Consider the following 57,671-nt stretch of genomic DNA (forward strand, 5'->3'; position numbering starts at 1 on the left):
TATTTTTGGCAGAAAAAACGTCAATTACTTTTTTGGGATCTGTTCCTAACTTATATAAAACAGTTTTGGTATTTTTATAAAAATCTATAGATTTTGGGTCAATTGTTGAAAAAGCGACATAAAAAAAGCCACTATTGTCATCTAACCATTTTACCCCATCAAAAGTAGCAGGTGCCGTATTTGCAATAAATTCAGGATAAACTTGTTTTTTTTTCACATCGATGATAATCAAATCTGAAAGCTCTACTCCCTTCTCTACCATTGAAACAGCAATTTTATTACCATCCCAACTAGGGCTAATATAATTGATTACAAATTCATGATTCGCTTCTGAATTTTTATAATTGGCAGGATCATAAAGTAATTCTTCTTTCTCTGAGCCTCTTTCTCTATAGTATAGTTTTGCTATTTTTTCATCAGCATTTCTTTTTAAATAAAAATATTTATCATTATTAGTCATTTTCAATTCAGATACAGAATAGCCTCGCCTTTTATCAAACTCTAATCTTTTTTCTATATAATAGTTTCTTTTAGGAATTAGATTAAGAACAGAATTTGTATAAGCTGTCTGTGATTTCATCCAATCGATCGTCTGAGGATTTTCTAAATCTTCTAGATTTCTATACTCATCCACTATCTTAGTATCAAAATATAGATCTGTTGTAGGCTTTGATACAGCTGTATTTATTTTTTGGGCACTTATATTGAGTATACAAAATTTACTAATAATGATAAATATTAATTTTTTCATTTCTTACTTAGAGCCTATTTAAATTTCTTAATTTATTTTTTTGTACAGAATATAAATCTCTTTTCAAAGTCTATATTTTGAATATCTATTTGTAAAAAGGTAAATTCATATACGATTTATTGACTTCCAATATAATTGAAAATTATTGAAAATCATATATAAAATATTTGAATAAAATTCAAGCAGGCTCCTATCCATTACATTTAGCGCTTGGCATCTGTTGTATAGGAGGTGTTGTCGGGTCCTGATCTTCATAAAAATCCTGCTGAAAGCCGGAACCGCCATTTATTTTTTTCATATTACTAAGTTTCATCACCTGTACTTTTTTTAATGACAATTTCTTGTCGTGATTTTGTTTTTTCATTTATTTGATCATTTTAATTAATTACAACAAAGAAAGTGATTTTTCATAAAATCACATACACTTGTATCTATAGATTTATAAATCCACACTGCATATGCAAATTTAAATCATTGATATTGATCGATTTAAATTCTTCTGATTCATTTTAATTGTTTATGAAATTTTTAATTATGAAAATCATATTTTTGTAGTTTACTTACAAGATGACGAAAGCTACTTATCTTTTTTTAACTATACTATTTAGTAATTTACTTTACTCACAAGATAAATCTATTGACAGTTTAAAGACATTTAATTATAAGGATCTAAAAGATAAATTTTATACTTATTATGATAATGACAAAAATATTGAATCCAAAAATATTGCGAAATATTATCTGCAAAAAGCCAAAAAAGAAAAAAATAATGGGGAAATAGCCGAGGGCTATATACTTATTCATCTTAATGAGAATTTTCCAAATGCTTTAAAATATTTAGATAGTTTATCTGTACTCTCAAAAAACAAACAAACAAGTATTTCTGCTGCTAAGATATATACACTAAAAGGGAATCTTTATTATAAGTATGATAATCTTAAAGCTTCTTTGAATAATTATATTTTAGGATTAAAATATGCCAGAATACAAAATAATCAGGAGCTGATTGATGCTACCAATATTAATATTGCCTACCTCAATTGTTATATGGGTAAAAATGAAGAAGCAGCAAGAACATTCAGACACTATCTATATAACGCAAAAAACTCTGAATTCGACCACAACCAAATGCGTGTAAGCCTTATTAATTGCTATATTGAAATTAATAAGCTTGATTCTGCTGATGTTTTAATCCAGGAAGGACTGAACTCTCAGTTTGTACACAAGAATAAATATAGCATTAACCAATATTTATATCTATCTGGCAGGGGCAATCTTAAACAAAAAAAGTATACAGATGCCATAGCTGAGCTATCAAAAGCATATAATTATTTTTCCAGCATCAATGATAACACTGCGAACTATACATTATTCTATATCGGTAAATCTTATGCCGGATTGAAAAGCAAGGAAAAAGCGGTGCAAAGTTTCATCACATTAGATGCTAATCTACAGAAAACAAACTTCACCTCCTTCCCTGAACTCCGGGAAGCATATACTTATCTTATAGATTATTACAAAGAGAAAAATGATAAGGAAAAGCAACTTTATTATATCGAAAGATTTCTAAAAGTAGACAAAAAACTTGATGAACAATTTCAATATTTATCCACAGAACTTCCTAAGAAGTATGATACTCCAAATCTTTTGGAGGAAAAAGAAAGCATCATCAATGATTTAAAAAACAGAAAAACCATTCTAAACGTATCTGTTGGTTTTCTATTGATCATTCTTATATTAATCTCATTCTTGTATTACAGATCTAAGAAAACAGAAAAACAGCATAGAAAAATTGCGCAGGACCTCATCAATTCCATTGAGATGAAAAATCTTGAAACACCTCCGGTAGCTCAATTAATTACAAGTCCATCTCCTGCTATTGAACAAATCGAAACAGAGAATAAGGCAACAGAAGATAAAACATCCAAAATAACTTCAGAGGATATCACGCAACTCATTTTAAAAGAACTGGAAGTTTTTGAAGCTAAAGAGCTTTTTTTAAAGAAAGGTATTACATCTTCCAGCTTAGCAAAAAGTATAAAAACCAACACTACGTATCTATCAGAGGTCATCAATACCCAGAAAGGGAAAAACTTTGCAGCTTATATCAACGATCTGCGTATAGATTATGCTCTAAACAGGCTGATAAAAGATAAAAAATTCCGTTCTTATAAATTATTGGCTATTGCAGAAGAATTAGGCTATAATAATGAGCAGTCTTTTTCTCTTGCCTTTAAGAAAAAAACAGGCATTACACTTTCCGTTTACATCAAAGAAATTGAGAAGTCTAACACCTCACAACAGCACATAGTTAATTCATTTTCAAAAGATTAAAATCCAAACATTTATAAATCTATAGCTATAAATTTATAAATCTAAGATTCATTTACTTTTTTGGTGTTTTGTCATTTTACATCTTTGCTTCAGGTAAAAACACAAAGATTTATTTTTTGTATGTGTACAGTATAAAAAATAAAGATACCCGCTGGCCAGCAAAAAAGCCCATGTCAGGAATTGTATGACAAAAACTTTAAAATTAAAAAAAATGAAATTAACTTTTTTAACAACAAATGAGCTACTAACAATTGAAGGTGGTTCAGCAAGTGGAGACCCACAGACAATTAATATTCTTGGTAATGTTATATACACAGGTACTCCTCCTTTAAATCCTTAATAACAATTAAATTTTATTTACAATGAATTTAGAAAGATTAAACTTAATAGAGCTTGAAGCTCATGAAGCTATAACAGTAAACGGAGGTGATAATGGCGGCTGGTGGTGGCTAGCTGAACAAATTATTGATAATTGGAGCGAAATCAAAGATGGACTTTCAGATGGATGGAACGGAAATTATAATCCTCCAAAAAAATAATTATTAAAATAAATAATATGAAAAAACTAGAAATGCTTACAAGCTCTGAGCTATTAGCAGTTAACGGAGGTGATGGCTTTTGGTATGATGTAGCTTATGTAGTTGGTGCTCTAGCACATGAATATGTGCATCAGGTTGCATTGGCAGGTTATTATGCTAGTGCTGGTCATTAATTCTTATTAAATTATTTAAAATAAAAAAATTTAGAATATGAAAAATTTAGAAGCCCTTACAAACGATGAACTATTATCAATTAATGGAGGCGATGGATTCTGGTATGATGTTGCCTATGCAATCGGAGCTGGTGCTCATGCCGCAGCTGATGCAATAGTTGCTGCTGCAGATACGATTGCATCACATCCAGTTGGAGGACCAAGAGGTGGTTATAACTAATATGATTAATTACTAAAAATGCTACCTTTAATAAGGTAGCATTTTATTATTTATGAAAAAGCTAATTATTTTCTTTATAATTTCATTTGTCTTTGCGATACTAAATGGATATTTTTTTAATTACATCAATGATACATATTTACATTTTGACGTAAACCAAAATAAAAACCCAAACATCTCAAAACATGAATTAAACTTTATTGCCATTTTCGTTGCTCCTTTTATAGAAACTCTAGTATTTCAATATTTTCCTTATCTAATTTTAGCCAAATGGATGAAAGTAAAGAATGAGTTAATTTGTATAATTATTATGAGTATAATTTTTTCCTCAATGCACTACTACAATTGGCTATATATGGTGATGACATTTTTTGGAGGATTAATTTTAAATAATCTTTATGTTTATTATTATAAGCATACTCATAAATACAGCTTTATTTTAACGGTCTTCTTCCATGCATTATTTAATCTTTACGGATTTCTATTTGTAATGTAAAATCATTTCTCAATGTTTAAAAAATCAATTTATACAGGAATTTTAATTCTTGTTATTATACTCCTATGCACTTTACCCATAATTAAAGTTCCCATTTCCTCTTCATCAAGAGGAGTAATACGATCTGTACAGGAGAATACTAAAATTTCTGCTATTGTTTCGGGCAGAATAATTTATAACAAATTAGAAAAAAATAATCAGGAAATCAAGCAAGGTGATACTTTACTCATCGTAACAGCAGAACAATTGGATACTCAAAAAAATTTACAAAACAGCCAGAATTCAGATTATTCAGCACAATTACAAGATTTAAATAAACTTACAAAAGGACAAACTTCAGGTTTGCAAACCGGGCAATATCAAAGAGAACTATCTGCAATGCAGGAAAAAATAGCTCAGATACAAACGCAATTGTCTTTAGCTCAAAAAGATTTTGACAGAGCTGCAATATTGTATAGCCAGGGCGTAATACCAAAAGCAGAATATGATAAATATTATTATGATTATCAAGGGTTAAAAAGACAAATCTCAGGCACCAGAGAACAACAAATTGCCCAATGGCAAACGCAGAAAAGAGAAGTAGAAAGACAAATCCGCTCTTTAGGTTCAGAAGTGCAGCGTATTAATCAGGAGCAAAAAAACTATATCATTACAGCTCCCATTTCCGGAAGGCTTGTTAATTTTTCCGGAATACAGAAAAATAATTTTCTGACTCAGGGACAAGACATAGGAGAAATTTCTCCAGAAGTTTCCCTGGTTGCAGAATGTTTGGTTTCGCCAAAAGATATAGGTTTTATTCATACGGGTCAAAACGCAAAATACCAAATCGACACTTATAATTATAACCAATGGGGATTACTGGAAGGCAAGGTTTCTGAAATCGATCAGAATATTAAAATTAATGAACAAACCGGAGAAGCTTTCTTTAGAGTCATCTGTCAAATGGATAAAAACTATTTACAATTGAAAAACGGCTACAAAGGACAAGTTGATAAAGGAATGACTTTTACAGCACGCTTCCATTTAATTGACCGCACATTATGGCAATTATTATTTGACCGTGTAGATGATTGGTTTAATCCAAAATTGAAATGATGAAAAAAAATATATTGATAAAACAGCATGATATTAAAGATTGTGGTGCTGCTTGTCTTGCTTCCGTTGCTGCATATTATGGACTAAAAATGCCTATTGCTAAAATAAGGCAGATCTGCCATACAGATACCAGAGGAACAAATGTTTTAGGCTTAGTACAAGGGCTAGAACAAATGGGATTTAATGCAAAAGGGGTAAAAGGGGGTATTGATGCTTTACCAGATCTTCCGTTACCTGCTATTGCACACATTATTGTTAATGGACAGATGCATCATTATGTGGTCATTTACAAAGTGATAAAAGACAAAATCACAGTGATGGATCCCGCAAGAGGAAAATTGGAAGATTACAAAATAGGAGAGTTTTCAAAAGTATGGACAGGAGTGCTTATTCTATTGGAACCTAATGAGTATTTTGAACAAAGAGATGAAAAAACCAGTCTCTACAAAAGATTCTGGAACTTAGTTCAGCCACACAGAAGTATTTTAATCCAAGCTTTATTGGGAGCTTTGGTATATACTATTTTGGGATTATCTACATCCATTTACATTGAGAAAATTACGGATTATGTTCTAATAGATGGAAACAAACGGCTTTTAAACCTGCTATCTGTAGGAATGATTGTAATACTGTTGTTTCAAATTTTTATTGGAGCTATGAAAAGTGTTTTGGTTTTACAAACCGGGCAGAAAATGGATAAGCACCTTATTCTCGGTTATTACAAGCATTTATTAAAATTACCTCAACGGTTTTTCGATACAATGAAAGTAGGGGAAATTATTTCAAGGGTAAATGACGCCGTTAAAATAAGAACGTTTATAAATGATGTTTCAATACAGATATTTGTAAATATTTTTATTATTATTTTTTCTTTTGCGTTAATGTTTACCTATTACTGGAAACTGGCTCTGATTACTGCATTGGTTATTCCTTTTTATTTTTTAGTGTATTGGATTACCAATAAACTCAATAAAAAGGTAGAAAGGCAATTAATGGAAGAAAGCGCCGAACTGGAATCCCATTTGGTAGAGTCTATAACTTCAGTAAAAACCATCAAACAATTTGGAGTTGAAACTTTTGCCAATAATAAAACGGATAACGCTTTTTCGAAACTATTGAAGACTATTTATTCTTCGGTAATGAATGCTTTATTTTCAGGAAATTCATCAGAATTTTTATCCAGAATATTTACGATTGTATTACTTTGGGCAGGTTCAGGATATGTGATTGACAGAGTTATCACTCCAGGAGAATTATTATCGTTTTATGCTTTGATAGGGTATTTTACAAATCCTGTCTCTCAATTAATTGGGATGAATAAAACGATTCAGAATGCTTTGATAGCTGCCGATCGTCTTTTTGAAATCATGGATCTGGAACGTGAGGAAAATACAGATAAATTAGAATTAACAAAAGAAAATATTGGAGATATTGAGTTTAAGGAGGTAAGTTTTAGCTATGGCAGTAGAACCGAAGTTTTTACAAACTTCAATTGTCTTATAAAAAAAGGAGAAACAACTGCTATTGTTGGGGAAAGCGGCAGTGGTAAAACCACTTTAGCTTCTTTAATTCAAAATTTATATTCACTCAAAACAGGAAAAATTATGATTGGAGACTATGATATCAATTATATTTCCAACTATTCTTTAAGGAATTTAGCATCAGTAGTTCCGCAACAGATCGATCTTTTTTCAGGAAATGTGATTGAAAATATCGCTTTAGGAGAGGATTTTCCAGATATACAGAGGATTTTAAATATCACAAAAAACTTGGGTATATTAGGTTTCGTCGAGAAATTACCCAATGGTTTTCAAACTTATTTAGGTGAAAACGGGGCTTTGCTTTCTGGTGGTCAGAAACAGAGAATTGCCATTGCAAGAGCTTTATATAAAAATCCGGAAATATTAATTTTAGATGAAGCTACTTCTTCTTTGGATACAGAATCAGAATTGGTTATTCAAAATACCTTACAGGAATTCAGAAATCAAGGGAAAACTATGATTGTGATTGCTCATCGTTTAAGCACTATTGTCAACGCTGATACTATTTTAGTAATGAAAGAAGGTCAGATTATAGAACAAGGTAGTCACTTAGAACTTCTCAATACAGATTCTGTTTATAAATCTATGTGGGAAAAACAAGGTGCTAGGTTAGATTATTAAAAACTAAAATATTATGATTGATTTTATGCTTACCATATTTTTAGCTATAATGAAGCTTTTAACTATAATTTTATAAATATCATATTTATTATAAACAAAAAGCTTCCAAAGAAAGAAGACTAAAAACACGAATCTAGTTAGTTAATAGATCTGATATTTAACATCAAGATAAAAAACCACCACCCTGATCAATAAAATAAGCCCTCATTTTTGAGGGCTTATTTTGTATTTGAAATTTAAATATTATTCTTTAATAAATTTCTTTTGAACTGTTACCCCATTGTCATCGATATCTATTACATAAATACCATTGATCAATTTACCAACGTTGATCTGGTTGTTAAGCAGAATACCGTCAGCGATAACCTGTCCTGCAGAATTGTAGATCTTATATTTAGCTTTTTTGCTGATATTCTTCACATACAATACTGAGCTTACCGGGTTAGGGTAAATCATGATCTCGGTCTGGTTAAGAGAGTTTGGTACTCCCGGTTTAGAGATTCTTACTGAGTAATCCTCTACCTCACCATTTGCAAAATTAGTACAGTTCACAGGAATTCCGTCTCTCATCATTGCCACTCTCATTACTACATACTTATAGTTCGTCATGCTTATATAAGCATCTACAGGTACGTTGAATGTTCCTGTAACAGGACTTGTAGTGTTCGGAGGTGATGTAAATACTCTCTCATCAAGATCAAAGTATCCGTTTCTGTTGAAATCTATCCATACTGCGATTCCTTCATCATGGTTTGTTCCGTTCCATTTTTTCTCAATCGTGATCTGATTTCCTGTAGATCCCTGAACCATTTCTATGAATGTATCAGGTACTCCTGTATAATTTGTATAGCTAGAAGGTCCTGAAGCATTTTCCATTTTAGGTCTTCCATTTGGAACTACCGTAACTTTGGAAATGTGTTCATTAACAGCATTTTGAGAACTCATCTGGCAGTACGTCACTGTAGGTGTTGTGAAATAGTATGGAGGTGTGTATGTACCCGGCGTACCGCTACAAATGTTTACAACCTGCATTTCATATTTCGTTTCTTCCAGTAATCCTGTTATAGTATAAGTATTCGTTGTTAAAGGAACATTTGTCCAGCTCGGAATACCTACTTTTCTATATCTCAGAACATAAGTTGCCCCAGGGAAACCTTCCCATGTAACTTCAGCCGATGTAGGAGTAAGCTGAGTTATAGTTAATCCTGGAGGAGGAAGCTCACATGTTCTTTCTGTAGTAAATACTTTCGGATTTGAGTACGGGTTAAGAGTATTTTCTCCAACACATTTATTTGCAACTCTTACTTCATATTTTGTATAAGGATCTAAACCTCCTAATAAATAAGTATTGGTAGGAGGAGCAATGTTAGGAACCTGATTCCAGGTAGGAGCTCCTACTTTTCTCCATTCCAATGTATACGTAGAGCTCGCTGCAAGCGGTGCCCAAGTAATCAGTGCGGAGTTAGTTGTAATATTGCTTACTGTAACATTCGGAGGCGTAGGATCACATCTTGTTACGAATGTTTTGATCGGTGTAAATGTACCTGCAACATCTCCACAAACAGCAGCTACCTGCACTTCATAGATTGTAGCCGGAGTTAAACCGTTCAATACAAGTGGAATATTATTTAGCAATGTTGAAGCATATACTTCTGTCCACGCTCCTGGAGGAGGTCCCTGAGTTCTATATCTTACAAGATAAGTAACGGTATTCGGTACTCCTGAGAAAGTAAGTGTAGCAGAATTATGAGTCGCTGTAATTCCAGGCTGGTTAGGTATACCATTACTACATGGTCTGATTCTTACCGCATAATCTTCAACCTCTCCATTGACTGCATTCTGACACAATACTGGAGCACTGGTACGTTTAAGCACGACTCTCATTGTGGTTGTAAGCGGACCTGTATAAGCTGCTCCCGGAACAGCAAAGGTTGCAGTAACAGGAGTTGCAGTATTCGCTGCTGTATTTAAGATCTGTTCTGAAGTTTCAAAAACTCCGTTTCTGTTGTAGTCTATCCAAACAGATACTGCATCATTACTCGTTGAACCTGTCCATCCCTTTGCTATAGAGATTTTATTATTTGCAGATCCTGCATCAAGAGTGATTAATGTTGCAGGTGTTGTATAGCTTGTATAGTTATTCTGTACAGTAGTATTGCTCATCACCGGAACTCCAGGGTTGGAAGATGTAACGGTTACATTTGAAATGTGGTCGTTAGTTCCTGTACCTGTCATCGGACAGTATGAAAGCGGCGGTGTTGTAAACTGTACTGTTGTAGAATATGGTCCTGTAGAACCTCCACATGTAGTAGAAACCTGTACATCGTATTTAGTCTGCTCAGCAAGCCCAGGAATAGTATAATTATTTACTCCCGGTGCCAAAGTCACAGGTGGGATTGTAAATGTTCCAGCAGTAGCTAACTTCCATCTAATAGTGTAAGTAGCATTCGCAGCACCCATCCAATAAACCGTAGCTGTAGAAGCTGTAAGGTTTGTAACGGTGATATTTGTAGGCGGCGCAGTAGTACACGCAGGCTGATCAATAAGTTTCACTGCATAATCTTCTACTTCCCCCCAGGTGAAAGTTCCACAAGGAGCCGCTGTAGCGCTTTCTCTTAATGCTACACGCATACGTGTATTCAGATTTCCCGTATACACTCCCCCAGCAACGTTCGGTACGCTGAAAGTTGCAGTAACAGGAGTTGTAGTATTACTTGGTGAATTCAATACCTGTTCAAAAGTTTCAAAAACCCCGTTTCTGTTAAAGTCAATCCATACTCCTGTTCCGAATGACCATTGTGTTCCTGGCCAGGTTTTTTCAATAGTAACAGTATTAGCTCCTAAACCTCTTACTAAAGTAATAAGTCTTGCAGGATCTGTAGTATAATCTGTATAATTACTGAAATCTGAAGTACTGGTCATTGGTATTGCAGCATTCGGAGTTACAACAACTTTACTGATATAACCATCAATAGTGGTACTTGTAGAATTGGAACTACAATAAGAAATAGCAGGAGTCGTAAAGGTAGTGCTTGTAGAGAACGGTCCTTGTGTTCCGCCACAGATTGTAGCAATCTGAACTTCATACTGCGTTTGCTCCGTAAGGTTGTTTATTGGATAACTGCTCGCAAGAGGAGTAGTAATATTTACTGTATTCCATGTTGGTGCAGTTACAGCTTTATATCTCAGTACATAAGTAGCACCTATTGAAGGCATCCAGCTCACAAGAGCTGTAGTCGGTGTAATATTGGACACTGCAATATTACTTGGAGGCGAAGTAGTACATGGTTGTAAAGCGATAACATTTAATGTAAAGTCAACAAAATTACCCCACGCCGCAGGTCCACATGAAGTATTGGCTCCAATAAAGGATGTCGATGTTCTTACTCTGTAATTACCAGGTGCCTGTGTTCCAGGGATGACAATTGTTGCTGTTCCGTTTGTAACATAACCAGGAGTTGCCAGAATGGTTTCACCCGGATCATTAAAACTCATGTTATTATTCCAGTCAACCCAAACATAATAATTATAAGTGCTGGTTCCACTGTTCAAATTCATGGTTATCGTATTGGTTGGTAACCCTGAAAAAACTGTGGCTGAATTATTAACATATGCCGTATAGGAATTAGCTGAATAATTTAAATTGGTAATTCCTCCTGTTGTAGTTATCGTTTTCAGATAATACGAAGTTGAGCTGGAACCTCCCGTAGGTGTACAATATCCTGTAAACACATTCACAGGTCCTATCCATGTACTCTGATTCGTTCCACTGCATTTTGATCTTACCCAAACATAATAAGCAGTATTGGCCGTCAATGGAGAAAGTGTTACACTTGTTCCTGTAGTAACTGTCTGTGAAGGCACGGTTGCAGATGTTGGTGCTGTAGCAGATGTACTGTAATATACATCATAACCTCCTGCAGGCACAGATGAAGGAGCAGTCCAGCTGATTGCCGCACCCGTTGGTGTTACCGTTCCTAACGTTAATCCGGAAGGAGGCAAACACGAAGGAGCAGCTCCAAAAGTCAACTGAACATTGGGTCTGTTGGAGGTAATTGTTCCAGTAGCTGTTGCTGAAGCTGAATTATCTTCTTCGATATACATATGTCTCGATGCAGCATTAGAGTAAGTAAAAGCACTTCCACTTGTACTTCCTGTCCCGGTACCACCATAGCTTACCTCGACTAACACCACTAGATTTTCTGTCCCGTTATAATAAAAAGGGCTTTGCAGGGTGATTGTATTCCATCCTGTAGTTATATTATTGATCGTTCCGGTATACACTAAGCTGGCTCCGGCAGTTGCTGTAGGCCAGTCTTGTGATGTAAGAGTAGTTGTTGCAGCTGGAACAGATTTCAAATAAACCTTTACCGGAGTAGCTGCACTTGTAGCTGTTGTTGCATTCCATGCCACTGACATTACACTTCCGCCGGCAGGCAGATTGATTTCTGCTGCAGTATAAAGTGATGCATCTCTTTGATATCCATAGTAAACTCCCAAAGGATATCTCTGAGTAGCTGTTCCTGCACCAATAGTAATTGTTTGTGCCTGTGAAAACAGTCCGAAGACCATACAAAGCAATGTTATGAGCACCCTAAAGGGCCTGCTCATTTTACAGAGTAAAAATCCACTCATATTTTTTAAATTTAGTTATAATAACAATAGTAATAAGTATAGTATTTCGTATTTGTTGGTGTTCAAATGGATTCTTGAACATCCATTCTACAGATAATCTGTATTGAAAAAAATAGTTTTTTAATTCATACGCTCATATTTTAATAATTACACAAATCTAATAATTTTTTCACTATTAATGTATTCATTCAAATATTTTTTTGTAAAAATTTCACAATAATAACACATTCTATACATTAAAACACAAAATCCTCAGGAGAGCCTGAGGATTTTATATTATTATTAATTACTGTTATTTCTTGATAAATTTGGATCTGAACTGATCTTTTCCTTTTTCATCAATCGTGATGATGTATCCGCCTTTCACAAGAGATGAAACATTGATCTTTCCGTCATTAATATTTCCATTTCCTACCAGCTGACCGGCAGTATTGTAAATTTTATAGGCCGCTTTATCTGAAACTTTAGTTACATTCAGAATGTCGCTTGCAGGGTTAGGATATAATTGAATTCCGTCCTGAGGATTAGCAATGTCTTTTGTTCCTAAAGCAGCTGTAACTACAACATTATAATCTTCAAACTCTCCATAGGTGCCATATGCGCCACAAGCATTTCCAATATATTGATTAGCAGTGGTGGTATACAACATTCCCACACGCATTCTAAGGCCTAAACCTGTAACTGCGGTTGCAGGCACCGTGAACATAGCCGTAACAGGACTTGCAGTAGTGGTTGTAGAAGTCAGAATTCTTTCTGAATCTTCAAAATTTCCATTTCTATTAAAGTCGATCCAGGCTGAAGTTGCCCCAGAATATGGTCCAGTTCCGCTTAACCATCCTTTTCCAACTGACAGAGTATATTGAGTACCTGCTACTAAGTTTACCTGTAATGCAGGATTGGTAGAATAATCTGTGTATAAACTAGCAGAAGAAGTATTATTTAAGTTTGCCAGGGTAACGTTTGCAATATGATCGTCAGTGTCATCATCAGAAGATACTGTACAATAAGTAAGCCCAGGTGTTGTAAAGTTTGAAGAAGCAGAATAAGCTCCAGGAGTTCCTGAACAAACAGCAGCTACCTGAACTTCATAAGCCGTACCATCAGTAAGATTCGGTAATGTTATATTGCTGCTTGGCGTAGTAATTTGTTGCCAAGTAGCTTCTGATACTTTTTTATAACGGACAATATAGGTTGCGCCAGTAATAGGAGCCCAGCTTACACTTGCACTACTTGTCGTCACATTACTAACAGCGACTCCAGTTGGAGCAGAGCCGTCACATGCAGCAAAAGTAGTAACCAAAACAGATTTAATGGCATAGAATACATTCCCGATAGAAGAGATTCTTAATTTAATTGTCTGTCCGTTCAATGAAGAAGGGAAAGTTATACTTTCAGAGCCATCATTAGCAGTAGTAGCTAATAATGTTGTCCACGTTGCACCATTAGGATCTGTAGTGTAATCAATTTTCACATTTGCTACATTGTATGGCGCAGCTGTAGTATTTGCTACATCCCATTCAACTGTAGTAGCTGCATTAGATGCGGCATATTGAGTATTGATTTTAAACGGTCCGTCATTACCTACAACAATAGTTTGTTCAGCAAACTGAGTTTGCTGTTGAGCCGGATCAGGATTATTATCTCTTACCGTTACAGCATATTTACTATTTCTAGGAACCATAGAAACCGACTCCCATCCATTATTTGAGTTATTTAAAACTCCTGCTAATACGGAAGATAATTTAGGGAAATATCTTGTTGGGTTTGTTGTTGGTGCTAAAGACCTGAATGAAGCCCCAGCAGTGGTAGTTCCCAAATTAGTTTTATTAATTGTAGTAGTTGCATTATCAACCTCTTCCCATGTATAAGTCATAGGATTGTTTTCCGCATCTGTAGCTGAAGCTGTTAATACGAATGCAGTTCCTTTAGGAATGTTGTATGTAGGTAAGGCAGCAATTACCGGTGCATTGTTTGCAATAGACGTTTCTATATCACAAGTTTTACTGATCAGATTTGCCTGAACCTGCTTGATACTTGCAATATGGAAATAGGCATCAGAGTGTAGCTGAACATCAGTATTTGCCCCTGTAATACCTGCATATCCCATAATGGTGGATCCTGACCCTGGTTCAACATTTACGCCAGACCCTTCAAGAGTATGAGAGAATGTATGGTTAGCTCCTAACTGGTGACCTATCTCGTGAGCTACATAATCAATATCGAAATTATCACCTTGAGGAATACCATCTGCAGGTGACGTATATCCTGAACCTTTAGCTTTAGTAGTATTTGTTGCAGGGTTTACACAAACGCAACCAATACAACCTGCATTACCACCACCACCAGAAGCTCCGAATAAGTGTCCGATATCATAGGCAGCATTTCCTACGTTTGCTGTTAATGTTTGCTGTAATTCCAAATTCCAGGCCCCACCGGCTCCAGTTGATGCTGCCGAATAAGGGTCCGTAGCCGCATCAGTATAAATTACATTCGGAAATTCCTGTAAAATCAGATGTAGTGCAAAATCTTTTTCAAACACACCATTCACTCTCGTTAATGTTGCATTAATAGCTGTAAGTGCACCAGCAACAGTTCCTCCGTGAAAAGCAGTATACTCACCGGTCACTGACATTACCAGCCTCATAGTTCTGTACTTCTTATCAGACATTTTTGAGAAATCAGTTGGCTGATTGGTAAATGTTTTACCATTTTCATACATCTGGTTGATTTGATTTACAGCAGCTGGGCCCTCTTCAGTACTACAAACAAAGCTCTTTCCTGCTGTTGGTTTTGTCTTAGGATGAACCCCATATACAGTTTTATCTGCATTTTGCGGCTCTATAAACTCATAATTTCCGTCTTTTATAATCATCGACTGGAAGTCATTGTTTGATAAAGAGAATCTCAAGTATTTAGAAGGATCATTAATTCCAACTCCCACATAAGATCCCAGTTGATATTTATCAGCTAGTGATTGTACAACAACCGGGGAGCTGTATACTGCAAATTTTTCAATTTTGCCATTCAGTGTTGGTAAAGAAATTTCGACAGGTTTTGCGTTTGGACCTGTCTCCTGAGCGCTTTTAAGTTGTTCCTTAATCTTATTAAGATCTAACTTATAATAATTACGTACCAGAGAGAACTTTTCTTTTCCTCTCTCATAGCTAGTGGGCGTCCACTGTGCCAAAGCAGACCCTCCTATCAAGCTACAAAATAAAGCAGTAATGATTTTTTTCATAAAAAAGATTATTTTTAAATTTCTCAAAAATAACCATACATTAACAAATAAACCAAAAAATAATTGATTTATTTTATTTTTTTTAACAATCAGTTTAAAAATATGATCTGTAAAATATAAAAATGAACAAAAAAAAATATTAGAGATATCTCTAATATTTTTTACAATTTCATAGGGATTACAGCCAATTCCCTGTATTTTTATGAGATTTAAAAATCTTCTTAAAATCCCATTTGATCAGTTCTCTACAAGGTATTGATAAAGCTTCTTATATTTTAAAATTTATAGGCAATATTCCAGGCAAAGCCCATGTTGAACTTAGCTGAACTTTTACCAAATCCGGGAACAATCATCGGCGTAATATCATCCTGTTTGGAAGTATATACTAAATATCTTGGCTGAAGATTAACATCTATATAAAAATTGGATTCAAACAGCTGTACCCTTCCTCCTAAAGTTCCTTCTACCCAGGCAGAGGTTTGTGACGAAGATGGAAATGCCACAGACGAAGTGCTGCCTCCAAATCCGCGGACCGGAACAGCCATATACTCCTGATTGTAGAACGCACCTCCTATTTTACCTCCTGCATAAAAACCATTGAATTCATTTTCAAGGTCTTTTGCCAGCATATAAAAAGCACCAAGCTTTACAAAGGGGCCGCTTGCCTTGGCATCGTAACCGTTTTTTTGATATACATTTTTCTCAAAACCGACTTCTGCAATGGCATGAACATTTCCTTTCACTTTTGATGAAATAAAGCCCTGGTAAAGCATTCTATCCGAGAAAAAGGAAATACCTGTATTAAGAACATCAAAACCTACCATAAAATTAGGTTTGTATTTCTCCTGAACTTTTTTGGCTTCCTGGGTTTCTTTTTTTTCCTGGGCGAACCCGGTTATTCCTATTATGCTAAAAAAGAAGGAAAAGATTAGTCTTGTCTTCATTCTCAATTTGGTTTTGTCCTGCTTCGAGCTGTTGTACAGGATTTGATTGTATTAATTCTGAGCTTAAATTATCGTACGTTTTCTTGATCCCGCATCCTGGCGAAACGTATGTACTCTTCGTTGTATAATTAATGCGAACGTGAGATTCTGCTCCTTTATCTGCAAGTCTGAAATAAACATCTGTATAAGGTGAATCATCTACTCTTAAGGGGATAAGTCTTGAATCTATTTTCTCAGCTTTCCCCAGCTGTACTTTCCCAGCCCCGTAATCTACGGCTACATATAATGAATCCAAAGTAGTTGCTTTTCCGGATGCCAGAGATTTGAATGCTACTTTTATTCTGGGTGTCCCTTCGCCACTTTCGCAGATATCGTCATCTCCTCCACAGGAAAAAAGCATTCCAACGAAACAGATCATGACGAGAAATTTAAAATATTTCATCTGCATATTTTGATTTTTTATTTTGATCAGATGGAACTTACGTTTCATATTAAGATTTGAAATTCAAATTTAAATAAATTTATTTTTTAATCAGCAATGCTATATTTTCCACGTGGTGGGTTTGCGGGAACATATCTACCGGCAGAATTTTCACCAACGTATAATGTTCTTTCATCAGGGCAAGGTCTCTTGCCTGTGTTGCTGAGTTACAGCTTACATAGACTACTTTTTCCGGAGCAAGTTTCAATATCTGTTCTACCACTTTCTGGTGCATTCCATCTCTTGGCGGATCGGTAATCAGTACATCTGCTTTCGGATGATTTTCTAAGAATTCATCGTTAAAGACATTTTTCATATCTCCACAATAGAATGTTGTGTTGGTAAGACCATTTAATTCAGCATGTTCAATGGCTGCATCAATGGCTTCCTGAACAGATTCTATCCCTATAACCTGTTTTGCATTTCTGGCAACATACTGGGCAATAGTTCCTGTTCCTGTATAAAGGTCATATACTACTTCATCACCTTTTAAATCAGCAAATTCCAATGTTTTTCTGTAAAGCTCCAAAGCCTGTTTGTAATTGGTCTGAAAGAATGATTTTGGGCCAATTTTAAACTTCAGTCCATCCATTTCTTCCATCAGGAAGCCTTCTCCGAAATAAATATTGATATCCAGATCGTAAATAGAATCATTCTGCTTCGGATTGATAGCATAAACCAATGTTTTGATCTGTGGGAATTTCTCTAGTAAGAACTGGAAAAGCTTTTCTCTGTTTTCTTTTTCTTCTCTGTAAAGCTGGAATAGTACCATCCATTCGCCTTTAGAGTTCTGTCTCATCATTAAAGTTCTCAAAAACCCTTCCTGATTTCTGACATCAAAGAAATCCAACCCATTGTCTACACCATAGTTTTTTACAGCTAAACGTATAGCATTGGAGGGATCTTCCTGCAGGAAACATTCTTTCAGGTCTAGGATCTTGCTCCACATTCCGGGAATATGGAAACCCAAGGCGTCTTTACTCCCAAAATTCTCTTCAGAGCTTATTTCGTATTGGGTAAGCCATCTCGCATTGGAAAAGGAAAACTCCATTTTATTTCTGTAGAAATACTGTTCTTCGGCGCCTAAGATAGGAACGGTTTCAAAATCATCAATCCCACCAATTCTTTTAATATTATTATAGACCTCTTCCTGTTTGAAATTGAGCTGTTTTTCGTAGCTCATGTTCTGCCATTTGCATCCACCACATGTTCCAAAATGAATACATTTGGGATCTACTCTGAATGGCGATTTTTCCACTATTTCTATGGTTTCTGCCTCATAGTATTTGGATTTGGATTTTTTTACTCTGGCATTAACCACATCTCCGGGAACTGCTCCGGAAATCAGTACGGTTTTTCCTTCTTCGGTTTTCCCTATGGCCACGCCTTTTGCACCTGCACCAAACAGTTTAATATTTTCAAGAATTATATCTTTCTTCTTTCTCATCCCTAAAACTCAATTTCTTTTATGGTCGGACGAACCCTCCGACTCATCCTAAATTTTATTTCTATTTTCTAATACACCGAAAACAATCTTCCGGTTTGATTCCGCAAAAATACAATAAAAAAAACCTTATCCGAAGATAAGGTTTCCATCTATATAAAAGTTTATTATTTTGTTGGGGCAGGCTGAGGATTTACAGGCTGTGCTGAAGGATCCATCGCTCCCGGCTGCATCTGAATATTAGGCTGTACTTTTGGCGCAGAAAGACCTGTAAGTTTATCCAGGATTGTTACTACTTCCTGTTCGCCAAGGTTTACAAAAGATCTGCTTGCAATTTTACCGTCTTTATCCACGATCACAAAGCAAGGCAGTTTGAATCCGTAAACGCCATATTTTTTAGCAATATCTGATTCTAAACCTTTTTCTCCGTACACATTTGCTCCCGGAATTCCTTTTAACAATGAACTGCTGGTTTTTACAAACTGATCTTTGGTATCATCTACGTTTACAAAAACAAAGTTCATTTTAGATTTATAGAAATTTACAACTTCTTTTAATACAGGAACTGTAGCTTCGCTGATGTAAGGATTCCAAGATGCATAGAAGAACAGCATGTATGGTTTCCCTTTATTTTCAGAAAGCTGGTAAGATTTTCCGTCTGCTTTTACCAGTGATGCTTCCGGAGCAGCCTCTCCTACTTTAAGTCCATTGATTGCCAACTGCATTTTAACTAAATCTGCCTTGATACCTGCGTCTGTAATATCTGTATCAATGATTTTTTTAACCTTTTCAGTATTTTTTGCAGGAGCACCCGGATGAATATCCTGAGCTACCACGAACGCCAATAGATAATCTTTAGCAGTTTGTGAAACTTCTTTTCTGTCTTTCAGAAACTGTGCAAATACTTCAGAAGTAATCATATCTGTTTTTCCTTTGGTTTTTGCTTCGGCATATTTCTGAAAGTCAGGGCTCATTTTTACGAGAAGGTACTGTCTGTATAATGGAATAGTCTTCACCATTACATCTTTATTACCTTCCAGTTTTGTTTCGTAATCCTGGAATGCTTTTGATACTTTAAATGATGGATTTCCTGACATCTGGCGCTGTGACATTTCATAGTTGGCAAGAAGGTTAAGGATAGTTACTTTCACATCATTCTTTTTCCATTCCAAAATTCCTTTGCTTGGATTATTTTTCTGAGCAAGCTCTTCCACATTTTTATTGATGTCGGCTTCAATTTTCTGAGCTCCTTTTAAGAACGTTTTTTCGTCTCCGGACATTAACTGCTGGATATTGATTTTGCTTCCATACTCACCCAAGAACTTTTGGCTGGCCTGAAGGAAATCATTATTTTTCTTAGCATCTCCTGTAACGACGAACTCATTTGGAAAGGTCATTGCATTTCCGGAAATATTCAGGTTCTGTCCGCCCTCAAGATAGATCAGGTTTTGTCTTCCTGCATAGTTGATTACGTACATCCCATCTTTAGGAGCTTCGAAGCTTCCTGTAAAGTTTCCATTTTTATCTAAACCAATATTGACAAGTGGAAGTGTTGCCACACCAGAAGCTTCAACAAATTCAATTCTTTCGAGTGGTGAACTTCCGGTTATTTTTCCTTTAACTTCAACTTTTTTTGAACAAGACATCACAAAAGCTGTGATGATAAACAATAAAAGATATTTTTTCATTTCGATTTTAATATTACGCAAAAATACGTTTTTTACGGCTTGTTAATTAACACTATTTATTTTTTTTGAAAATTTTATGAGAACCTGTAAAATAGGGACTTTAAGGCCTATCCGTTCTATAAACTTCTTCACGAGAAAAGAGTCTCAAAAAATGCAATTCTTTTCTTACACATCCAAGTGCTCACCAAATATAGACTTATTAAATTAAAGAATATCTTATCTGATCAACACCTTAACAAATTTTAACAGCTAAATTACAGGTATAAAAAAATCGTCTCCATAATGAAGACGATTTTTTATGTATTTGAATAGGTTTATCCCTGATCTACCATAGCAGCCATATATTCTCTGTTCATTCTGGCGATGTTTTCAAGAGAAATTCCTTTCGGACATTCAACTTCACAAGCTCCAGTGTTCGAACAGTTTCCGAATCCTTCTTCATCCATAGCTTTCACCATGTTCAGAACTCTTCTTTTGGCTTCTACTCTACCTTGAGGAAGTAAAGCGAATTGAGAAACCTTAGCTCCAACGAATAGCATTGCAGATCCGTTTTTACAAGTAGCTACACACGCACCGCATCCGATACATGCTGCTGCATCCATTGCTTTGTCTGCATCTTCTTTAGGAACCGGAATAGCATTGGCATCTAATGTATTACCTGAAGTGTTCACAGAAATGAATCCTCCGGCAGCCATTACTCTGTCGAATGCGCTTCTGTCCACCATTAAATCTTTGATAACCGGGAAAGCTGCACTTCTCCAAGGCTCAATAACGATGGTTTCACCGTCTTTGAACATTCTCATGTGAAGCTGGCAAGTCGTGATCCCTGTATCCGGACCATGCGCTCTACCGTTGATATAAAGGGAACACATTCCGCAGATCCCTTCACGACAGTCGTGATCGAAAGCAATTGGTTCTTTTCCTTCGTTAATAAGATTTTCGTTCAAAATGTCCAGCATTTCTAAGAATGAGGAATCTGTAGAAACATCTGATATCTTGTAGGTCTCAAACTGACCTTTAGTTTTGCTATTTTTTTGTCTCCAAATTTTTAGGGTAAGATGAAGGCCTTTTTTTGCACTCATAATTATGTATTTATAGGTTGGAGATTATTTGTAACTTCTTGCTTTAACTTCAATGTTTTCATAGATCAGATCTTCTTTATGCAGCACTTCCGTTGTGATATCATCTGTTTGATATTCCCAAGCTGCTACATATTTGAAGTTAACATCATCTCTTTCAGCTTCACCTTCAGGAGTAGCATGGTCTTCTCTGAAATGTCCTCCACAAGATTCGTTTCTGTGTAATGCATCGATGGCCATTAGTTGTCCTAATTCGATGAAATCTGCCACTCTGAAAGCTTTTTCAAGCTCAGTGTTCATTCCATCTGCATCACCAGGAACTTTCACATCGCTCCAGAATTCTTTTTTCACCTGAGCAATTTCAGCAATAGCTTCTCTCAAACCTTCAGGAGTTCTTCCCATTCCTACTTTATTCCACATGATGTGTCCTAATTTTTTGTGGAAATAATCTACTGAGTGAGTTCCTTTATTATTTAAGAAGAAATTTACTTTGTCTTTAATTTCTTTTTCAGCCTGATCGAATTCACCAGAAGTTGTAGGAATTGCTCCCGTTCTGATGTCCGCTGAAAGGTAATCTGCAATCGTGTAAGGAAGAACGAAATATCCGTCTGCTAACCCCTGCATCAAAGCAGAAGCTCCCAATCTGTTAGCTCCGTGATCTGAGAAATTGGCTTCACCGATTACGAAACACCCAGGAATGGTAGACTGCAGGTTGTAATCTACCCAAACACCACCCATTGTGTAGTGAACTGCAGGATAGATCTTCATTGGTGTTTTGTAAGGATCATCAGCCGTAATTTTTTCGTACATCACGAATAAGTTACCGTATTTTTCCTCAATCCAAGCTTTTCCTAAATCATAGATCTGCTGATCTGTAGGATTATGGATATGTTTTTCGATAGCAGCTTCTTTACCCTTTTTAATAATCTCTGTAGAGAAATCTAAGTAAACACCTTCTTTAGTATCATTATTTTCGATTCCGTAACCAGCATCACATCTTTCTTTACCAGCTCTCGACGCAACGTCTCTAGGCACTAAGTTTCCGAATGCAGGATATCTTCTTTCTAAATAATAATCTCTATCTTCTTCTTTAATATTTTCAGGTCTAAGCTTTCCTTCTCTGATCGCTACAGAATCTTCAATTTTCTTAGGAACCCAGATTCTTCCTGAGTTTCTTAATGATTCTGACATCAAAGTCAGTTTAGACTGCTGTGTTCCATGAACCGGAATACAAGTCGGGTGAATCTGTACATAACAAGGGTTTGCGAAGTACGCTCCTTTTTTATGGATTTTCCAAGCCGCAGAAACGTTCGATCCCATTGCATTTGTAGAAAGGAAATATACGTTTCCGTAACCTCCTGATGCAATAACAACCGCGTGAGCAGAATGTCTTTCGATTTCACCTGTTACCAGGTTTCTTGCGATGATTCCTCTTGCTTTTCCGTCTACAATTACCAATTCCATCATTTCATGACGGTTGTACATTTTAATTCTTCCTTTACCAATCTGACGGCTCATCGAAGAATAGGCACCTAATAATAACTGTTGACCAGTTTGTCCTTTTGCGTAGAAAGTTCTTTTTACCTGAACCCCACCAAATGAACGGTTATCTAACTGACCGCCGTAATCTCTACCAAAAGGAACACCCTGAGAGACGCATTGGTCGATAATATTGGCAGAAACTTCAGCTAATCTGTAAACGTTGGCCTCTCTTGCTCTATAGTCACCACCTTTGATGGTGTCATAGAATAATCTGTATGTAGAGTCACCATCACCCTGATAGTTTTTAGCAGCATTGATACCTCCTTGTGCAGCAATTGAGTGTGCTCTTCTTGGAGAATCCTGGTAGCAGAACGCTTTTACGTTATATCCCTGCTCTGCTAAAGTAGCAGCTGCAGAACCACCTGCCAAACCTGTTCCAACAACAATAATATCAATCTTATCTCTGTTGTTTGGTGCAACAAGGTTCATATGGTCTTTATGATTTTTCCATTTATCCTTTAAAGGACCTGCCGGAATTTTTGAATCTAATTTACTCATACTATTATACTGATATTATGATTGAGTTACAAAGTGAAAAATTGCGATAAAAATAAACCCTGCAGGAATAAGGATTGAATACCATTTTCCGAAAGCCTTGATTACCGGAGTATATTTTGGATGTCTCGCCCCAATTGACTGGAATGAAGACTGGAAACCGTGTGCAAGGTGTAATCCCAATAATACAAAAGCAATTACATACAAAGCTACTCTCCAGATATCCGCAAACTTCTCGTGAAGCTCCGGCCAGAAACGTTCTGCATCAGGAGCAATCCCTTCTACATACTTGTAATCGATCTCATGCCACCAAAAATCGTAAAAGTGAAGCGCTAAGAAAGCCAACACCACTGCTCCGGAAATAATCATATTTCTGGACATCCATGATGAGTTCACAGAAGGATTGTTTGCTGCGTACTTTACAGGACGCGCATTTCTATTCTTAATCTCCAGTACAAATCCCATAATGAAATGGAAAAAAACCGCAAAACCAAGAATAGGCTGCATTAAGAACTGCACAAAAGGATTATAGCCCATAAAATCAGATGCTGTATTGAACGCATCACGATTCAGGACTGATAACAAATTGGTCGTCAAATGCAGTATAAGAAAGATCAGCAAAAATAGAGCTGATAATGCCATCGCATATTTTCTACCTATCGTAGAACTCGTTAAACCTGCCATATAAGTTTAAATTTGAATTTCCCACAAAATTAAGAAATGTTAACTATATCAAAAAGTGAGAAATCTCACAATTAGACAGTTTGTAATCTTTCTAAATAAGAATCTAGCACATTATTTAAAGGGAAAAATGAAAAGTACTGTTTATTTTTTCAAATCATAAATTTTGCCATTATAAACTACCTTTTCTGCTATTCCGGGAAAGGTTTTTATTTCCATAGTCTGAATACGTCTTGAAGAGCAGTAAGGGCCGGCTATAAATTTTAAAATTTTCTTTTTATCCGAATTTTTTGTCATCCAAAAGCAAGCCCTACTTCCTTTCTTCACTGATAATACTTTAGTTTTATTAAAATCATGAAGCAGTATTTCTTCTTTCTGATTTTCAAAAATAGTAAACCCAGTTCTGATTATAAAAAAAGCTAAAATCATCCCTGCCACCCTGATTAAATTTTTAAGATTGATATTTAAAAGTAATGGTCTCAACACATAAACGATCAAGGATAAGGATACTACTTCAGCAATATTCATCGCTATATTGGAATAAAATAGCATATCCCTTTCTGAAAACCAGTGGATAAGGTTCAATAAAAGCTGGATAGATCCATCATATACAAAATTGATCCAAGTAAAATCGATCTTTAATCCCACGAGAACCGTCATCAAAAAAGAAAATATGATCAATATCTCTGAAAACGGAACGATCACAATATTAGCAGGAACAGAAACCAACGAAAATTGGTGAAAGTAATAGAGAACCAGCGGAAGTGTCGCCAGTTGTGCGGAAAGAGAAATGGTAATGGTATTGTAGATTAATTTTTTAAAATAACCATTTTGCCGGGGAAAATATTTCAATACTGGCTGGTTCAGCCAAAAAATCCCCAACACAGCCAGAAAGCTGAGCTGAAAACCGACATCGAAAAGCTGCTGTGTATCAACAACTAAAATAATTATTGCTGATAAAGAAAGGGAGTGAAGCAGATCCGGTTTTCTCTGGAGAAGGACATAGACAAAATATACCGTCAGCATAATGCACGACCGTATTACAGAATTTCCGAAACCGATAAATGCAGCAAACAACCAAATAAAAAAGATACTGGAAATCACTGCATATTTTCTGAATCGTAAAGGACTGAACCGTGTCAATAAAAAATAGATCATCCCAAAAATAACGACAATATGTGTTCCTGAAATAGCCAATAAATGAACCATTCCGGACCTGTTGAAATCCTCTACTGTCCCGGAATCCATTTCTGTTCTGTCTGCCAGAATAATCCCTTTTAGAAATTCCCGGGTTCTGGAAGACATTTCAACGCTGTCGATCTTCTGGAGTATTTCTAATCTGCGCTGCTGAATTCGTTCATTTGGATTTAAATCTGATCTCTCTGCCGAAGAAATATTTTTGGAAATATAACACTGATACTCAATATTTTTCCTTTTTAAATACTTTGCATAATCAAACTGAAAATCATGCTTTGGTGGCTTTGGTTTCGATAGGTAAGCATCAGCCTTATAATAGTGCTCAAAATCAAGTTCTTTACTTATTTTCGGGATATAGACAACGGCATTAAAATTTTCTTTTCCAGCACGAATAACAGCTTCATATTTTTTATTTTTATCTGTAGAATTCAGTTTTTTGGAGATCTTAAAGAATACTGTTGTGTTTTGAGGAACTGAAAGATCATCGGACGAAAAGGTATTGAAAAAATGAAGAATTATTCCGGTTCCGAAAAATATCAATCCCAGCAGTATCGCTCTTGTTTTATGCAGAAAATAAGAATTCAAAAAACACAAAAGGAAAATTGATAAACAGCATGCTGAAACTATATAAATTATAGTTTTATCCAACAGCACTTTATCCTGAAAAAAAATTCCGAGGATAAAACAGATAGACAAAATGAGAAGTGGCTGCTTTTTCAAACCATGTATATTTACAATCAAAAAAGTAATTAATTTATTTGATTATTAAATAACACAGATTTTGCAGAACTGAATGATTACTTCCCATTAAATGAATAATATACGGCTTGATTATTTATTATAAAATCTGGTTTTAAATGAAAAAGTAAAAGCCATCTGTTAAAGATAGCTTTGTATTAAAAAGCTACATACTGTAGCAATTTATTAAAATTTTTAACGCAATATTTTCTTTGGTAAATAAAATAGTCTTATAAAAGGTTATTCACCGAATTATTTACCGCTTAAAAACCGGTCTGTCAGGCGTTTAGTTTCTTTTATATAGAACAAGGAATCTTTTCCATAATCTTCATATTTGAAATCTCCGGATTTTTTAGGAATTGCAGGTTCTATCTGTGTTCCTTCATGCCATTCGTTGAAAGAAGTGATCCCGATAAAATCCGGATTTACTTTGGCGGCTGCATCAAACATTCTTTCATAATACTTTCCGCTTTCTCTGCTTTTGAAATTGGCTTCATTCCATGGTCTTATTCTGGTATCGGAATAACCCGGACCTACGCACGGAATAAAAATAAGATGGTGGTCTTTTGCAAATTGGGAAAGATAGCTCCAATTGGAAGTTGTGCTTCCGAAAACAAAACCGTCGCTGGCAAAATAGGTATAAAAACCATCAAAACCGGATTCTTCAAAAAAATCTGAATGTTCTTTTTCAACCCATAATCCTATGTAAAGTCCATCCAATTCTGTTTTCCGGACTGTTTTACTTCCGTTTTCAGACAGGAGCTCGGACCATTCTGACGGTGAAATTTTATAGCTATCGTAAACATAGTACAATGGCTTTCCATCTTTTTTATAAAAGGCATGATGGTGGGAATAGGTCTCCACCAGATAAGAAAGCTGTTCTCTAAGTTCTGTTATATTTTTGTAAAACGGCTCTATGTGAAAAGCAACCTTTAAGTTAAATTGGTCTGCTATATCCAGATATTGGGTAATACTTTTATCAACAAACGAATCTTTTCCCAGCCAACTTAAAACAACCACCCCAACTCCGGCTTCCCGGATCATTTTCATGTGTTTTTTAATGATTGCCGGATCATTGGAACTGTAATTACCCAGGGCAGGATAGAAATTAGCACCAATATCGTCTCCTCCTTTGTGATTTCCCAGGTTGTTCCATTTTGGATTGTTCCAGTGGGGCAAGATATCATGATTCCAATGAGAATACTTTCCATCCACTTCAGGATTTCCGTACCATCCATAATAGAAGATCTGGACCTTATCCCGGGATTTGCTGTTTTGAGCAAAACTTTTCAGTGAAATGCAAGTCAATAAAATGAATACCAGAAAGTTTTTAAAAAAATTCATTGATAAAAATTTAAATCTAAAAATTATTCAGCACAGATGATCTTAGAAGCCTTGACCATTCAGAAAGAGTAAATTAAATGCTTAAAATTACCTCAGCAGCTTTTTCACTGGCTCCTTTTCCGCCAAGCTTTTTTCTTAAAAGACTGTAATCTGCCAGAACCTGGTTTCTTTTTTCACCTTCTATCATTTTATTGAGCTCTTCCACAAGGTTTTTGGTATTCAGGTCGGTTTGGATCAGCTCCTTCACAACTTCTCTGTCCATGATCAGATTGACCAGGGAAATATATTTAATGTTTTTAACGAGTCTTTTGGCAATGGCGTAAGAAATTTTACTTCCACGATAGCAGACTACCTCCGGAACATTAAGCAAAGCTGTTTCTAAAGTAGCTGTTCCCGAAGTTACCAAAGCTGCTTTCGAGCATCTCAGCAGATCATATGTCCTGTTGGAAACAAAATGAACATTATCATCCACATATTTTTGATAGAATTCTTTCGGAAGGCTTGGTGCACCGGCAATGACAAACTGGTAATTTTTGAAATACGGTCTCACGGAAAGCATAATTTCAAGCATTTTTTCCACTTCCTGTTTCCTGGAACCGGGAAGGAGTGCAATGATTTCTTTTTCGTTAAGCCCGTTTTCCTTTTTAAATTCTTCAACACTGATATCATTCAGGCCAGCTATTGCATCAAGGAGCGGATGTCCTACAAAGTGGGAATGAACACCATGCCCTTTATAAAAATCCTCTTCAAAAGGGAGAATGACCATCATTTCGTCTACATATTTTTTAATGATCTCTACTCTGCCTTCTTTCCAGGCCCAGAGTTGCGGAGAAATATAATAGACCACTTTTATCCCGAGCTCCTTTGCAAATTTTGCAATTCTTAAATTAAATCCCGGATAATCAACCAGAATAAGAATATCGGGTTTGTTTTTTCTGATATCTTCTTTACAGAATTTGATATTGTTGAGGATGGTTCTTAAATTCATCGCGACTTCCAGAAAACCCATAAATGCCAGATCACGGTAATGTTTTACCAATGTTCCTCCCTGAGCTTTCATAAGATCGCCACCCCAGAAACGTATTTCTGCCTGCGGATCTTTCTGTTTAAGGGCTTTCATTAAGTTGCTTCCATGCAGATCACCGGACGCTTCTCCTGCAATAATATAATACTTCATTTCTATAGTAAGGATAGAGAACAAATTAAGGTTTACTTGATCTTAATTTGTAAATTTGTCCAAAGATAATGATAAAAAATGTCAGAAGAATTTGAAATCCGAAATAAAGTTGCTGAAAGCGGCCTTGTGAATTTCGACCTATCTACTCTGGTTCCTAAGGGAATAAGAAAGGGTATTGACCTTAAAGATTTCCTTTTCCAGGAACTGATTCTGAAGGAAAAAGATTTCAGGGAAAAGGTAGAGACAATCGATATTGAGGAGTATAAAGATGCTTATATATATATTTACAATTCTGTGGATACTATTGTTCCGCTGTGGGCTTATTTTGTATTAACCGCCAAGCTTACAGATGTTGCTAAAAAAATCGTCTTCGGAGACCGTGAGGATCTGGAAGTGATCCTGATGCACAATGCTATCCAGACTTATGATTTTGAAGATATGAGAGGTAAGAGAGTGCTTGTAAAAGGTTGCTCTGATAAAGAAATCCCTGAAAATGCATATATAGAGCTGGTTGAACAACTGAAACCAATGGTTAAATCCCTCATGTTCGGTGAAGCCTGTTCCAATGTTCCTATTGTAAAGAATTAACATGAGGAAATATTTATCCGCCTTATTTTTGTTCTTTATTTTTCTGGTAATTTATTATTCCGGGAGTTTTACAAAAATTCCTTTTGCAGACTGTGTTGGTTTTGTGCTGGATGCCGAAAAAGGTAAATTCATGACAACTGCTACGGCTACTACTCATTTTTTATATATTAATACGGTCATTTTAATTAAAAATATCACCGGTCTTAATGCAATCGAGGCAAGCCGTTTATTGGTAGTTTTTTCCGGAGCCGCAACCGTTTCCGTGATCTATCTTACTGTTAAAAGTATTACGAAAACAGAATGGGTTTCTCTCACAGCAGCTTTTGTTTTTGGTTTCAGCTTCTCATTCTGGCGAAATGCAGAGATTGTAGAAGTATATACGTACAACACCTTATGGATAAGTCTTTTTTTCTTCTCGATGATCAAGACTTTTATAGAAAACAAAAAACAATATATTGTATGGGCAGGTATATTTCTAGGCATCAGTCTTTGGGTACATATCCAGAATATTTTACTGATTCCTGCTTTTCTGCTTTTCCTTTTTTATTTTAAAGGTGAAAAAAAATATTTCTATTCTTCACTGCTGGCGTTTGTACTGCTGTTTGCTTCATTATTTATTCTGAATATGTCTCAAGGGCTTTCTTTCAAATCGCCATATAGTTCGGATCAGGGAAACTGGGTAGAAGAATCTTTCAGCAAAACCTCTTTGCAGTATGTTAAAGATTTTTTCCAGTCTTTCGCTTACCTCATCTACAATTTCAATCTATTTACTTTTTTCGGAGTAATGGGTGCTGTATTTCTATACAAATCTAACAGAAAAATGTTCTTTGTCTTTTTTGCAGGATCTCTGTGTGTGTATGGCTTTTCTACTTTTTATGCAGTTTCGGATAATTATGTTTTCTTTCTTCCTTTCAATATTATTTTTGCCCTGTCTGTGGGATACGGACTGTCGCACCCGAAATATGCTGCTCTCAAAAAAGTATCATGGGCCTGCCTGCTTATTCCTATAGGATATCTGCTTACTTATAAAGCTGTTTTCCAGACAGAAAAAGGACAAGCATTTCATAGCTTCAAAAAGTATAAAGGCGGCCTGAATTATTATATACTTCCCTGGATGAATGACAATGCCGGTATTCTGGAATTTACTATTGATAAAAAGACAGCTCCGGAGCCTATTAATTGGATGACCCTGAGTGCTATGGAATATATAGAACTGCTAAAAAGTAAAGGATATACGGAAGAGGAGATCAAAAAACTTTAACAATAATTGTGAGGCAAAAAATTTCGTGAATCACATTTTTTGATATCTTTGATTTACTTAATATTTAAAATAAACACAAACATGAGTTTAATCGACCTACTTACAGGCAGCACCAGCAATCAGGTTGCTGAACAGGCAGAAAACAAATTCGGAATCAGCAAAAATCAGATTATTGCCCTATTGGCAGTAGCTGCACCTTTGGTTATTTCTTACCTTAGAAACAAATCGCAGGACGCTAACGAAGCAGAAGCTTTAAATAGTGCATTAGATAAAGACCACGACGGAAGTATTCTTGACGATGCTTCACAAGCAGAAGCCAGACAGGCTGAAGGAGGATCTATCCTTGATCATGTTTTTGGCGGACAAAAAAGCACTGTAGAAAACCAGCTTTCTCAGAATACAGGGATCTCAATTGATAAAATCGGACCTATCTTAGCGATGCTTGCTCCGGTAATTATGGGATATATCGGTAAAGAGAAACAGCAAAACAATGTAGGAGCCGGAGGTTTAGGAGACCTTTTAGGCGGAATTCTTGGGAATGCATCTAATCAGGCTCAGGCACAGCAATCCAGCCCTTTGAATGACATTTTGGGAAGTGTTTTAGGGGGTGGTCAGGCTCAGTCCGGGGGAAACCCGCTTAACGATATCTTAGGAAGCGTACTTGGCGGTGGCGGACAGCAACAGCAAGGAGGTGGATTAGGAAATATCCTTGGGAACCTTTTAGGAGGAAAATAATTTAATTTTGTATATTGAAAAAGGCTGAAGACTAAATCTTCAGCCTTTTTATTTTCAGCTCTTTGCTTTAGCTTCAGAAGAAGCAACTGGCTTGGAAGCCTTTCTGGGTCTTCTTTTGCCATAACTTCCTGCATTGATCTTTCCTCTTCTTGATTTTTTGTCTCCTTTTCCCATAGTGATAAATATTTATTGGTAAATACTAAATTAGAAAATATGGTATACATCAAAAAATTAAGGCTGTTAAAATTTTTATAAAATCGAGACAAAAGAAAGGAAGCCTGAGGCTGGAAGATGGAAGTTATTGAGGCCAGAAACGGAAATTTAAAAAACAGTTTTATTAATTTTTGCACTTGGAAATCCTTGTCAAGGTTTGAAACCTTGACAAGGATAGCAGGACTTCCGCTAACTTCCACCCTCCCTCTTCCAGCTTCATTTTCGATCACACTTTCACCATCTTCCACTTTCCTTTTTTAAACAAAATGAAAGCAACAATAGTAATCAAAGTTTCTGCAACAGGAATAGAGATGAATACTCCTTTTGGTCCCATCCCGAAATGTTTGGAAAGAAAATAGGCCAGCGGGATCTGAAACAACCAGAAACCGAAAAAATTTACCCAAGTGGGAGTCCAGGTATCTCCTGCTCCGTTAAAAGCGTTGATAAGCACCATCCCGATTCCGTAGAAAATAAACCCGACACTCATAATGTGTAATGCGTTTTTGGCAAAATCTTTAATCTCTGTTTCCTGTGTGAAAAATCCTACAAGAAAATCTCCAAGTAGGAAAAATATGAGACTTACAGCCAGCATAAAGATTACATTATATTTCACGGTTTTCATCACGGACTGTTCTGCTCTCAGCATTTCGTTAGCTCCCATATTCTGTCCAACCAGTGTAGAAGCTGCATTGCTCAGTCCCCAGGCAGGAAGCATAAAAAACATCATCAGCCTCAAAGCCGTCTGATAGCCTGCAGAAGCATTTTCTCCTCCCGTAGTGGCAACCAGTTGGGCAAGAAAGATCCAACTGCATGAGGCAATTACAAACTGAAAAATTCCCGGAGTTGCAATCTTCACAATAGATTTGATCTGCTTAAAATCAGGGCTGAAATAAGAAAGCGAAATACGGATCTGAGTATCAGCAACCAAAAGATGATACAGCTGGTAAATTACCCCAACACTTCTGCCTATCGTAGTCGCCAAAGCAGCTCCGGTAAGTCCCATCGCAGGAACAGGCCCAAAACCTCTAATAAGAACAGGACAGAGAATAATGTTCACAATATTGGCGATCCAAAGAGATTTCATGGCAATAGCTGCATTTCCTGCTCCCCTGAAGATCCCGTTGATCAAAAACAGAAGCATAATAATTACGCTGCTGCCCATCATTATTCTTGTGAAATCTTTTCCATAAGCCGCAGCTTCAGGCTTTGAACCCATCAGAATCAGAATTTCCTCAGCATAAATGACTCCGAATAAACTAAGAATGAAAGTGATAACAAATGAAACCAATAAAACCTGTGCCGCACTTCTGGAAGCCTGCTCCGGGTTCTTCTCCCCGATTCTCCTCGCTACCAAAGCAGTGGCAGCCATACTCATTCCTATGGCAATAGAATACATTACAGAAAGTACGGATTCCGTTAAACCAACACTCTGGATGGCATAACCGCTTTCTTTCAAATGTCCCACAAAGTACAGATCAACTAAGGCAAAAACCGACTCCATGGCCATTTCCAGCATCATAGGAACTGCCAGTAAAAGCACAGCACTTCTTATCGTTATTTTGGTATAATCTACTTCTTCTCCACTAAAGGCTCTTTTCAAAAAGTCTATATATTTTGTCATTTTCTAATCAATAATTATCTGATTTCCAAAAATACAAATTCAATTCTTATAAAAAATTAGTTACCCATATCAAAAAAATAATTTAGATTTGTATATTCTTAAAATGAATCTTATGAAAAAAATAATCTCTACTGCTTTTCTACTTGTAATTTCAGCGTCTGCCAATATGCTTTCTGCTCAGACACTCAGCAAAGCTCAGATGCAGTCTATTCAATCTGATAATGTTGCTTCATTTAAAAAGAATTTCACAAAAGCAGATTACAACAAATGCTTTCCACTTAAAGATGAGACTTTCAGCGCATTAGGCTTCAGCTCGCTTTACGGTAGAAATAATATTGTCAAATTCCTTTTGGACAACCAGGCAGATATTAATAAAGAATGTAACGGAAAAACGCCTCTTGCTTTAGCTAAATTAGGAAACAAAGAAGAAACTGTACAGCTATTGATACAAAAAGGTGCTGCTAATAATTAATTAAAAAGCCCTCAAATAATATACAAGACTTCCGAAAGGAAGTTTTTTTTGTTTATAGAACCTGCAAAAATCTTATCTTTGCATCCGAAAATTATGGTAGAAAACTTCATGATCTGAAAGCCAAACCATATGTCTTAAACATTGAACCTTAAACAAATAATTATGTTTCGATCACACACGAACGGAGAATTATCTCTGAAAAATCTTAATGAAGAAGTTACACTTTCCGGATGGGTACAGACTATCCGTGACAAAGGATTTATGATTTGGATAGATCTTCGAGATCGTTACGGAATTACTCAACTGGTTTTTGATCAGGACCGATCTACAGCGGAATTGATGGAAAATGCAAAAAAATTGGGACGTGAATTCGTGATTCAGGTTACAGGAAAAGTAATTGAAAGAGTAAGCAAAAACCCCAATATTCCAACAGGAGAGATTGAAATTTTAGTTGAAAAATTAGAAGTTCTTAATGAATCCCAGCTTCCACCTTTCACTATTGAAGATGAAACAGACGGAGGAGAAGAATTAAGAATGAAATACCGTTATCTGGATATCAGAAGAGCTCCGGTAAGAGATAAACTGATCTTCCGTCACAAAATGGCGCAGAAGGTAAGAAATTATCTTTCAGACGAAGGATTTATTGAAGTGGAAACCCCGGTTTTAATTAAATCTACTCCGGAGGGGGCAAGAGACTTCGTGGTTCCAAGCAGAATGAACCCGGGTCAGTTTTATGCACTTCCACAATCGCCACAGACATTCAAGCAGCTTCTGATGGTAGGCGGAATGGATAAATATTTCCAGATTGTAAAATGTTTCCGTGATGAAGATTTAAGAGCGGACAGACAGCCGGAATTTACCCAAATCGACTGCGAAATGGCTTTTGTAGAACAGGAAGATATCATGAATGTCTTTGAAGGAATGACAAAAACGCTGATTAAAGACGTTACAGGACAGGAATTCGGAGATTTCCCAAGAATGACCTTCGCAGATGCGATGAGAAAATACGGAAACGACAAACCGGATATCCGTTTCGGAATGGAATTCGTGGAACTTAACGAACTGGTAAAAGGAAAAGATTTTAAAATATTTGATGATGCTGAATTGGTTGTAGGAATTAATGTTGAAGGATGTGCTGACTATACAAGAAAGCAGATCGATGAACTTGTTGATTGGGTAAAACGTCCACAGATCGGAGCTTCGGGAATGGTATGGGCTAAATTCCAGAATGATGGTGTAAAAACATCTTCTGTCAATAAGTTCTACAATGAAGAAGACCTAGCTAAGATCATTGATAAATTTGGAGCTAAAGAAGGTGACCTAATGCTGATCCTATCCGGAAACGAGAATAAGGTAAGAGCACAGCTTTCTGCTTTGAGAATGGAGCTTGGAAACCGTCTGGGATTAAGAAAAGGAAATGTATTTGCCCCGCTTTGGGTAGTTGACTTCCCATTACTGGAATTTGACGAAGAAAGTGGACGCTATCATGCGATGCACCACCCCTTCACATCTCCTAAACCGGAAGATATCCATTTACTGGAAACAGATCCGGGCAAAGCGAGAGCGAATGCCTATGATATGGTTCTGAACGGAAACGAGATCGGAGGCGGTTCTATCAGAATTTTTGACAAAGATCTTCAGTCTAAAATGTTTGATCTTTTAGGATTCTCAAAAGAAGAGGCAGAAGCTCAGTTCGGATTCTTAATGAATGCCTTCAAATACGGAGCTCCGCCTCACGGTGGTTTGGCTTTCGGATTTGACCGTTTGGTAGCTATTCTTGACGGAAACGAAGTCATCAGAGACTATATCGCATTCCCTAAAAATAATTCAGGACGCGACGTGATGATTGATGCACCGGCTGCGATTGCTGATGAACAGCTCGATGAATTAGAATTACAATTGAATTTAAAAGCATAAATTTAGAGCGGAGATTTTTCTCCGCTTTTTTATTAATATACACTTATGATACCAAAAATTGCTATTCTGGGAGACTTCAACCCCAATCATTTCACACTTCATGCACTCAATGATACTACAAGAAGCGTTCAGAAAAAACTAAATCGTGAAATTCAGTTTGATTGGATTGCCACTGATATTTTCGATGCTAAAACTGTGTTTGAAAAACATAAGTACTTAGGATTATGGATTGCTCCGGGAAGCCCATACCGGGATATGGAAAATGTACTGAATGCCATACAGTTTACCCGTGAGAATAATATTCCCACTTTTGGTAATTGTGGAGGATTTCAGCATATGATTATTGAATTTGCCAGAAATGTATGTCATATTGAGAATGCAGATCATGAAGAAACAAATCCGGATGCAAAAGATTCATTGATAAAAAAACTTTCATGTTCGTTAAAAGGAGAACAGGAAAATCTTAAAATTATTGATAAAAACAGTTTTCTTTATCGAACAATTAACCAGGATACGATTATAGGCAAGTATAATTGCAGTTACGGCATCAATGAAAAATACGTTAATATTTTAAAGGACAGAGGCTTGTCTTTAACTTCAATTTCTGAAGATGGGAATTACCGTTCATTTGAAATACAGTCCCATCCTTTTTTTGTAGGAACATTATTTCAACCGGCACTTACTTCTACAGAAAATGAACCCAACCCCATGATTGTAGAGTTTGTGAAAAAATCTCTGGCTCGGGTTTAAATGAGTAAATAACCACTTGTAATGAGAAAAAAATGAAAATCGCAGCAGCCCAAATTAATCCTGTAAAGGGAGATATTCCTAAAAATATTGAAAATCACAAAATATTAATCAAAGCCGCATCTGATCAGAATGTTGATCTGGTCATCTTCCCTGAACTTTCAGTTACCGGCTATGAAACTGAATTGGCGGAACAGCTCTCAATTCATTATGAAGATCCTGTTTTAGACGTTTTTCAGAAAATGGCAGATGAAAATAACATCACCATTACCGTCGGAATGCCTACGAAAGCAGATGGTAAATTATTTATCAGTTCTATCATATTCCAGCCGGGAAAAACAAGAGATATTTATTCAAAACGTAATCTTTTTTCAACGGAGACAGGTGTTTTTTCACGAAGTGAAAGTTTCTGTCAGCTGAATATATTGCAGAATAAGATCTCATTAGCCATATGCTATGACTTATCTGATCCAAAACATTCCCAGGAAGCTTATGAGGCCGGATCGAATGTATATACTGCCAGCGTTCTTAATTCTGTAAATGGCATCGGCGACGATCTTGTTAAACTTTCCGATATTGCTAAAAAATATCACATGCATGTTTTAATGGCAAATTTTACCGGAGAATCAGGCGGCTATGAATGTGCCGGAAAATCTTCTGTATGGAATAATAACGGAAGTTTACTGGGACAGCTCAATCGTGAGAATGAAGGACTTCTGATTTTAAACACGGAAAATAATCAGATAGAGGAAATTTACATCAATTAATATTAACAATGTGGAGAATTCTCCACATTGTTAATTTCACAAACTCTAATTCTTTTACATTCATACCTGGTCCCTGTCCGGTAGAAAGATAGGTACAGGAACATTATTTTGGAGAAATATAAGGATACAGAAACGAGCCTTACAACCCGCTGACATTTGGTAACAGAGCCTGTAAAATGTACCACATCATGGTTCCACGGCATGTTAATTGATTGATTTTTAAAAACGTAAGACAATGAAAGCAATTTGGAACGGCGCCATTGGATTCGGTTTAGTCAATATTCCTGTTAAAATCTACTCCGCCACAGAAACCAGCAAACTGGATTTGGATATGCTCGATAAATCTGATTTTTCGAATATCAAATTCAAAAGAGTCAATGAAAAAACAGGCAAAGAAGTCAAGTGGGAAAACATTGTAAAAGGTTATCTTCTGGATGATCAATACATTATTCTCGAAGATGAAGATTATGAAGCAGCAAGCCCCGAAAAAAGCAAAATACTTTCTATAGATCAATTCGTAAAAGAAGTTGAAGTTGACAGCGTTTATTTTGAAAATCCTTATTTTCTTGAACCTCAAAAAAATGGAGAAAATGCTTACAGGCTTCTATTAAAAGCTTTATCACAAACAAAAATGGTGGGTGTAGGAACTTTTGTTCTTCGTGAAAGCGAAGCCATCGGAATGATCCGGCCTTATAATGATGAGGTTTTGGTTCTAAACCGCCTGCGGTTCGCTCAGGAAATCAGGGATTATAAAGATTTAAAAATCCCGGCCAAAAAAGCTCCGAAACCTGCCGAATTAAAAATGGCAGTAAGCCTCATTGAACAGCTTTCACAAGAGTTTGATCCCGAAATGTACGAGGACACTTATTCCGAATCTTTGCTGAAAATCATTAAGCAGAAAGCTAAAGGTAAAGGAGTAAAAGCTAAAAAAGCAGAACCTGCAAAAGAAGGTAAGGTAATAGACCTTATGGCCCAACTGAAAGCCAGCTTGCAAAGTTCCAAATCTAAAAACGCATCATAATGGCTCTGAAAGATTACAACGAAAAACGAAGATTCGATGAAACAAGCGAACCTAAAGGAAAAACAAAAAAGAGTAAAGACAAGCTTATTTTTGTAGTTCAAAGGCACGCCGCATCCCGCCTGCATTATGATTTCCGGTTAGAAATGGAAGGCGTTCTGAAAAGTTGGGCAGTTCCAAAAGGCCCGTCACTGGATCCAAAAGACAAACGTCTGGCCATGGAAGTTGAGGATCATCCTTACGATTACAAAGATTTTGAAGGCAACATTCCCGAAGGAAATTATGGAGCCGGACAGGTGGAGGTCTGGGACAGCGGAACGTATGAGCCGTTAGACGATACGAGCAAACTTTCCGACGAAAAAGAATTGTTGAAAGAGCTAAAAGCCGGCTCAATAAAATTTATTTTGCACGGAAAAAAACTGAAAGGCGAATTTGCCTTAGTTAAAATGAAAAATGCCGAAAATAACGCATGGCTTTTAATTAAGCATAAAGATGAATTTGCAGAAGAAAATTATGATGCAGAAGAAAATACGTCTAAAAACTCTGCGGTAACAAAATTTTTAGAGGAAAAAAAAAGCCTAAAAAACAGCAAAAAGAAGTCATAACTTCTGAAAGCAAGCCAAAATTTCAACGGTTTAATGCTTTGGTCGACGAAAAAAAGCTAGAGAACTTTATCAGACCTATGCTGGCTAAATCGTTTGAAAATGCTTTTGATAATGAAGATTGGGTTTTTGAAATAAAATGGGACGGATACAGAGCAATTGCTGATCTCAGTGATAAATCTCCTCTGTTTTATTCCCGGAACGGAATTTCTTTCTTATCAAAGTTTGAAAAAGTTACAAAAGATTTTGAGCACCAAAAGTATCAAATGATTCTCGACGGAGAAATTGTAGCCTATGATGAACATGGAAAACCCAGTTTCCAACTCTTACAGCAAATTGGTGACAATCCCAACCTTGCTTTAACCTACCAGGTATTTGATCTTCTGTGGTTGAATGGCCATTCTACAGAAGAACTTCCGCTTTTACAGAGGAAAGAGCTTTTAAAAGAAGCTTTAGTTGAAACTGATGTTATCAAATATTGCGATCATATTCCCGAAAAAGGCATTGCTTTTTTCAACCAAATGAAGAAAATGCAGTTAGAAGGAATGATTGCAAAAAAAGCCGCCAGTTTATATACCGAAAATCACAGAACGAATGACTGGCTTAAAATAAAATTCACCAATACAGAGGAAGCCATTATTTGTGGATTTACGGAACCCAGAGGATCCAGGAAAAGTTTCGGAGCATTGATCCTTGGAAAATACATGGATGAAAAGCTGGTGTATTGCGGACATACGGGAACAGGTTTTAATAAAGAATCCTTAAGCCAGATGTATGAAAGGTTAAAAGAATTGACTGTAAAAACTTCCCCGTTTGAAAAAAAGCCTAAAACAAATATGCCCGTAACCTGGACAAAACCAGAATTGGTCTGTGAAATCAAATTCTCTGAAATTACCAAAGACGGCATTTACCGGCATCCTGTTTTTGTCGCCCTCCGTGAGGATAAAAATCCTGAAGAAATCAGTGATTCAATCAATAAAATAAGTCCAATTCATGAAAATCCTAAAAAAATGAAAGCTAAAGCTGCCCCTAAGAAAAGTACTAAACCTACTGAAAAAGAAAAGGAGATTACTTTAAACAGACATACAGTAAAACTGACTAATCAGGATAAAATTTATTTTCCGAAAGATGGCATTACAAAAGGTGATGTTATAGAATATTACCAATCGGTCGCGGAATATATTCTTCCTTATTTGAAAAACCGCCCATTATCTCTGAACCGTTTTCCGAACGGCATTGAAGAACAGGGCTTTTATCAGAAAGATGCAGGAGACAATATGCCAGACTGGATCAAAACCACGGAAGTCTATTCAGAATCCAATGATAAGTATATTGATTATGTATACTGTAATGATAAAGCTACGTTAGCTTACCTGACTAATTTAGGTTGTATCGATTTAAATCCCTGGAACAGTGCTCTCCCCGATCTTGAACATCCTGATTATCTGGTGCTGGATCTGGATCCGTCAAAGAAAAATACATTTGATGATGTCATTGAAACGGCTCTTCAGGTAAACGAGGTTTTAAATTCAGTTAAAATCAAAGGATATTGCAAAACTTCGGGAAGCACAGGAATTCACGTCTATATTCCGATGGGCGGAAAATATGATTTTGACCAGGTGAAAGATTTTGCCCATATTTTGATGAAGCAGGTTCATACGCAGCTTCCGGAAATTACAACATTAGAAAGGAGCTTACAGAAAAGGGATGACAATAAAATATATCTGGATTATCTGCAAAACAGGACGGGACAGACTTTAGCAAGTGCTTACAGTTTACGTCCCAAGGAAGGAGCCTCAGTTTCGATGCCTTTGGAATGGGATGAAGTGAAGCCCGGTATGAAACCGACAGATTTTACTATTCATAATGCTTTGGATAGAATTAAGGAAAAAGGCGATTTATTTAAACCTGTTTTGGGGAAAGGAATTGATATGATGAAGGCGTTGGAATTGTTGGAGGATGTTGAATAAAATTCTATTTTTACGAAAAAACATAAATGGCAAACTCACTGCAAGTTTTAATTAACTTTGATGAAAATATAACAAGAAATCAACTTCAAAAATATTATTACTATTCTTGGAAGAAAAAAATTCCTAATCTTATTAAATACTTTTTATTTACTTTATTGTTAATTTTTATATTAGACAGCTTATTTGGTAATAAAAGCAGAATTGATTTCTTAAAATTTTCTGGTATTCTGTTTGGTATATATTGTTTAATACAAATTATCTTTTTCTTTTATAGTAAAGCAAACTATTCAATTAAAACAGACAAATTTATTACAGAACTAAAAAGTTACCATCCGGTTACAGAGTTATATTTTGATGAAAAGAGTTTGTATATTAAAAATGAGCAATATGATATCAGAAGCGTTTGGAAAAAAATTTCTTATAACATTTCAGATAAAATCCTTATCATTAATTTTGACTTAGGAACTCCATTTACCTATTTAATTAGTGAGGAGGAAACAGAACAATATCAAAATATTCTGATAATTTTTAAAGGATAAATCTAAATTAAAAAATAATTAAGGCAGTTTCGCCACTAAACTTTCCGGCAAGATTTTCAAAATAATATAAATCATCTTCCATTTAAAATCCGGGACAATGGTAAAAGAATTCCCAGCATTGACAATATGTTTCGCCACATAATCCGGCTCCATAATCAGAGATTCATTGAGCTGAAGACCTTCATTGATCTTAGTTCTGATATAACCGATCACCAGGGCATTAACAATAACCTTTCTTGATACCAATTCCTGTCGTAACCCTGCTAAATATTGGGTGAAAGCAGCTTTTGTACTTCCATACACGAAGTTGCTTTTTCGGCCTCTAACTCCGGAAAGTGAAGAAAGCCCAATGATCCTTTCTAAATTTTTATTGCTTTCATCCATAGAAATGATATTCAGAATAGAAACAGCACCTATATAATTCACTTGTATCATCTGTTGGGTACCTTTGAAGTCTCTCAATGCTTTTTCATTATCAACCAGAAAGCCCGCTGCATAAACTACAATATGAGGTTTTATCGGCAGGTCAACATAGAATTTCTGATGGGAAGCAAAATCTACAGCATCAAAATAAAGAATGGTAACCGTTGAAGGAACTAAATGATGTTCTGCCACAAATTTTTCCAGCGAGGCAGTATCCCGCGAAGCTGCGATCACAGAAAAACCTTTTCCAACATACTGCTTAATACATTGTTTAGCCACATCTGAATTGGCGCCTAAAATGAGAACGGTTTTGCCTGTATTTTGATTCATGGTGCAAAGATATTTATTTGATTTTATGATCATGAATTTTGAATAGAAATACTTTTAAGCAAATTTCACGAATGAGTTCATGGATAACACTTGAGTCGGTTTTCATGCAAAGCTATTCTTAACATGTATAGGATTAACAAATTGATCTGAACGTTAGGTGAATAATCTATACAATCTGTGGATCTGTAGGAGATTTTCAACGCAAAGTTTCAAGATGATGTGTAATAGTTTTGAGGGAAGCAAAGAATGTGGCTACGCCACTGAATAAGCATATGTTTACTGTGTTGATTATATAAAAACTCGGCGCGGTGAACTTCGTTCACCGCGCCGAGCGATATTTTCAAACTAAAAAATTATTTCTTTTCAGTATCGATTTCTTTTTTCTCCGCCGTCTTGTCTGCAACAGCTTTCGCTTTATCTCCAAAACGTGCTTCAGTAAATTCTCTGGAAACAGCAGCTTTTTCAAATTTCAGTTTTCCGGATAAAGTTTCGATAACGAATCCATCATCCTGAACCTGAGCAATTCTTCCGTGAAGACCTGAAGTAAGGACCACTCTGGTTCCTACTTTTAAAGTTTCCTGAAAGCTTTTCTCCTGCTTCTGTTTTCTCATCTGAGGTCTTATCATTAAGAAATAAAACCCCACAAACATCACCCCCATCATGATCAGCATCATTGATGAAGATCCTTGTGGCTGTGCCTGTAAAAAGATTGTCAACATATTTTATAATTACGGTTGAATGTTCGCTGTGAACGTTAATTTGATAGGAGCCTTATCTACGTTGGCAAATACATCCGCATACTTCTGAACGTTTCCGTCAAAGCTTGAAGAATCAAAATGCAAAGTGATTTTTCCTTTTTTACCAGGAAGAATAGGTTCTTTTGTAAAATCAGGAGCTGTACATCCGCATCCAGGTTTTACTTCAGAGATCACCAAAGGATTTTTTCCTGTATTGGTAATTTCGTAAACGTGCTCTACTTTATCTCCTTTTTTGATTTTCCCAAAATCGAAGTTGTTTTCAGATAGGGCAACTGATGTTAATGGCTGGTTAGAAACCGGAGCTGCTTCTGCTGGAGCTGCCGCTAAACCGGTAGGAGCTAAATTGGTTGCACCTGCTGTAGAATCTGTAATATTAGCAGCTTCTGCACCGGCTGCAGCTTGCTGGTTTTCTTTTTTACAAGAAACCAAACCAAGGCCTATAATAGACAAGGCGATAATTGATAACGTCTTTTTCATGTTAAATTCTATTTTGATCTTTACAATATTTATCCAAAATTCCGTTAATGAAGATATTGGAACGGTCTGTTGCAAATACCTTTGCAATCTCAATATATTCATTGATAATAACTCTTGAAGGTGTAAAAGGAAAATTATCCAGTTCTGAAATAGCCGTTGACAAAATTACTTTATCCATCAAAGAAACTCTTTCCAGATCCCAGTTTTCCAGTCTTTCGCTTAGTGTTTTCTCATTAGCTTCCCAGTTGTTCAGGGTATCTCTGAGAAGTTTTCCGGCGAAAACTTTATCCTCTTCATCTTTAATCATTTTAATTAAAGTTCTGCTTTCTTCATCTTCTTTCAGGAAACCAATCGTTTTCTGTACCATTGAATTGGCGATATGAATATCATCATACCATGAAAGTTCTTTATCACTAAGATACTCCTGGAAGTCATCATTCTCAGCAATATATCTTAAAAACAGTTTCCCGATAAACTTCTGATCTTCTTCAAAAGAATATCCTTCTTCTTTCATGAAATCCTGATAACGCTTTCCTGCCGTAATTCTCTGAAAAGTTTTTACCAATATATCATCATGCATATCCCATTTCAACTGCTTGTGCTGACCTGTGAAAAATAATCTCTCAGGATTTTCTTCCAGCTTGATCAGGACCTGGTTATTGATAAATTTTTGGTTAGGGTTAATTTCAGCATCAGTTTTAAGATATTTGTTCTTCCCAATTTCGATCTGGGTTTCTGCCAATTCTTTCAGAGCCACCAAAAAATTAAGCTGATAGATATAGAGATTATAGATTTTCTCTATTCCAGAGAACATGTTTTTCTCTAAAACATCAAATTTTAAAGGATTCTGATAGTATGAATACACTGTTTGTACTACTTTTTCACGGATTTGTCGTCTTCCTAACATTCAAAGAGCTTTTTATGGGTGCAAAGATACAAAAATTAAAATTGATGAAATTCGTAGTGTGTCTACATTTTTGTAAATTTGTAAAACTTTATGAAAGCGCTAAAAACCTTAAACCCTTACTTTTGGAAGCACAAAATATTATTGTTTTGGGGGTTGTTATTTATCATTGCCAGTAATTTCTTCAATATCTATAAAGTCCAATTTGTAGGAAAATCTGTAGATGAGCTTACAAAAGGCGGAAATCTAGGCTTCAATAAGCAGGTTCTGGTGTATGTTGCCATTATTGTCGGCTGCTCTCTTTTGACTGGATTTTTCACCTTCATGATGCGCCAGACAATTATTGTCGCCTCAAGAAGAATTGAATATGAACTGAAAAATAAGATTTACAGACATTATCAGGATCTTTCTCTTACGGATTACAAACAGACTACCATCGGGGATCTTATGAACAGGTTAAGTGAAGATGTTGTTGCGGTAAGAATGTATCTTGGTCCGGGAGTAATGTATGTGGTGAATCTCATGATTCTTCTTTTAATCACCAGCATTTATATGGTTAAAACGGATGCTTCCATGACCTTATGGACGTTATTACCGCTTCCTATTTTATCCTATATTATATTTAAGGTAAGCTCGATTATCAATCAGAAGTCGAAGATTATGCAGAAAAGCCAGTCTGCGATTTCCACTTTCGTACAGGATAGCTTTTCAGGAATCCGCGTGGTGAAGTTTTTTGCTAAAGAAAACTACATTAAAAAGAACTACGGAATAAAAGTAACGGACTATCAGAATAAAGCACTCGACCTGGCAAAAACAGAAGCCTATTTCTTTACCATAATTTTATTTGTAATCGGACTGTTGAATGTTGCCGTTATTTTAATTGGTGGTCAGAAATATATTGCAGGGCAGTTAAGTGTCGGTAAAATTGCTGATTTCTTTATGTACATCAATATCCTGATCTGGCCATTCTCAATGGTGGGTTGGGTTACTTCCGTCAACCAGAGAGCTGAAGCTTCGATGCAGAGAATTAATGAATTTCTGGATAAAAAATCTGAAGTCATCAATACCAACTTTGAGGACTATCCTATTAAAGGGGATATTGAATTCAGAAATGTTTCTTATGTGTATCCGAATACAGGAATTAAAGCATTAGATAACTTAAGCTTTAAGATTAAAGCCGGAGAATCTCTTGCTATTATGGGTAAAACAGGAAGCGGAAAATCTACCATCGCCCTTCTGCTTTGCCGACTTATTGATCCTACAGAAGGTGAAATCTTAATTGACGGTAAAAACCTGAAGGAGCATAATCTTACCAATTACAGAAACTTTATCGGATATATTCCCCAGGAAAGCTATTTATTCTCTGATTCAATCGAAAACAATATCGGTTTCGCCATTGACCATCCATCCCACGAAAAAGTGGTGGAATATGCTAAAATTGCAGACGTTGATAAAAATATTGTTGGATTTAAAGAACAGTATAAAACACTTGTAGGTGAACGGGGTGTGATGCTTTCGGGAGGACAGAAGCAAAGAATATGTATCGCCAGAGCCTTAATTAAGGACCCAAATATCATTATTTTTGATGATTCTCTGTCTGCTCTGGATACGGAAACCGAGCAGAATATCCTTGAAAATATTGATCAGAAAATCAGCAACGCTACATCCATAATTATCACACACAGAGAGTCTAGCGCTCAGAGAGCAGATAAAATCATCAACCTCACCGAAATTACCAATTCTGTAACTGCTTAGCGGTTTCGTTCTCAATTGTTAAATAAATCATAAAAAAAATTTTGTGATTAAAAGAATTCTTTTATATTTGTTCTTAACAAGATTAAAAAATATCTAACAATGAGTGAATACAAGGAACGCCATGAAAATGAAATTTTCACGAAGGTGTTAAAAGCAGGAAGAAGAACTTATTTCTTTGATGTGCGCGAGACGAAAGCAGGAGATTATTATCTTACGATTACCGAAAGTAAAAAGAATTTCGGAGAGAATGGTGAAGCTACATTCGAGAAACACAAAATTTATCTTTACAAAGAGGATTTTAAAAGTTTCCAGGAGATGTTTAATGAGTCCACAGATTTCATCATTAATGAAAAGGGTGAGGATGTAATATCAGAAAAGCATGACAAAGACTTCAAAAGCAAATCATTCACAATTGATTCTGACGACGAAGTTTAAAAAAAAGAATATTCTAAAAACACAAGCATCTGAAAAAGATGCTTTTTTTATGCCTGTATATTCAGAATAACGTTTTAAAAATTCACCGATATATAACATGAGACTTAAATTTCATCAGAAATCTTAGAAATAATAAGAATCAATTTTATGGCTTTTAATTGCTCAAAATTGATTTTTAATATATTATAAAATAAAAAAGTACACTTTAAAAGTGTACTTTTCTTGGGTGAATGAGGGGTCTCGAACCCCCGACCTTCGGAACCACAATCCGACGCTCTAACCAACTGAGCTACAATCACCGTTTTGTGAGTGCAAATATAGGGAAGATTTTTTAATTACCAAACAATTCCATCAAAATTTTTCATCGCAATGAGCTTCTCAGACGTAAATCCCTCAGCATAAGCAACTCCCGATAAGCGTCCCAAATCCTGAGCACGGTAGGTCAGACTTTCGAAAAAATCTTTTGTTGCAATAGGGGTAACCGGTTCATTAGATGTTGGGTCATAGAACTGGGTTTTGAAAGCCATACAGGCTTCAATTTTTTTATCCAAATGCTCTGATATGTCAATAACAAACTCCGGTTTAATGTCTTTCCACTGGATATAATGAAAAATATGTTTCGGTCTCCACACTTCCTGATTTTCTCCTTCTAAAACGGTTTCAATTTTTCTAAGTCCGGATAAAAAGCACGCATCTGACACTAATTTCGCTCCTTTTGCATGATCCGGATGTCTGTCATCAATGGCATTAGCCAAGACGATTTCAGGACGGTATTTGCGGATCATTTTTACGATCTCTATCTGATATTCTTCGGAATTCACTAAAAAGCCATCCTTCATCTTTAAATTTTCTCTGGCAGAAACACCAAGTATTCTGGCAGAATCTCCTGCTTCTACTTTTCGGGTTTCATCGGTTCCTCTGGTTCCGAGCTCGCCTCTTGTAAGATCTACAATAACGCATGTTTTACCTTCCGAAATCATTTTGGCAATAGTTCCGCCACATCCCAGCTCTACATCATCAGGATGTGCTCCAAAAGCAAGTATATCTGTTTTCATCTGTTCTTTTTATTTTTTAATTTGTCAGATGGAACGCCCAATAATTTCCCTCACATTTTCGAATTTTTAACCCCCGGGCGTTTCATAGTTTCAAAGATAAGATTTAAAATAAAAACTTCCCAAACATTGAGAATGGGAAGTTTTAATATTTATAATTTAAATTTTAAATTACTTATTGATTTCTGCATTTAATTTTACAGCATCCTGGTAAGTAGGATCAAGCTGTAAAGATTTAGCTATATAATCTTTAGCTTTTGCAAGATCAGTATCTTTATTCATATAGGCTACTGCAAAGTAAGCATAGGCTAAAGTCTGCTTGTTGGCTTCCTGATCTGCAGGTTTTACTGTGCTGATGAATTTTTCATATGCAATTTTCGCAGCATCGTTATTTCCTGCCTGCTGATAGGAATACCCCTGGCTGTAATAAGCCGGAGCCCAATCAGGAAGAAGGGTACTCATTTTTTGCCATGTAAGGATTGCACCGTTCCAGTTTTTAGCATCCTGGTAAGCTGTTGCCAACTTAAACAGGGAATCTGAATCCTGTGGGTTAGCAGCAACTTTCTTTTTCAATGCTTCAATTTCCGGTGTAGAAGGTCCTTTTTCTGCTTCAGCCTGAGAAGCTCCTCCTCCGGCAATGTTTGCAAGCTCCATATCCCACTTCATTGTTTCATCCTTAGCTGCTTTAGCAATAGCAATTTTTTGCTGTGCTTCTGTAGTTAAAGCTGATTTTTTAGCCGCATCTTTTTCAGTTTTTGCCAATCCAGCTGCGATAAGTCCCTGAAGACCCTGGTCAGCCGGCTGTATTCTTGTTTTTTCAGCCTGAGATACGAAAGTATCCATGTTCTGTTTTGCTTCAGCATAATTTCCGTCTGCATAAGACTGATAAGCTCTTAATTTAAATTTGATAGGATCATCAATTTTATCAAAGATTTTATCTAAAACAGTTTTAGAGTTTGCATAATCTTCATTTGTGAAGTATAGTTTAGCAATTTCTAATTGGGTATATGGATCTTCATCAGCATATTTTGTATAGTTGATAAGGTCTTGTGTTGCTTTTGCATTTTCCTGGTATCTGATATCGTAAGAAGCTAAAGCTTTGTATGCCGGAGCATAAGTCGGATCTACACCGATCGCTTTATCAATGCTTTGCTTAGCTTGCTGCCATTGCTGTGCAGCCATCCATAACGTAGCCATTCTTGTATAAACAGAAGCTTTATTTTTAGCTAAAGGAAGTGCTTTGTCGTAAGCCGACATAGCTTCTCCCGGAGCTCTTTTTATTCTGTAAGCATCTCCAAGGGTATAATAATAGTGAGCAGGAACTCCTTTTTTCTCAGCTTTTTCAATAGCCTTGGTCAGGAACTGAATAGCAGCATCAGGAGCGTTATTTTTCTCAAACAAAGTTAAGGCTTCTGCTGCTCTGAATAATACTTCAGCATCTTTCTCTCTGGAATCCGCTACAATTTTCTGAATTTCCGCAATTGCACTTTTATCTCCTTTACCCAGCTTTACGGTAGCCAAACCGATTTTGTTAAGGTAGCTTTTGCTATCAGCAGCTAAACCTTTGTTAAAGCTTTCAATTGCTTTAGCATAATCAGGTTCTCCCTGTTTTAAGTAAGTATTTCCTAAATAGAAGTAATTTTCTGCTGTAGGTGCTTTGGCAACCATTTCTGTAAAATTGGTTTTAGCCTGCGCATATTTATCACTGTCTATACTGTTAATACCATCCTGCAATGTCTGTGCAGTGGCAAAACCGGAAAAAAATACTACGGCCGCTCCAAAAGCAATTTTCTTTACATTCATAATCATTATATCTTTCATTTTTATATTTTCTATATTTTGAGTTATATGCTCCACAATTTTCAGACCAAAATAATATTTTTACGGTGGGTATAATATTATTTAATATTATTTAACGCATCTGTACCTCTCTTTTGTATATATTATAGGGCTGCAGACCTTCTTTTTCTACAATCATCTGGCCAAGCTGTGTGCAAGAATATCTGATAAATCCGTTAGCTATATTAAAGTTACCTTCGTTTGTTAAAAAATAAAGAACACGTGTAAAAGGATATTTCATTTCACGAAGACCTGCGTTATCAGCAGTATACAGTTTTCCTTTATCCTCTATGGGAAGAATTTTCACCATATCTCTCAGCTTCTCAGAAGTCTTATCATAAGGACGGCTGAAAGTGTTTAACCCTATAACTCCAATTTTATCCGGATATTTCCCTAATTCTTCTACAATATTCTGATTTCCCGGAATAATAGAAAATTTAAGGTCTTTTGGCTGTTTATTCAGTTTTTGGGCGACGAAGTTCAAGTTGCTTGAATTGGTTCCGTCAAAAATAAAATTTTTAGCATCAGATTCTAATCCACTCTTGATTTCATCCATTGAAATACTTTGTTTCGGCGAATCTTTAGGAACAATAAATACCACTGCATCTGCAGCGAATCTGGCAGGAAGAAACTTCAGATCAACCTGCTCTTCATAAGCTTTTTTCTCTTCGGGAGTCAGATCTCTTGACATGACAGTTATCCTTGCTTTATCTTTCAACAGATCAAGAAAAGCCAAATCTTCTTTTTGGGTTACTATTTTGATATGGGTTTCCGGATAATTGATCATATATCCGTCTGCCAACGCTTCGGTAACACTTTTGAAAGACTCATCCGTAAGTATGGTAAGATCTCCTTTATGATAAGAGGGGGATTTATCTTCTTTTTTGCAGCTTACTGCAATGATGCTCATCATAGAAAGCAACACAATTTTTAAACTATTCTTCATTTCCGGAATCTTTAATTCTTGTAACTGCTCTATAGATTCTAAATATTCCATAAAGAATAAGCACTGCCCCCATCGCGTAGGCAATGGCAGGCTCCAAAATCGTAAAGAAAAACTTGTAGATAATAACTACAATTCCCAATACGATATAAAATAATCCTGTAACTAAGGATAACCAATTGAACATCATGTAACAAAAATACCAAAAAAAATAAAAAGAGAAGCATATGCTTCTCTTTTTATTTATAAGTTGAATAAATAAGTATTATTCAAAGTTCATAGTAAATGGTACGCTATAGTAAGATCTTACGCTCTCCCCGTTTCTTTTCGCAGGAGTCCATTTTTTAAGTTTCTTAACTACACGAATTGCTTCATTGTTGAAGTCGCTATTTGGAGATTTCTCTTCAATAGTAACTGCTGAAACTGTTCCGTCTCTTTCTACAACGAACTTAAGCTTAGCTTTAAGTGTACCTTCACCTCCTTCCATTAAAGAAGTATCAAAATTTTCCCCAAGGAATTTTCTTAATGCACCCATACCTCCAGGATATTCTGCAGACTGGTCTACATCTTTGTAGATCTCATTAGGATTATTTGTTTTTACTTCCGCTGTAGTGGCTTTAGTACCAGTAGATGGCGGTGGTGGCGGTGGTGTATAAGCCGGAGCTTTTACCCCTTCCTGATTATTTAAACCAGTCGTCGTTTCTAACTGCTTAGAAATTGGTGGCGGTGGTGTTTCAATCTTCGGAGCTTTTACAGGCTCAGGAACTACGTTCTGAATCACCTCAATTTTTTCCTCTTCTTTTGGTGGAGGTGGTGGAGGTGGTTCTTCTTCTTTTGGTTGCTCAATGATCGGGTCTTCTTCAATAATGTTTACTAAATCCGCCTTCACTTCTTGCTTAGGCGGCGCAGTAAGTCTCTTAATGGTAAGATAAATAAAAGGAGACAAAGCCGCAACCAGGAATAATGCCGTTCCGACAATAAAAGATTTTGTCAGAAGTCTTGGATACTGATGTCTCAGATCATAGGCACCATATTCCTTGTTTCTATTTTCAAATACAATCTCATCTAAAGTAAGATTCTGATTGTATACATTTTCATCTGCCATAGATATACAATTTTATGGTTAAATTACTTTGTAGCTGGTGCAGCCGCAGCTCCATTATTCCCAACTCTCTTATCATAAATAGCTTTTTCCCAAGGCTTCACATCGGTTACCCCGTACTGCTCACTTTTGGTAATGGCCATTTCGTCAAGAATATCTACAAAGTTCTTATATACAGCATCGTCAGTCGGCTTGATAATAACAGTAAATTTTGTTTTATCTGCTGCCCCTGCTTTTGCTTTCTCAATTATTTTTCTAATCCCTTCTCTATCGTAAGTAGTTTCGTTAAGATTCTGATCAGTTAAAGATGTAGGATCCTGCTGATGCCAGAAAATCTTATTGTCTTTACCCAATAATAAAGAAATTGAGTTAGAAAGTTTAATTTCTGTTGGAGGTGGTTTCGGCTGATCCTCTTTAGGTTTTGCCGGAAGTCCCAAATCCATTACATTTGGTTTACTAAATGTGGTTGTGAACATAAAGAAGGTTATCAATAGAAACCCCAAGTCCACCATAGGAGTCATATCGACTCTGGTATTCTGCTTCTTGGAACGTACCTTGCCGCCTTTGCCGCCTTTTTCCTGTACTTGTACTTCTGCCATTTCTAAATGATATTATTGTTTACCTTCTTGTGATGTAATCAACCAGAATTTAAGAAAATCAATATCTCTTAAACCTTCAAATAGGCTTTTAACTTTAGGATATTCAGTCGTAACGTCACCCTTGATTGCTAATTTGTAATCAGGATTTACGCTCAAACTTTGTTTTACCCATTCTACTAACTGCTTATTTGTACTATCCATAGGAATCCCGGTAGGACTCTTAAAGCTTTTCTGCTCCTCATCTGACAAATCGAGATAGCCTTTCAATTGGTTCATAGGAACCCCAATTGCTTGTACTTTTTGAAAGGCAGCTTTTTCCTGGTTGGTAAAAGTCATATTATACTTTTGACCCATTTTTTCTAAAAGCTGTAATCTCTCTGATGCATTCTCCACCGGTTGGAAATAGAATTTCCCGTCCGGAGTCGCGTTGATGGTCATCAAACTTGCATCAGGAAGTAACTTCTCTGATATTGAAGATGGCGGTTTAATCTGCTCCACGTCAGGTTTTTTAAACTGAGTGGTCAATATAAAGAACGTAAGTAGTAGGAAGGCAACGTCACACATTGCCGTCATATCCGTCACTACTCCATGTCTTTTTGGTTTGACTCTCGCCATTGTTTTTGAATTATTTAAATTAAACTTCTTTTAATTGGAATGCAAATTCCTTGCTACAAATTCAATTCTTAGTTGAATTCAGCGAAAGACTGCTGGATGCTCATAGCGATCTCGTCGATCTTATAAGTTAATCCGTCAATTTTAGATGTAAAGAAGTTATAAAGGATAATCGCGATAGCTGAAGTACCAATACCTAATGCCGTGTTGATCAAGGCTTCAGAGATACCTGTAGAAAGTGCAGCAGCATCTGGAGTACCACCACCTGAACCTAATGCGAAGAATGCTTTGATCATCCCGATTACAGTTCCTAAAAGTGCGATTAGCGTAGCTACAGTACCTAAAGTAGAAAGAATCATCATGTTCTTTTCAAGCATTGGCATTTCGAGAGTAGTAGCCTCTTCGATAGCTTTGTTAAGAGCTACCATTTTCTGCTCTTTATTTAAAGTAGTATCGTGAGAAAGTGCTTTGTAAGTAGTAAGACCTTCTTTCACTACGTTACCTACAGATCCTTGCTGTCTGTCACACTCTTCTAAAGCTTCATCAATTTTGTTTTGATTCAATAAGCTTCTTACTTGTACTACGAAGTTGTCTAAGTTTCCTTTTCCAGCAGCTTTACCTAGTACGAAATATCTTTCAAAAGAGAAAACGATTACTGTGATCATGAAAGTAATCAAGATTGGTACGATAACCCCTCCTTTGTAGATAATACCTAAAAACGATTCTGGGTGAATGTCTTTTCCTTCAACACTTGAGAAAGCTACAGATCCGCCACCTAGCTTTTCTGCGTCTTTAAAGTTTCCTGGGTTCCCAAGAACAAATAAATAAATACAAACTCCTATAACGAATAAAATAGGAATAATAACAGCCGGGTTTAAACCTCCTGCTTTTCTAGCAACTACTTGCTCATCATTTTTTGAAACATTCATTTCCATATTTAACTAAATTATATTGTTTTAAAATTTTACAGGGTGTAAATTAAAGGCAAAATTAATTAAAATGCAAGAGTCTTAAATAAACATTTTGCATTTTTCTGATAAAGAAAATTTAATACGATTTCGATATAATAATTATTTTAAATTATTTTATTTATTTTTCTCAATTTTAACATTTGAGTTAGAAATTTAAAAAAATAAGACCTTCATTTTTTTTAATTTGCCAATGTTAACTTTTTTTTAAATTACGATATTCACAATACGGTGATGCACGACGATGATTTTTTTAGGTGTTTTACCTTCTAAAAACGGTTGCATTCTTTCATCCGAAATCACCAAATCTTCCACTTCCTTGGCCGATAACTGAGCAGAAAGTGAAATTTTGAACTTCATTTTACCGTTTACACTTACCGGATATTCTATTTCGTCTTCAACCAGGTATTCCTCGTTCAATACAGGGAATTTCTCGAATTCCACGGATTCTTTATGTCCCAGCAGGCTCCAAAGCTCTTCACAGATGTGTGGCGCATATGGAGAGATGATAACGGCTAATGGTTCTAAAATATTGCGTTTATTGCATTTTATTTTTTGCAGCTCGTTGACAGCAATCATAAATGAAGATACAGAGGTATTGAATGAGAAGTTCTCAATGTCATATACCACCTTCTTTATTAAGGTATGTAAAACTTTGTATTCTGCTTTTGTTGGTTCTTCATCAGACACTTCAAAAGTATCGCCATTGAAATACAGGTTCCAGAATTTCTTAAGGAAACCATACACTCCGCTTAACCCTTGTGTATTCCATGGTTTAGATTGCTCCAAAGGACCTAAGAACATTTCGTACAGCCTTAATCCGTCTGCTCCATATTCTTCACAGATATCATCAGGATTTACAACGTTGTATTTAGATTTGGACATTTTTTCCACTTCACGGTCTGTGATGTATTTTCCGTCTTCTAAAATAAATTCCGCATCCGTATAATCCGGTCTCCATGCTTTGAAAGCTTCGGTATCCAATTCATCAGAGGTTCCTTTTAATAAGGATACATCAACATGGATCTTTTGAGTCTGATAATTACCGGCCAGACTTTTTGAAACATATTGATTGGTTCCATCAATTCTGTATACAAATGCACTCATCCCCAAAATCATCCCTTGGTTGATCAGTTTTTGGAAAGGTTCATCTTGATTAATATAGCCTCTGTCTTTTAAGAACATATTCCAGAATCGGGAATATAGTAAGTGTCCGGTTGCATGCTCGCTTCCTCCGATATATAAATCTACCTGTCCCCAATAATCCGCCAATTCTTTTTTAACAAAAACCTCCTGATCATTCGGATCCATATATCTAAGGAAATACCATGAGCTTCCCGCCCAACCCGGCATAGTAGACAATTCTAACGGAAATATGGTTTTATCATCAATCAAATCTGTAGAAACAACTTTTTGGTTAGCTTCATCCCAGGCAAACTCTTTTGCATTTCCTAGTGGCGGATCTCCGTCTTCAGTCGGTAAATATTTTTCAACCTCCGGAAGTTCCAGCGGCAAAGCAGAAACCGGAAGTGTGTAAGGCATTCCTTCCCTATAATATATAGGAACCGGCTCGCCCCAGTAACGCTGTCTTGAGAAAATAGCATCACGCTGTCTGTAGTTCGTGGTTCCGTGACCAATTCCTTTGTTTTCTATTTCGGTAATTATTTTTGATTTGGCATCATTATAATTTAACCCATTTAAGAAATCAGAATTCACACAGACTGAATCTTTAGAATCGAAAGATTTTTCCTGAACATCTTCATCGGTATCCACTACCTTTTTAATAGTAAGGTTAAATTTCTTTGCAAATCTGTGATCACGCTCATCATGTGCAGGAACGGCCATTACAGCTCCTGTTCCATAACCCATCAATACATAATCTGAAATATAGATTGGCATTTTTTCTCCACTGAAAGGATTGACAGCATAACTTCCCGTAAAAGCGCCGCTCACGTTTTTCACGTCAGCCATTCTATCTCTTTCCGTTTTCTTGGAAGTTTCTTCAATATAAGTATCTACTTCCACTTTCTGAGCTTCTGTAGTAATAGCTTCCACTAAAGGGTTTTCAGGAGCCAGCACCATAAATGTTGCTCCGAAAATAGTGTCAGGTCTTGTTGTAAATACCTCAACGATCTCGTCATGACCTTCTATCTGAAACTTAACCTGTGCTCCCTGGGATTTCCCAATCCAGTATTCCTGGGCATCTTTAAGAGGTTGCGGCCAGTCTAATGTGTTCAATCCCTGTAATAATCTTTCAGAGTAGGCAGAAATTCTCATGCTCCACTGCATCATTTTCTTTTGGAATACAGGAAATCCCCCTCTTTCAGATTTTCCGTCTTTTACCTCATCATTCGCTAATACAGTTCCCAAGGCCGGACACCAGTTTACGGTAGTTTCCGCCCTGTAAGCCAGGCGATAGTTGAGTAAAATATCTTCTTTATCAAGGTCTGAGGAATCTTTCCATTCTTCTGCTGTGAAATTTAATTCATCATTTTGATTGGCATTTAATCCTTCAGTTCCTTTTTCTTCAAAATGCTGAATCAAAGTCTGGATAGGTTCTGCCTTATCAGTATTTTTATTATACCATGAATGATACAGCTCGATGAAGATCCACTGCGTCCATTTATAATAGGATGCATCAGAAGTTCTCACCTCTCTGCTCCAATCAAATGAAAAACCGATCTTTTTCAGCTGCTCTTCATATCTGTTAATATTTTCCTCAGTTGTGATCGCAGGATGCTGCCCTGTCTGGATGGCATATTGCTCAGCAGGAAGACCGAAGCTGTCGTATCCTACCGGGTGAAGAACATTAAACCCCTGGTGTCTTTTATATCTCGCATAAATATCTGATGCAATATACCCCAGCGGGTGCCCCACATGAAGTCCTGCTCCGGATGGATACGGAAACATATCGAGAACATAAAATTTAGGTTTGTCTGTGTTATTAGAGGTTTTGTAGGTCTGATTTTCCTCCCAGTACTTCTGCCACTTTTTTTCTATCTGCTGATGATCGTAAAACACTTTTTATAATAGATGTTAGATGTTAGACTTTAGATATTAGATTTAATTCTTATCATTAATTCTAAATCAAGATTCACAAAAATAATGATTTTAAAAGAAATGGAAATTTTAATTTTGATTAATTCACAAATGCCCTTCAACAAAAAATCTCATCCGGAGATGAGATCTGTATTTAGGTATAAAATGTATATTTTATTTATTGAGGAATTCTCTTCATTGTAAATGTTCTCGTTTTATATACAGTCGGATCCTGGGTCTCTTCTCTGAATGCTATATTTAAGGTAGCATCATTGAGCGTAATTATTTTACCATTGGATGGTTCTACGGTACCCTGATACTTAACTATTACCGTTTTTGCACTTTTATCATAGGTATAAGTAAAGTTTCTGTCTGACGTAATAGCACATTGTGGAGTTGTACCAATCTCTCCCCATTCAGTTCTTTTTCCCGATGCTTCAGTATTGAATCTCCATCTGCCCTCTTTCTGGCAGTCGGTATACGTAATAAGATCGGAAACAGGCTCCTCACCTACTTCTACGGTAGTAACCACTTCTTTAAGCGGCTGCCAGACACCTACAAGAGGATATTCCATCTCATTATCGCCATCATCATTACATCCTGTAGCTACAAATAATGATAAACCTGCAAATAGTAATGCTAATTTCTTCATATATAAAATTTTCAAGGGCTAAAATTATAATTTTTTTGATTTATAACCTCATTTTTTGTGAAAAATTATTTTGATAATCTATATTTCTGAAAATTTTAAAGTATTATCCTTTAAAACAGCCTTTATTTAACAAAATATTGAATCTCAGTTTTTCCTCTATCTATTAAAAAAACTATTTTTGCAGAAAGAAACAAAATGCAGAGTATAACGAAAAATAATTTTGACTTCATCCGTGTTCTCCTTGCTTTCATTGTCTTTGTAGGACATTTGGGAGCTTTAAGTGACTCCAGCCAGCTTACTTTTTTAACACACAGTCCTGTAGAAGTTGCCGTTTTTTCGTTTTTTATTGTCAGTGGATTCCTTATTGCAAGGAGTTATGAAAGATCTTCCAGCCTGAAAAGCTACGTAAAGAAAAGAATCTCCAGAATTGTTCCCGCTTATCTCTTGGTTGTTTTACTCTGTACTGTCCTGCTGAGTCTGGTAAGTACGTTGCCTCTTTCCGATTATTTCGGAAACGTTCAGGTTTATAAATATTTCTTCTGGAATTCTATTTTCATGAATTTCATGGCTCCTTCTCTTCCCGGGGTCTTCGGGAATGAAGCAGTCAACGGTGCTCTATGGACGCTTAAGATTGAAATGTGCTTTTATTTTGTTGTTCCCCTAATCTTTTTATTATTCGGAAAAAATAATAAGTACAGGAATATCAGCCTGATCATTCTGTATTTTCTTTCTCTAGTTTTCCTTAATTATTTTGAAATGGCCGGAAAAATCTCCATATCCAAACAGTTGCCCGGCTCGCTATGTTATTTTATAGGCGGGATGCTGGGCTATTTTTATTTTGATCAGTTTATCAAATATAAAAACACGCTCTTCATCATTG

At 36.1% G+C, this 57,671-nt stretch carries 52 protein-coding genes and 1 tRNA gene (2 of these 53 only partly in view); 22 read left to right on the top strand and 31 right to left on the bottom strand.

Translation table 11 applies throughout. The features are described from left to right. Positions 1–751, bottom strand: the start of a protein-coding gene (locus tag LC418_RS19375) for a prolyl oligopeptidase family serine peptidase (protein ID WP_223560330.1). 1,430 nt of this gene lie to the left of the window's left edge; 751 of the gene's 2,181 nt are visible here — the first part of the coding sequence; it begins with the start codon at positions 749–751; its stop codon lies beyond the left edge, outside the window. Between the two features lie 190 nt (positions 752–941). Further along, the gene (locus LC418_RS19380; protein ID WP_223560331.1) at positions 942–1,115 is read right to left on the bottom strand and encodes a hypothetical protein; all 174 of its coding nucleotides are present in this window, start codon (positions 1,113–1,115) and stop codon (positions 942–944) included. 203 nt (positions 1,116–1,318) lie between these two features. Between LC418_RS19380 and LC418_RS19385 the strand changes: the two genes are divergently transcribed. From LC418_RS19385 to LC418_RS19415, 8 genes are all read left to right on the top strand, one after another. After that, the gene (locus LC418_RS19385) at positions 1,319–3,085 is read left to right on the top strand and encodes a helix-turn-helix domain-containing protein (RefSeq protein ID WP_223560332.1); all 1,767 of its coding nucleotides are present in this window, start codon (positions 1,319–1,321) and stop codon (positions 3,083–3,085) included. A 211-nt stretch (positions 3,086–3,296) separates the two neighbouring features. After that, positions 3,297–3,425: a hypothetical protein gene (locus LC418_RS20935; protein WP_262901826.1), complete on the top strand. Its 129-nt coding sequence runs from the start codon at positions 3,297–3,299 to the stop codon at positions 3,423–3,425. 22 nt (positions 3,426–3,447) lie between these two features. After that, positions 3,448–3,624: a hypothetical protein gene (locus tag LC418_RS19390; RefSeq protein WP_223560333.1), complete on the top strand. Its 177-nt coding sequence runs from the start codon at positions 3,448–3,450 to the stop codon at positions 3,622–3,624. Between the two features lie 17 nt (positions 3,625–3,641). Beyond that, positions 3,642–3,797, top strand: coding sequence for a hypothetical protein (locus LC418_RS19395; RefSeq protein WP_223560334.1), 156 nt, complete (start codon positions 3,642–3,644; stop codon positions 3,795–3,797). 37 nt (positions 3,798–3,834) lie between these two features. Continuing rightward, complete coding sequence (locus LC418_RS19400; protein WP_223560335.1) at positions 3,835–4,017, top strand: hypothetical protein; 183 nt, start codon at positions 3,835–3,837, stop codon at positions 4,015–4,017. A gap of 52 nt (positions 4,018–4,069) precedes the next feature. Then, positions 4,070–4,513 carry a CPBP family glutamic-type intramembrane protease gene (locus LC418_RS21155; RefSeq protein ID WP_223560336.1) on the top strand — a complete coding sequence of 148 codons (444 nt, stop codon included), beginning with the start codon at positions 4,070–4,072 and terminating at the stop codon, positions 4,511–4,513. Positions 4,514–4,525: 12 nt separating this feature from the next. Continuing rightward, positions 4,526–5,608 (top strand): HlyD family secretion protein, encoded by a 1,083-nt coding sequence (locus LC418_RS19410; protein ID WP_223560337.1) that lies wholly within the window; start codon positions 4,526–4,528, stop codon positions 5,606–5,608. Beyond that, positions 5,608–7,770, top strand: coding sequence for a peptidase domain-containing ABC transporter (locus LC418_RS19415; protein ID WP_223560338.1), 2,163 nt, complete (start codon positions 5,608–5,610; stop codon positions 7,768–7,770). Before LC418_RS19410 ends, LC418_RS19415 begins: the two co-directional genes overlap by 1 nt. Before the next feature lie 243 nt (positions 7,771–8,013). On the opposite strand, the gene LC418_RS19420 is transcribed toward LC418_RS19415, so the two are convergent. The 12 genes from LC418_RS19420 to lpxB form a co-directional block, all read right to left on the bottom strand. Then, positions 8,014–12,405: a GEVED domain-containing protein gene (locus LC418_RS19420; protein ID WP_223560339.1), complete on the bottom strand. Its 4,392-nt coding sequence runs from the start codon at positions 12,403–12,405 to the stop codon at positions 8,014–8,016. A gap of 292 nt (positions 12,406–12,697) precedes the next feature. Beyond that, positions 12,698–15,643, bottom strand: a complete 2,946-nt coding sequence (locus LC418_RS19425; RefSeq protein ID WP_223560340.1) for a reprolysin-like metallopeptidase — start codon at positions 15,641–15,643, stop codon at positions 12,698–12,700. Positions 15,644–15,918: 275 nt separating this feature from the next. Further along, positions 15,919–16,587 (bottom strand): DUF6048 family protein, encoded by a 669-nt coding sequence (locus LC418_RS19430; protein WP_223560341.1) that lies wholly within the window; start codon positions 16,585–16,587, stop codon positions 15,919–15,921. Beyond that, positions 16,553–17,029 carry a DUF6452 family protein gene (locus tag LC418_RS19435; protein ID WP_223560342.1) on the bottom strand — a complete coding sequence of 159 codons (477 nt, stop codon included), beginning with the start codon at positions 17,027–17,029 and terminating at the stop codon, positions 16,553–16,555. Before LC418_RS19435 ends, LC418_RS19430 begins: the two co-directional genes overlap by 35 nt. Positions 17,030–17,108: 79 nt before the next feature. After that, positions 17,109–18,515, bottom strand: coding sequence for a 23S rRNA (uracil(1939)-C(5))-methyltransferase RlmD (gene rlmD / locus LC418_RS19440; protein WP_111955446.1), 1,407 nt, complete (start codon positions 18,513–18,515; stop codon positions 17,109–17,111). A gap of 164 nt (positions 18,516–18,679) precedes the next feature. After that, entirely contained in the window at positions 18,680–20,200 is a 1,521-nt protein-coding gene (locus tag LC418_RS19445; protein ID WP_223560343.1) for a TlpA family protein disulfide reductase, read from the bottom strand. A 314-nt stretch (positions 20,201–20,514) separates the two neighbouring features. Next, positions 20,515–21,282 (bottom strand): succinate dehydrogenase/fumarate reductase iron-sulfur subunit, encoded by a 768-nt coding sequence (locus tag LC418_RS19450; RefSeq protein ID WP_040997496.1) that lies wholly within the window; start codon positions 21,280–21,282, stop codon positions 20,515–20,517. A 24-nt stretch (positions 21,283–21,306) separates the two neighbouring features. After that, entirely contained in the window at positions 21,307–23,319 is a 2,013-nt protein-coding gene (locus LC418_RS19455; protein WP_223560344.1) for a fumarate reductase/succinate dehydrogenase flavoprotein subunit, read from the bottom strand. A gap of 15 nt (positions 23,320–23,334) precedes the next feature. Then, on the bottom strand, positions 23,335–24,000 hold the full coding sequence (locus tag LC418_RS19460; protein ID WP_111955452.1) for a succinate dehydrogenase cytochrome b subunit: 666 nt from the start codon (positions 23,998–24,000) through the stop codon (positions 23,335–23,337). A 141-nt stretch (positions 24,001–24,141) separates the two neighbouring features. Continuing rightward, positions 24,142–25,935: a ComEC/Rec2 family competence protein gene (locus tag LC418_RS19465; RefSeq protein WP_338075563.1), complete on the bottom strand. Its 1,794-nt coding sequence runs from the start codon at positions 25,933–25,935 to the stop codon at positions 24,142–24,144. A gap of 249 nt (positions 25,936–26,184) precedes the next feature. After that, positions 26,185–27,276, bottom strand: a complete 1,092-nt coding sequence (locus tag LC418_RS19470) for a glycoside hydrolase family 99 protein (protein ID WP_223560345.1) — start codon at positions 27,274–27,276, stop codon at positions 26,185–26,187. Between the two features lie 73 nt (positions 27,277–27,349). After that, the gene (gene lpxB, locus LC418_RS19475) at positions 27,350–28,453 is read right to left on the bottom strand and encodes a lipid-A-disaccharide synthase (protein ID WP_223560346.1); all 1,104 of its coding nucleotides are present in this window, start codon (positions 28,451–28,453) and stop codon (positions 27,350–27,352) included. Positions 28,454–28,531: 78 nt separating this feature from the next. Between lpxB and LC418_RS19480 the strand changes: the two genes are divergently transcribed. From LC418_RS19480 to LC418_RS19490, 3 genes are all read left to right on the top strand, one after another. Next, positions 28,532–29,041, top strand: coding sequence for a DUF2480 family protein (locus LC418_RS19480; RefSeq protein ID WP_223560347.1), 510 nt, complete (start codon positions 28,532–28,534; stop codon positions 29,039–29,041). Between the two features lies 1 nt (position 29,042). Then, positions 29,043–30,302: a protein O-mannosyl-transferase family gene (locus LC418_RS19485; RefSeq protein WP_223560348.1), complete on the top strand. Its 1,260-nt coding sequence runs from the start codon at positions 29,043–29,045 to the stop codon at positions 30,300–30,302. A gap of 81 nt (positions 30,303–30,383) precedes the next feature. Then, positions 30,384–31,037, top strand: coding sequence for a DUF937 domain-containing protein (locus tag LC418_RS19490; RefSeq protein ID WP_111955464.1), 654 nt, complete (start codon positions 30,384–30,386; stop codon positions 31,035–31,037). A 54-nt stretch (positions 31,038–31,091) separates the two neighbouring features. Here LC418_RS19490 and LC418_RS19495 read toward each other — a convergent pair whose 3' ends face one another. Next, on the bottom strand, positions 31,092–31,211 hold the full coding sequence (locus tag LC418_RS19495) for a 30S ribosomal protein THX (RefSeq protein WP_111955466.1): 120 nt from the start codon (positions 31,209–31,211) through the stop codon (positions 31,092–31,094). Positions 31,212–31,476: 265 nt separating this feature from the next. After that, positions 31,477–32,871: an MATE family efflux transporter gene (locus tag LC418_RS19500; RefSeq protein ID WP_223560349.1), complete on the bottom strand. Its 1,395-nt coding sequence runs from the start codon at positions 32,869–32,871 to the stop codon at positions 31,477–31,479. Between the two features lie 112 nt (positions 32,872–32,983). Here LC418_RS19500 and LC418_RS19505 point away from each other — a divergent pair, with 112 nt between their 5' ends. The 8 genes from LC418_RS19505 to LC418_RS19540 all read left to right on the top strand — a co-directional run bounded on the left by LC418_RS19505 (position 32,984) and on the right by LC418_RS19540 (position 40,903). After that, on the top strand, positions 32,984–33,343 hold the full coding sequence (locus LC418_RS19505; RefSeq protein WP_157963370.1) for an ankyrin repeat domain-containing protein: 360 nt from the start codon (positions 32,984–32,986) through the stop codon (positions 33,341–33,343). 162 nt (positions 33,344–33,505) lie between these two features. Continuing rightward, entirely contained in the window at positions 33,506–35,260 is a 1,755-nt protein-coding gene (gene aspS, locus LC418_RS19510) for an aspartate--tRNA ligase (protein ID WP_223560350.1), read from the top strand. A 45-nt stretch (positions 35,261–35,305) separates the two neighbouring features. Next, the gene (locus LC418_RS19515; protein ID WP_223560351.1) at positions 35,306–36,010 is read left to right on the top strand and encodes a glutamine amidotransferase-related protein; all 705 of its coding nucleotides are present in this window, start codon (positions 35,306–35,308) and stop codon (positions 36,008–36,010) included. A 32-nt stretch (positions 36,011–36,042) separates the two neighbouring features. After that, a complete protein-coding gene (locus LC418_RS19520; protein WP_223560352.1) occupies positions 36,043–36,774 on the top strand; it encodes a carbon-nitrogen hydrolase family protein in 732 nt (243 codons plus the stop codon). A gap of 235 nt (positions 36,775–37,009) precedes the next feature. After that, on the top strand, positions 37,010–37,795 hold the full coding sequence (gene ku / locus LC418_RS19525) for a non-homologous end joining protein Ku (RefSeq protein ID WP_111955480.1): 786 nt from the start codon (positions 37,010–37,012) through the stop codon (positions 37,793–37,795). Then, complete coding sequence (locus LC418_RS19530; RefSeq protein WP_111955482.1) at positions 37,795–38,397, top strand: DNA polymerase ligase N-terminal domain-containing protein; 603 nt, start codon at positions 37,795–37,797, stop codon at positions 38,395–38,397. The genes ku and LC418_RS19530 overlap by 1 nt, the downstream gene beginning before the upstream one ends. Positions 38,398–38,474: 77 nt before the next feature. Next, positions 38,475–40,364, top strand: coding sequence for a DNA ligase D (ligD, locus tag LC418_RS19535; protein WP_223560353.1), 1,890 nt, complete (start codon positions 38,475–38,477; stop codon positions 40,362–40,364). A 26-nt stretch (positions 40,365–40,390) separates the two neighbouring features. Continuing rightward, positions 40,391–40,903, top strand: coding sequence for a hypothetical protein (locus tag LC418_RS19540; protein WP_223560354.1), 513 nt, complete (start codon positions 40,391–40,393; stop codon positions 40,901–40,903). Between the two features lie 18 nt (positions 40,904–40,921). On the opposite strand, the gene LC418_RS19545 is transcribed toward LC418_RS19540, so the two are convergent. From LC418_RS19545 to LC418_RS19560, 4 genes are all read right to left on the bottom strand, one after another. Beyond that, positions 40,922–41,656, bottom strand: a complete 735-nt coding sequence (locus LC418_RS19545; protein WP_223560355.1) for an SDR family NAD(P)-dependent oxidoreductase — start codon at positions 41,654–41,656, stop codon at positions 40,922–40,924. Between the two features lie 353 nt (positions 41,657–42,009). Further along, a complete protein-coding gene (yajC, locus tag LC418_RS19550) occupies positions 42,010–42,375 on the bottom strand; it encodes a preprotein translocase subunit YajC (RefSeq protein WP_223560356.1) in 366 nt (121 codons plus the stop codon). A 9-nt stretch (positions 42,376–42,384) separates the two neighbouring features. Then, on the bottom strand, positions 42,385–42,891 hold the full coding sequence (locus LC418_RS19555; RefSeq protein ID WP_223560357.1) for a DUF1573 domain-containing protein: 507 nt from the start codon (positions 42,889–42,891) through the stop codon (positions 42,385–42,387). Between the two features lies 1 nt (position 42,892). Beyond that, positions 42,893–43,798 carry a transcription antitermination protein NusB gene (locus LC418_RS19560; RefSeq protein ID WP_111955492.1) on the bottom strand — a complete coding sequence of 302 codons (906 nt, stop codon included), beginning with the start codon at positions 43,796–43,798 and terminating at the stop codon, positions 42,893–42,895. A 90-nt stretch (positions 43,799–43,888) separates the two neighbouring features. On the opposite strand from LC418_RS19560, the gene LC418_RS19565 reads away from it, so the two are divergent. Together LC418_RS19565 and LC418_RS19570 are read left to right on the top strand one after the other, a co-directional pair. Continuing rightward, positions 43,889–45,550: an ABC transporter ATP-binding protein gene (locus tag LC418_RS19565; RefSeq protein ID WP_223560358.1), complete on the top strand. Its 1,662-nt coding sequence runs from the start codon at positions 43,889–43,891 to the stop codon at positions 45,548–45,550. Positions 45,551–45,649: 99 nt separating this feature from the next. Then, a complete protein-coding gene (locus LC418_RS19570) occupies positions 45,650–45,985 on the top strand; it encodes a DUF3276 family protein (RefSeq protein WP_034701927.1) in 336 nt (111 codons plus the stop codon). Positions 45,986–46,209: 224 nt separating this feature from the next. Here the strand turns inward: LC418_RS19570 and LC418_RS19575 are convergent. The 11 genes from LC418_RS19575 to LC418_RS19625 form a co-directional block, all read right to left on the bottom strand. After that, positions 46,210–46,285, bottom strand: a tRNA-His gene (locus LC418_RS19575). A gap of 35 nt (positions 46,286–46,320) precedes the next feature. Further along, positions 46,321–47,040 carry a bacillithiol biosynthesis deacetylase BshB1 gene (gene bshB1 / locus LC418_RS19580; protein ID WP_111955502.1) on the bottom strand — a complete coding sequence of 240 codons (720 nt, stop codon included), beginning with the start codon at positions 47,038–47,040 and terminating at the stop codon, positions 46,321–46,323. Positions 47,041–47,208: 168 nt separating this feature from the next. Next, complete coding sequence (locus LC418_RS19585; protein ID WP_111955504.1) at positions 47,209–48,858, bottom strand: tetratricopeptide repeat protein; 1,650 nt, start codon at positions 48,856–48,858, stop codon at positions 47,209–47,211. Positions 48,859–48,949: 91 nt separating this feature from the next. Next, on the bottom strand, positions 48,950–49,822 hold the full coding sequence (locus LC418_RS19590) for a PstS family phosphate ABC transporter substrate-binding protein (protein WP_223560359.1): 873 nt from the start codon (positions 49,820–49,822) through the stop codon (positions 48,950–48,952). Further along, complete coding sequence (locus LC418_RS19595; protein ID WP_111955508.1) at positions 49,812–50,009, bottom strand: DUF308 domain-containing protein; 198 nt, start codon at positions 50,007–50,009, stop codon at positions 49,812–49,814. The genes LC418_RS19590 and LC418_RS19595 overlap by 11 nt, the downstream gene beginning before the upstream one ends. A gap of 75 nt (positions 50,010–50,084) precedes the next feature. Further along, positions 50,085–50,924 (bottom strand): energy transducer TonB, encoded by an 840-nt coding sequence (locus LC418_RS19600; protein WP_223560360.1) that lies wholly within the window; start codon positions 50,922–50,924, stop codon positions 50,085–50,087. A 23-nt stretch (positions 50,925–50,947) separates the two neighbouring features. Continuing rightward, a complete protein-coding gene (locus tag LC418_RS19605; protein WP_223560361.1) occupies positions 50,948–51,520 on the bottom strand; it encodes an ExbD/TolR family protein in 573 nt (190 codons plus the stop codon). 12 nt (positions 51,521–51,532) lie between these two features. Next, the gene (locus tag LC418_RS19610; RefSeq protein ID WP_223560362.1) at positions 51,533–52,135 is read right to left on the bottom strand and encodes an ExbD/TolR family protein; all 603 of its coding nucleotides are present in this window, start codon (positions 52,133–52,135) and stop codon (positions 51,533–51,535) included. Positions 52,136–52,203: 68 nt separating this feature from the next. Further along, entirely contained in the window at positions 52,204–53,067 is an 864-nt protein-coding gene (locus LC418_RS19615) for a MotA/TolQ/ExbB proton channel family protein (RefSeq protein ID WP_034723277.1), read from the bottom strand. A 240-nt stretch (positions 53,068–53,307) separates the two neighbouring features. Then, positions 53,308–56,121, bottom strand: a complete 2,814-nt coding sequence (leuS, locus tag LC418_RS19620) for a leucine--tRNA ligase (protein WP_223560363.1) — start codon at positions 56,119–56,121, stop codon at positions 53,308–53,310. A gap of 196 nt (positions 56,122–56,317) precedes the next feature. After that, entirely contained in the window at positions 56,318–56,791 is a 474-nt protein-coding gene (locus tag LC418_RS19625; RefSeq protein ID WP_111955518.1) for a lipocalin-like domain-containing protein, read from the bottom strand. Between the two features lie 195 nt (positions 56,792–56,986). On the opposite strand from LC418_RS19625, the gene LC418_RS19630 reads away from it, so the two are divergent. Continuing rightward, positions 56,987–57,671, top strand: the 5' portion of a protein-coding gene (locus LC418_RS19630; RefSeq protein ID WP_111955520.1) for an acyltransferase family protein. Its footprint extends 293 nt past the window's final position; only the first 685 of its 978 coding nucleotides appear in the window; the start codon lies at positions 56,987–56,989; its stop codon lies off the right edge, out of view.

The organism is Chryseobacterium lathyri (assembly GCF_019970085.1).
GTDB lineage: Bacteria > Bacteroidota > Bacteroidia > Flavobacteriales > Weeksellaceae > Chryseobacterium > Chryseobacterium lathyri.

Coding starts and splice junctions, on each gene's coding strand:
- LC418_RS19380 (WP_223560331.1), bottom strand. CDS start 1,115: ATGAAAAAACAAAATCACGACAAGAAATTGTCATTAAAAAAAGTACAG.
- LC418_RS19385 (WP_223560332.1), top strand. CDS start 1,319: ATGACGAAAGCTACTTATCTTTTTTTAACTATACTATTTAGTAATTTA.
- LC418_RS20935 (WP_262901826.1), top strand. CDS start 3,297: ATGAAATTAACTTTTTTAACAACAAATGAGCTACTAACAATTGAAGGT.
- LC418_RS19390 (WP_223560333.1), top strand. CDS start 3,448: ATGAATTTAGAAAGATTAAACTTAATAGAGCTTGAAGCTCATGAAGCT.
- LC418_RS19395 (WP_223560334.1), top strand. CDS start 3,642: ATGAAAAAACTAGAAATGCTTACAAGCTCTGAGCTATTAGCAGTTAAC.
- LC418_RS19400 (WP_223560335.1), top strand. CDS start 3,835: ATGAAAAATTTAGAAGCCCTTACAAACGATGAACTATTATCAATTAAT.
- LC418_RS21155 (WP_223560336.1), top strand. CDS start 4,070: ATGAAAAAGCTAATTATTTTCTTTATAATTTCATTTGTCTTTGCGATA.
- LC418_RS19410 (WP_223560337.1), top strand. CDS start 4,526: ATGTTTAAAAAATCAATTTATACAGGAATTTTAATTCTTGTTATTATA.
- LC418_RS19415 (WP_223560338.1), top strand. CDS start 5,608: ATGAAAAAAAATATATTGATAAAACAGCATGATATTAAAGATTGTGGT.
- LC418_RS19420 (WP_223560339.1), bottom strand. CDS start 12,405: ATGAGTGGATTTTTACTCTGTAAAATGAGCAGGCCCTTTAGGGTGCTC.
- LC418_RS19425 (WP_223560340.1), bottom strand. CDS start 15,643: ATGAAAAAAATCATTACTGCTTTATTTTGTAGCTTGATAGGAGGGTCT.
- LC418_RS19430 (WP_223560341.1), bottom strand. CDS start 16,587: ATGAAGACAAGACTAATCTTTTCCTTCTTTTTTAGCATAATAGGAATA.
- LC418_RS19435 (WP_223560342.1), bottom strand. CDS start 17,029: ATGAAATATTTTAAATTTCTCGTCATGATCTGTTTCGTTGGAATGCTT.
- rlmD (WP_111955446.1), bottom strand. CDS start 18,515: ATGAGAAAGAAGAAAGATATAATTCTTGAAAATATTAAACTGTTTGGT.
- LC418_RS19445 (WP_223560343.1), bottom strand. CDS start 20,200: ATGAAAAAATATCTTTTATTGTTTATCATCACAGCTTTTGTGATGTCT.
- LC418_RS19450 (WP_040997496.1), bottom strand. CDS start 21,282: ATGAGTGCAAAAAAAGGCCTTCATCTTACCCTAAAAATTTGGAGACAA.
- LC418_RS19455 (WP_223560344.1), bottom strand. CDS start 23,319: ATGAGTAAATTAGATTCAAAAATTCCGGCAGGTCCTTTAAAGGATAAA.
- LC418_RS19460 (WP_111955452.1), bottom strand. CDS start 24,000: ATGGCAGGTTTAACGAGTTCTACGATAGGTAGAAAATATGCGATGGCA.
- LC418_RS19470 (WP_223560345.1), bottom strand. CDS start 27,276: ATGAATTTTTTTAAAAACTTTCTGGTATTCATTTTATTGACTTGCATT.
- lpxB (WP_223560346.1), bottom strand. CDS start 28,453: ATGAAGTATTATATTATTGCAGGAGAAGCGTCCGGTGATCTGCATGGA.
- LC418_RS19480 (WP_223560347.1), top strand. CDS start 28,532: ATGTCAGAAGAATTTGAAATCCGAAATAAAGTTGCTGAAAGCGGCCTT.
- LC418_RS19485 (WP_223560348.1), top strand. CDS start 29,043: ATGAGGAAATATTTATCCGCCTTATTTTTGTTCTTTATTTTTCTGGTA.
- LC418_RS19490 (WP_111955464.1), top strand. CDS start 30,384: ATGAGTTTAATCGACCTACTTACAGGCAGCACCAGCAATCAGGTTGCT.
- LC418_RS19495 (WP_111955466.1), bottom strand. CDS start 31,211: ATGGGAAAAGGAGACAAAAAATCAAGAAGAGGAAAGATCAATGCAGGA.
- LC418_RS19500 (WP_223560349.1), bottom strand. CDS start 32,871: ATGACAAAATATATAGACTTTTTGAAAAGAGCCTTTAGTGGAGAAGAA.
- LC418_RS19505 (WP_157963370.1), top strand. CDS start 32,984: ATGAAAAAAATAATCTCTACTGCTTTTCTACTTGTAATTTCAGCGTCT.
- aspS (WP_223560350.1), top strand. CDS start 33,506: ATGTTTCGATCACACACGAACGGAGAATTATCTCTGAAAAATCTTAAT.
- LC418_RS19515 (WP_223560351.1), top strand. CDS start 35,306: ATGATACCAAAAATTGCTATTCTGGGAGACTTCAACCCCAATCATTTC.
- LC418_RS19520 (WP_223560352.1), top strand. CDS start 36,043: ATGAAAATCGCAGCAGCCCAAATTAATCCTGTAAAGGGAGATATTCCT.
- ku (WP_111955480.1), top strand. CDS start 37,010: ATGAAAGCAATTTGGAACGGCGCCATTGGATTCGGTTTAGTCAATATT.
- LC418_RS19530 (WP_111955482.1), top strand. CDS start 37,795: ATGGCTCTGAAAGATTACAACGAAAAACGAAGATTCGATGAAACAAGC.
- ligD (WP_223560353.1), top strand. CDS start 38,475: ATGCTGGCTAAATCGTTTGAAAATGCTTTTGATAATGAAGATTGGGTT.
- LC418_RS19540 (WP_223560354.1), top strand. CDS start 40,391: ATGGCAAACTCACTGCAAGTTTTAATTAACTTTGATGAAAATATAACA.
- LC418_RS19545 (WP_223560355.1), bottom strand. CDS start 41,656: ATGAATCAAAATACAGGCAAAACCGTTCTCATTTTAGGCGCCAATTCA.
- yajC (WP_223560356.1), bottom strand. CDS start 42,375: ATGTTGACAATCTTTTTACAGGCACAGCCACAAGGATCTTCATCAATG.
- LC418_RS19555 (WP_223560357.1), bottom strand. CDS start 42,891: ATGAAAAAGACGTTATCAATTATCGCCTTGTCTATTATAGGCCTTGGT.
- LC418_RS19560 (WP_111955492.1), bottom strand. CDS start 43,798: ATGTTAGGAAGACGACAAATCCGTGAAAAAGTAGTACAAACAGTGTAT.
- LC418_RS19565 (WP_223560358.1), top strand. CDS start 43,889: ATGAAAGCGCTAAAAACCTTAAACCCTTACTTTTGGAAGCACAAAATA.
- LC418_RS19570 (WP_034701927.1), top strand. CDS start 45,650: ATGAGTGAATACAAGGAACGCCATGAAAATGAAATTTTCACGAAGGTG.
- bshB1 (WP_111955502.1), bottom strand. CDS start 47,040: ATGAAAACAGATATACTTGCTTTTGGAGCACATCCTGATGATGTAGAG.
- LC418_RS19585 (WP_111955504.1), bottom strand. CDS start 48,858: ATGAAAGATATAATGATTATGAATGTAAAGAAAATTGCTTTTGGAGCG.
- LC418_RS19590 (WP_223560359.1), bottom strand. CDS start 49,822: ATGAAGAATAGTTTAAAAATTGTGTTGCTTTCTATGATGAGCATCATT.
- LC418_RS19595 (WP_111955508.1), bottom strand. CDS start 50,009: ATGATGTTCAATTGGTTATCCTTAGTTACAGGATTATTTTATATCGTA.
- LC418_RS19600 (WP_223560360.1), bottom strand. CDS start 50,924: ATGGCAGATGAAAATGTATACAATCAGAATCTTACTTTAGATGAGATT.
- LC418_RS19605 (WP_223560361.1), bottom strand. CDS start 51,520: ATGGCAGAAGTACAAGTACAGGAAAAAGGCGGCAAAGGCGGCAAGGTA.
- LC418_RS19610 (WP_223560362.1), bottom strand. CDS start 52,135: ATGGCGAGAGTCAAACCAAAAAGACATGGAGTAGTGACGGATATGACG.
- LC418_RS19615 (WP_034723277.1), bottom strand. CDS start 53,067: ATGGAAATGAATGTTTCAAAAAATGATGAGCAAGTAGTTGCTAGAAAA.
- LC418_RS19625 (WP_111955518.1), bottom strand. CDS start 56,791: ATGAAGAAATTAGCATTACTATTTGCAGGTTTATCATTATTTGTAGCT.